The 56097-nt window shown below is 63.7% G+C and carries 54 protein-coding genes and 1 other RNA gene (1 of these 55 only partly in view); 39 read left to right on the forward strand and 16 right to left on the reverse strand.

Annotated elements, in window-relative coordinates; all coding sequences use genetic code 11:
• A partial coding sequence (locus FYJ28_RS10400; protein WP_154578246.1) for an IS3 family transposase occupies window positions 1–88 on the forward strand: 88 nt, incomplete at its 5' end.
• 61 nt (window positions 89–149) lie between these two features.
• Here the strand turns inward: FYJ28_RS10400 and FYJ28_RS10405 are convergent.
• A complete protein-coding gene (locus FYJ28_RS10405) occupies window positions 150–1154 on the reverse strand; it encodes a glycosyltransferase family 2 protein (RefSeq protein WP_229780408.1) in 1005 nt (334 codons plus the stop codon).
• Between the two features lie 197 nt (window positions 1155–1351).
• Here FYJ28_RS10405 and FYJ28_RS10410 point away from each other — a divergent pair, with 197 nt between their 5' ends.
• Genes FYJ28_RS10410 through FYJ28_RS10425 form a run of 4 tightly spaced genes read left to right on the forward strand, consistent with a single transcriptional unit; the run spans window position 1352 to window position 7074 of the window.
• Entirely contained in the window at window positions 1352–3634 is a 2283-nt protein-coding gene (locus FYJ28_RS10410) for a hypothetical protein (protein WP_154579240.1), read from the forward strand.
• Window positions 3631–4191: a GtrA family protein gene (locus tag FYJ28_RS17360; RefSeq protein WP_154579241.1), complete on the forward strand. Its 561-nt coding sequence runs from the start codon at window positions 3631–3633 to the stop codon at window positions 4189–4191. Before FYJ28_RS10410 ends, FYJ28_RS17360 begins: the two co-directional genes overlap by 4 nt.
• Window positions 4188–5045 carry a glycosyltransferase family 2 protein gene (locus FYJ28_RS10420; RefSeq protein ID WP_154579242.1) on the forward strand — a complete coding sequence of 286 codons (858 nt, stop codon included), beginning with the start codon at window positions 4188–4190 and terminating at the stop codon, window positions 5043–5045. The genes FYJ28_RS17360 and FYJ28_RS10420 overlap by 4 nt, the downstream gene beginning before the upstream one ends.
• Complete coding sequence (locus tag FYJ28_RS10425; protein ID WP_442778584.1) at window positions 4993–7074, forward strand: DUF7657 domain-containing protein; 2082 nt, start codon at window positions 4993–4995, stop codon at window positions 7072–7074. Before FYJ28_RS10420 ends, FYJ28_RS10425 begins: the two co-directional genes overlap by 53 nt.
• Before the next feature lie 7 nt (window positions 7075–7081).
• Here the strand turns inward: FYJ28_RS10425 and FYJ28_RS10430 are convergent, their stop codons facing one another.
• Both FYJ28_RS10430 and rfbB read right to left on the reverse strand, forming a co-directional pair.
• The gene (locus FYJ28_RS10430) at window positions 7082–8488 is read right to left on the reverse strand and encodes a sugar nucleotide-binding protein (RefSeq protein WP_154579244.1); all 1407 of its coding nucleotides are present in this window, start codon (window positions 8486–8488) and stop codon (window positions 7082–7084) included.
• A 5-nt stretch (window positions 8489–8493) separates the two neighbouring features.
• A complete protein-coding gene (gene rfbB / locus FYJ28_RS10435) occupies window positions 8494–9492 on the reverse strand; it encodes a dTDP-glucose 4,6-dehydratase (protein WP_154579245.1) in 999 nt (332 codons plus the stop codon).
• A 56-nt stretch (window positions 9493–9548) separates the two neighbouring features.
• Between rfbB and rfbA the strand changes: the two genes are divergently transcribed.
• A complete protein-coding gene (gene rfbA / locus FYJ28_RS10440; RefSeq protein WP_154579339.1) occupies window positions 9549–10421 on the forward strand; it encodes a glucose-1-phosphate thymidylyltransferase RfbA in 873 nt (290 codons plus the stop codon).
• A gap of 51 nt (window positions 10422–10472) precedes the next feature.
• Here rfbA and FYJ28_RS10445 read toward each other — a convergent pair whose 3' ends face one another.
• A complete protein-coding gene (locus FYJ28_RS10445) occupies window positions 10473–10895 on the reverse strand; it encodes a DUF2304 domain-containing protein (protein WP_154579246.1) in 423 nt (140 codons plus the stop codon).
• Window positions 10896–10898: 3 nt separating this feature from the next.
• Window positions 10899–11633 carry a glycosyltransferase family 2 protein gene (locus FYJ28_RS10450; RefSeq protein ID WP_195840653.1) on the reverse strand — a complete coding sequence of 245 codons (735 nt, stop codon included), beginning with the start codon at window positions 11631–11633 and terminating at the stop codon, window positions 10899–10901.
• 203 nt (window positions 11634–11836) lie between these two features.
• On the opposite strand from FYJ28_RS10450, the gene FYJ28_RS10455 reads away from it, so the two are divergent.
• Window positions 11837–12316 carry a GtrA family protein gene (locus tag FYJ28_RS10455; RefSeq protein WP_154579247.1) on the forward strand — a complete coding sequence of 160 codons (480 nt, stop codon included), beginning with the start codon at window positions 11837–11839 and terminating at the stop codon, window positions 12314–12316.
• Here the strand turns inward: FYJ28_RS10455 and FYJ28_RS10460 are convergent.
• Both FYJ28_RS10460 and FYJ28_RS10465 read right to left on the reverse strand, forming a co-directional pair.
• Window positions 12313–14739 (reverse strand): GH25 family lysozyme, encoded by a 2427-nt coding sequence (locus FYJ28_RS10460; RefSeq protein WP_154579248.1) that lies wholly within the window; start codon window positions 14737–14739, stop codon window positions 12313–12315. The genes FYJ28_RS10455 and FYJ28_RS10460 overlap by 4 nt on opposite strands.
• A gap of 49 nt (window positions 14740–14788) precedes the next feature.
• The gene (locus tag FYJ28_RS10465; protein WP_154579249.1) at window positions 14789–15100 is read right to left on the reverse strand and encodes a hypothetical protein; all 312 of its coding nucleotides are present in this window, start codon (window positions 15098–15100) and stop codon (window positions 14789–14791) included.
• A gap of 271 nt (window positions 15101–15371) precedes the next feature.
• Between FYJ28_RS10465 and FYJ28_RS10470 the strand changes: the two genes are divergently transcribed.
• From FYJ28_RS10470 to FYJ28_RS10505, 8 genes are all read left to right on the forward strand, one after another.
• Entirely contained in the window at window positions 15372–16985 is a 1614-nt protein-coding gene (locus FYJ28_RS10470) for a DUF2142 domain-containing protein (protein WP_154579250.1), read from the forward strand.
• Window positions 16986–17181: 196 nt separating this feature from the next.
• Entirely contained in the window at window positions 17182–18408 is a 1227-nt protein-coding gene (locus FYJ28_RS10475; RefSeq protein WP_055239567.1) for a CpaF family protein, read from the forward strand.
• Entirely contained in the window at window positions 18405–19259 is an 855-nt protein-coding gene (locus tag FYJ28_RS10480; RefSeq protein WP_154579251.1) for a type II secretion system F family protein, read from the forward strand. The genes FYJ28_RS10475 and FYJ28_RS10480 overlap by 4 nt, the downstream gene beginning before the upstream one ends.
• Window positions 19256–20191: a type II secretion system F family protein gene (locus FYJ28_RS10485; protein WP_326831655.1), complete on the forward strand. Its 936-nt coding sequence runs from the start codon at window positions 19256–19258 to the stop codon at window positions 20189–20191. The genes FYJ28_RS10480 and FYJ28_RS10485 overlap by 4 nt, the downstream gene beginning before the upstream one ends.
• Window positions 20192–20247: 56 nt before the next feature.
• Window positions 20248–20478, forward strand: coding sequence for a hypothetical protein (locus FYJ28_RS10490; protein WP_055239760.1), 231 nt, complete (start codon window positions 20248–20250; stop codon window positions 20476–20478).
• Between the two features lie 46 nt (window positions 20479–20524).
• Window positions 20525–20857, forward strand: coding sequence for a TadE family protein (locus tag FYJ28_RS10495; protein ID WP_154579342.1), 333 nt, complete (start codon window positions 20525–20527; stop codon window positions 20855–20857).
• Window positions 20838–21293 (forward strand): hypothetical protein, encoded by a 456-nt coding sequence (locus FYJ28_RS10500; RefSeq protein ID WP_229780409.1) that lies wholly within the window; start codon window positions 20838–20840, stop codon window positions 21291–21293. The genes FYJ28_RS10495 and FYJ28_RS10500 overlap by 20 nt, the downstream gene beginning before the upstream one ends.
• Window positions 21290–21760 carry a pilus assembly protein TadG-related protein gene (locus FYJ28_RS10505; RefSeq protein ID WP_154579252.1) on the forward strand — a complete coding sequence of 157 codons (471 nt, stop codon included), beginning with the start codon at window positions 21290–21292 and terminating at the stop codon, window positions 21758–21760. The genes FYJ28_RS10500 and FYJ28_RS10505 overlap by 4 nt, the downstream gene beginning before the upstream one ends.
• Window positions 21761–21799: 39 nt before the next feature.
• Here the strand turns inward: FYJ28_RS10505 and FYJ28_RS10510 are convergent, their stop codons facing one another.
• Entirely contained in the window at window positions 21800–22114 is a 315-nt protein-coding gene (locus FYJ28_RS10510) for a hypothetical protein (RefSeq protein WP_055239571.1), read from the reverse strand.
• Window positions 22115–22271: 157 nt separating this feature from the next.
• On the opposite strand from FYJ28_RS10510, the gene prfB reads away from it, so the two are divergent.
• A complete protein-coding gene (gene prfB, locus FYJ28_RS10515) occupies window positions 22272–23390 on the forward strand; it encodes a peptide chain release factor 2 (RefSeq protein WP_055239572.1) in 1119 nt (372 codons plus the stop codon).
• 28 nt (window positions 23391–23418) lie between these two features.
• Here the strand turns inward: prfB and FYJ28_RS10520 are convergent, their stop codons facing one another.
• Window positions 23419–25542, reverse strand: coding sequence for an acyltransferase family protein (locus tag FYJ28_RS10520; protein WP_326831656.1), 2124 nt, complete (start codon window positions 25540–25542; stop codon window positions 23419–23421).
• A 209-nt stretch (window positions 25543–25751) separates the two neighbouring features.
• Between FYJ28_RS10520 and FYJ28_RS10525 the strand changes: the two genes are divergently transcribed.
• The 17 genes from FYJ28_RS10525 (at window position 25752) to FYJ28_RS10605 (ending at window position 41061) form a co-directional block, all read left to right on the forward strand.
• On the forward strand, window positions 25752–26954 hold the full coding sequence (locus FYJ28_RS10525) for a substrate-binding domain-containing protein (protein ID WP_326831657.1): 1203 nt from the start codon (window positions 25752–25754) through the stop codon (window positions 26952–26954).
• 12 nt (window positions 26955–26966) lie between these two features.
• On the forward strand, window positions 26967–27725 hold the full coding sequence (locus FYJ28_RS10530; protein WP_154579254.1) for an ABC transporter ATP-binding protein: 759 nt from the start codon (window positions 26967–26969) through the stop codon (window positions 27723–27725).
• Complete coding sequence (locus FYJ28_RS10535) at window positions 27725–28489, forward strand: ABC transporter ATP-binding protein (protein WP_154579255.1); 765 nt, start codon at window positions 27725–27727, stop codon at window positions 28487–28489. Before FYJ28_RS10530 ends, FYJ28_RS10535 begins: the two co-directional genes overlap by 1 nt.
• A gap of 3 nt (window positions 28490–28492) precedes the next feature.
• Window positions 28493–29371 carry a branched-chain amino acid ABC transporter permease gene (locus FYJ28_RS10540; RefSeq protein ID WP_326831658.1) on the forward strand — a complete coding sequence of 293 codons (879 nt, stop codon included), beginning with the start codon at window positions 28493–28495 and terminating at the stop codon, window positions 29369–29371.
• Window positions 29368–30498: a branched-chain amino acid ABC transporter permease gene (locus FYJ28_RS10545; protein ID WP_154579256.1), complete on the forward strand. Its 1131-nt coding sequence runs from the start codon at window positions 29368–29370 to the stop codon at window positions 30496–30498. Before FYJ28_RS10540 ends, FYJ28_RS10545 begins: the two co-directional genes overlap by 4 nt.
• Complete coding sequence (locus tag FYJ28_RS10550) at window positions 30495–32078, forward strand: class I adenylate-forming enzyme family protein (protein ID WP_154579257.1); 1584 nt, start codon at window positions 30495–30497, stop codon at window positions 32076–32078. Before FYJ28_RS10545 ends, FYJ28_RS10550 begins: the two co-directional genes overlap by 4 nt.
• A complete protein-coding gene (locus FYJ28_RS10555) occupies window positions 32075–32710 on the forward strand; it encodes a TetR/AcrR family transcriptional regulator (protein WP_154579258.1) in 636 nt (211 codons plus the stop codon). Before FYJ28_RS10550 ends, FYJ28_RS10555 begins: the two co-directional genes overlap by 4 nt.
• A complete protein-coding gene (locus tag FYJ28_RS10560; protein ID WP_154579259.1) occupies window positions 32707–33474 on the forward strand; it encodes a 3-hydroxybutyrate dehydrogenase in 768 nt (255 codons plus the stop codon). Before FYJ28_RS10555 ends, FYJ28_RS10560 begins: the two co-directional genes overlap by 4 nt.
• Window positions 33471–34391: an alpha/beta fold hydrolase gene (locus FYJ28_RS10565; RefSeq protein ID WP_154579260.1), complete on the forward strand. Its 921-nt coding sequence runs from the start codon at window positions 33471–33473 to the stop codon at window positions 34389–34391. Before FYJ28_RS10560 ends, FYJ28_RS10565 begins: the two co-directional genes overlap by 4 nt.
• A gap of 155 nt (window positions 34392–34546) precedes the next feature.
• Window positions 34547–35350, forward strand: a complete 804-nt coding sequence (gene ftsE, locus FYJ28_RS10570) for a cell division ATP-binding protein FtsE (protein ID WP_154579261.1) — start codon at window positions 34547–34549, stop codon at window positions 35348–35350.
• Complete coding sequence (gene ftsX / locus FYJ28_RS10575; RefSeq protein ID WP_055239575.1) at window positions 35347–36258, forward strand: permease-like cell division protein FtsX; 912 nt, start codon at window positions 35347–35349, stop codon at window positions 36256–36258. Before ftsE ends, ftsX begins: the two co-directional genes overlap by 4 nt.
• Before the next feature lie 52 nt (window positions 36259–36310).
• Window positions 36311–37732: a M23 family metallopeptidase gene (locus FYJ28_RS10580; protein WP_154579262.1), complete on the forward strand. Its 1422-nt coding sequence runs from the start codon at window positions 36311–36313 to the stop codon at window positions 37730–37732.
• An 82-nt stretch (window positions 37733–37814) separates the two neighbouring features.
• Window positions 37815–38288 carry an SsrA-binding protein SmpB gene (gene smpB / locus FYJ28_RS10585; protein WP_055239577.1) on the forward strand — a complete coding sequence of 158 codons (474 nt, stop codon included), beginning with the start codon at window positions 37815–37817 and terminating at the stop codon, window positions 38286–38288.
• A 2-nt stretch (window positions 38289–38290) separates the two neighbouring features.
• Window positions 38291–38650, forward strand: a complete 360-nt coding sequence (locus tag FYJ28_RS10590) for a hypothetical protein (RefSeq protein WP_154579263.1) — start codon at window positions 38291–38293, stop codon at window positions 38648–38650.
• A gap of 67 nt (window positions 38651–38717) precedes the next feature.
• Window positions 38718–39087, forward strand: a transfer-messenger RNA (tmRNA) gene (ssrA, locus tag FYJ28_RS10595).
• A gap of 283 nt (window positions 39088–39370) precedes the next feature.
• Window positions 39371–39646, forward strand: coding sequence for a hypothetical protein (locus FYJ28_RS17365; protein ID WP_154579264.1), 276 nt, complete (start codon window positions 39371–39373; stop codon window positions 39644–39646).
• Between the two features lie 92 nt (window positions 39647–39738).
• Window positions 39739–41061, forward strand: a complete 1323-nt coding sequence (locus FYJ28_RS10605) for a DUF726 domain-containing protein (RefSeq protein ID WP_154579265.1) — start codon at window positions 39739–39741, stop codon at window positions 41059–41061.
• A 54-nt stretch (window positions 41062–41115) separates the two neighbouring features.
• On the opposite strand, the gene FYJ28_RS10610 is transcribed toward FYJ28_RS10605, so the two are convergent.
• The 5 genes from FYJ28_RS10610 to FYJ28_RS10630 all read right to left on the reverse strand — a co-directional run bounded on the left by FYJ28_RS10610 (window position 41116) and on the right by FYJ28_RS10630 (window position 50775).
• Window positions 41116–42669 (reverse strand): hypothetical protein, encoded by a 1554-nt coding sequence (locus FYJ28_RS10610; protein WP_154579266.1) that lies wholly within the window; start codon window positions 42667–42669, stop codon window positions 41116–41118.
• A gap of 98 nt (window positions 42670–42767) precedes the next feature.
• On the reverse strand, window positions 42768–45968 hold the full coding sequence (locus tag FYJ28_RS10615; RefSeq protein ID WP_154579267.1) for a type I restriction endonuclease subunit R: 3201 nt from the start codon (window positions 45966–45968) through the stop codon (window positions 42768–42770).
• Window positions 45969–47114, reverse strand: coding sequence for a restriction endonuclease subunit S (locus FYJ28_RS10620; RefSeq protein ID WP_154579268.1), 1146 nt, complete (start codon window positions 47112–47114; stop codon window positions 45969–45971).
• Window positions 47114–48727, reverse strand: coding sequence for a class I SAM-dependent DNA methyltransferase (locus FYJ28_RS10625; RefSeq protein ID WP_326831659.1), 1614 nt, complete (start codon window positions 48725–48727; stop codon window positions 47114–47116). The genes FYJ28_RS10620 and FYJ28_RS10625 overlap by 1 nt, the downstream gene beginning before the upstream one ends.
• Window positions 48727–50775: a hypothetical protein gene (locus FYJ28_RS10630; protein WP_154579269.1), complete on the reverse strand. Its 2049-nt coding sequence runs from the start codon at window positions 50773–50775 to the stop codon at window positions 48727–48729. The genes FYJ28_RS10625 and FYJ28_RS10630 overlap by 1 nt, the downstream gene beginning before the upstream one ends.
• 243 nt (window positions 50776–51018) lie before the next feature.
• Between FYJ28_RS10630 and FYJ28_RS10635 the strand changes: the two genes are divergently transcribed.
• The 5 genes from FYJ28_RS10635 to FYJ28_RS10655 all read left to right on the forward strand — a co-directional run bounded on the left by FYJ28_RS10635 (window position 51019) and on the right by FYJ28_RS10655 (window position 54442).
• The gene (locus FYJ28_RS10635) at window positions 51019–51528 is read left to right on the forward strand and encodes a hypothetical protein (RefSeq protein WP_154579270.1); all 510 of its coding nucleotides are present in this window, start codon (window positions 51019–51021) and stop codon (window positions 51526–51528) included.
• A gap of 77 nt (window positions 51529–51605) precedes the next feature.
• Entirely contained in the window at window positions 51606–52190 is a 585-nt protein-coding gene (locus FYJ28_RS10640) for a hypothetical protein (RefSeq protein ID WP_400486659.1), read from the forward strand.
• A 54-nt stretch (window positions 52191–52244) separates the two neighbouring features.
• Window positions 52245–52805 carry a hypothetical protein gene (locus tag FYJ28_RS10645; RefSeq protein WP_154579272.1) on the forward strand — a complete coding sequence of 187 codons (561 nt, stop codon included), beginning with the start codon at window positions 52245–52247 and terminating at the stop codon, window positions 52803–52805.
• 100 nt (window positions 52806–52905) lie between these two features.
• A complete protein-coding gene (locus tag FYJ28_RS10650; protein ID WP_154579273.1) occupies window positions 52906–53340 on the forward strand; it encodes a hypothetical protein in 435 nt (144 codons plus the stop codon).
• 406 nt (window positions 53341–53746) lie between these two features.
• Window positions 53747–54442: a uracil-DNA glycosylase gene (locus FYJ28_RS10655; protein WP_229780410.1), complete on the forward strand. Its 696-nt coding sequence runs from the start codon at window positions 53747–53749 to the stop codon at window positions 54440–54442.
• A 4-nt stretch (window positions 54443–54446) separates the two neighbouring features.
• Here FYJ28_RS10655 and FYJ28_RS10660 read toward each other — a convergent pair whose 3' ends face one another.
• Both FYJ28_RS10660 and FYJ28_RS10665 read right to left on the reverse strand, forming a co-directional pair.
• Window positions 54447–54821 (reverse strand): hypothetical protein, encoded by a 375-nt coding sequence (locus tag FYJ28_RS10660; RefSeq protein ID WP_154579274.1) that lies wholly within the window; start codon window positions 54819–54821, stop codon window positions 54447–54449.
• 66 nt (window positions 54822–54887) lie between these two features.
• A complete protein-coding gene (locus FYJ28_RS10665) occupies window positions 54888–55385 on the reverse strand; it encodes a DUF1269 domain-containing protein (RefSeq protein WP_154579275.1) in 498 nt (165 codons plus the stop codon).
• Window positions 55386–55612: 227 nt separating this feature from the next.
• On the opposite strand from FYJ28_RS10665, the gene FYJ28_RS10670 reads away from it, so the two are divergent.
• Window positions 55613–56097 carry the start of an alpha-glucosidase gene (locus tag FYJ28_RS10670; RefSeq protein ID WP_154579276.1) on the forward strand. The gene runs 1219 nt beyond the window's last position, so 485 of the gene's 1704 nt are visible here — the first part of the coding sequence; the start codon lies at window positions 55613–55615; the stop codon falls past the right edge of the window.

Here is a 56097-nt window from a genome sequence, read left to right on the forward strand (position 1 = left end):
CATCGGCTGGTACAACAATGAACGCATCTCGACAAAGCTCGAGGGCCTGAGCCCGGTGCAATACCGTGCTCAGGCCCTCGCGGCCTAGGATCTTATTTGGCCAGTCCAACTTTCGGGGAGCAGTTCACGCTGGAGCGTGGCCGGCTTTACTACTGGTTGTCGCGGTTGCCGGCCGTCTGGCCTGGAGCGGTATTCTGGCCGGCGCCGGGTGCGTTGTCACCGTGGGTGAGGCTGTCATACCCCACGAGGTAGAGCGGCCGGCGCAGGGTACCCGTGAAAATGCGACCGATGTATTCGCCCAGGATGCCCAGACAGAACAGCTGGATCGCACCGATTCCTCCGACGACGAGAACCGTCGAGGCCCAGCCCGGGACGGTCTGGCCGGTGATGACGCCGACCACCACAAAGACGCCGACGAACACGCAGGCGATGGCGCTCAATACGCCGAGCCAGGTGGCGAACCGCAACGGACCGCCGGAGAAGGTGACGATGCTTTCGGTGGTGAGCAGGATCATTTTGCCGAGAGGGTACTTCGATTCTCCGGCAGCGCGCTTGTCCCGTTCGTAGTAGACGTTGGCGCTGGGGAAACCGAACCACGGAATGATCAGGCGGTAGACCCTGCCCTCTTCCGGAAGACGGTTAACCGCGTCAAGAACCCGGCGGCTCATAAGCCTGAAGTCACCCGCGTTCGAGGGAACATGCGGGCCGGCCACCCGGCGCATGAGCCAGTAGTAGAGGGCCGCAGTCTGCCGCTTGAATACGGAATCAGTGGAGCGGTCGCTGCGGACGCCGTAAACGACGTCGACGTTTTCTGCCTGTGCCGTCTTCAGCATCTCGGCGATAGTCTCGGGAGGATCCTGCAGATCGGCGTCGATTGTCACAACGTAATCGCCCACGGCCGCGGTCATTCCAGCCGTGATGGCAGCTTGGTGGCCGCTGTTGCGCATCAGCCTTAGCAGACGGAGCTGCGGCCACTCAGTACGGATCTGCTGAACCATGCCCGCAGTGCTGTCGGAGCTTCCGTCATCGACTGCCACCACCTCGTATGGGACATCCATGCCATCTAGCACTGGACGCAAGCGGGCGACCAGCTGATGGAGGACCGCCTCCTCGTTGTACATGGGTACGACGACGGAAAGCAGGGTAGGGCTCAACTCAGGACTCCTCGGACGCAATGGGCACGTAGTGAGCATACCAATCCAAGCTGGAGGGGACGTGCTGCCGAGGCCTGTCCGGCAGATCCTCACTCAGGCGGCGGCGCGGCGATGGGCTAGAATTGCGTGGGCCCCGCGGGGCCATCCACGCTGGCTTTAGACGCTGAAGCCTTAATGCGAAGAACGGACCAACACGAATGACGACAGTCAGCCGCGAGCGGGAGACGCTTCCGCTTAATGGTGCCTCGGGTGCCCCCGAGCTGGAAGCCTCCGCAGGTGAACGGGGAGGCAAGGTCCTGCTCTGGGGCCTGATCACTGTGGCTGCGACCGTTATCGGGGCCCTCATCCCGCTGATACGCACGCCGCGTTTCTATTTCTACGACGACACCCAGGCAGGCGCCTACGGCATCTGGATCGAAATCGGCCAGAGTCTGCGCCGCGGTGACTGGTGGCTGTTCAACGATGAAGCGTGGGCAGCGGGCAACTATGCTGCCGAGGGGCAGTGGGGTCTGTGGAATCCCATGGTCATGCTGATCGGACTGCTCGCTACTGTGGTGGCAGACGGAGTTGTCTTCGCCACGCTGCTGAAGATCTCGCTGATGGTCTTGCTGGCACTGGGAACCTTCCTGCTGGCCCGCAGCTACGGAGCCGCGGCACCATGGGCGGCCGTGGCCGGGACTGCGGTTCCGCTCACCGGTTTCACTACATACTTCGACGGATCGTCATGGGTAACCGGTCTCATGGTTTTTGCGCTGCTGCCATGGGCCTGGTGGGGACTGCGCCGAATCGTTGTGCGCAGGGGCAATCCCGCGCCGGCACTTATTGCTTCCTACCTGCTCATCACCGTGGGCTACGTCCACGGAACCATCATGCTCGTGGTGGTCTTCCTGGCGCTGCTGATTGAGCTGCTGGTACGGCGCCAGGCCGAACGTATCATCCCGCTCTGCCTCACCGGAGTGGTCCTGGGACTTGTCGCCCTTACTGTCTATCTCCCCGGTGTCCTCACGGCCGAGGTCACCGCCCGTGCTTCGGAGATCGGGAACAGCGGTTTCCTGGGCACCGACCTGACCGGGCTGGCCAGCTCATCCGTTGCAAGCGCCCTGCCCCAGGTTTCGGGCTGGTGGGGCGCCTACTCCCCGGTGCCGGTGCTTTACATCGCATGGTTCCTGCCGCTGATTGGCCTTGTCAGCTTGGACCGCATGCGAGGAAAGTGGCAGCAGCTGGCAGGGCTGATCGTCTTCGGCGCCATTTCCCTGATGCTGACCCTCGCCCCCAGCGATCTGGGCCCGCTGCGGTTCCCGATCCGCTTGGTCCCGTACTTCTCCCTTGCCCTGCTGGTCCTCTTTGCCGTCCTGGTTTCGCGTGCGCGGGTCCGGGAACTGACCAGGGGACGCGTCGCCGCTGTCGCCGTACTCTACGGCGCCGGCATGTACCTGGCCTGGAGCCAGAACCCCACTATTGACCGGATCCATTTTGTCCTGGGCGGGGTAGCCGCCGCAGGGCTCATCGCCGTGCTGGTTGTCCTCTATGCGCCGCACAAACTGGTGAAAACGTGGGGCGTTCGCGCCGCGGCCGCAGGCATGATCGCAGTGTCCCTGGTAACCGCCGTCGGACAGAAGCATTATTTCCCGGCAACGCCGCTTCCCGACTTCCATTACCCGGAGTCACCAGAGGAATTCCAGGAACCACTGGCTGAGGCTGAAGGCATGGCCTTTATTGTGGGACAACCTGACCGTTTAGGCCCCGATATCTGGAACGAGACTCTGGCATCCAATGCCTGGTACCTCAACGACACGCCGACGCACAACCTGTACAGCCCCATCATGTTCAGGGCCTACTCAGAGGACCTGTGCATGTCCAGCCACGGGTGGACCTGCCAGAATGCAGCGGACAGCCTCTTTACCCCGGATGAGGAGACCGGAGAACTGCTGGTTGACCTACTCTCCATCGATACCGTCCAGATACTGCGGGATCCTGAGGACACTGACGGGACACAACTGGCAGCACGCATGGTCCCGGACGGCTGGTCCGAGGTGGAACGGACGGACGACGCAGTCACCTGGGTCCGTGATGAGCCGCTGGAAAGCAACGGTGAAGCCAGCTGGAGCAGCCCTGGCACCTCGGTCACCACCATTTCGGACAGCAGCCAGGAGCTCGTGCTGCGGGTGGACCAGGTTCCGGCCGACGGCGGTGAAGTGGTCCTGAGCAGGCTCGCGTGGCCAGGTTATGAAGTGGAAGGCGGGAACCTGGCCGATCCGCTGCGCGGTTATCTGCTGACTGTCGATGTTCCCGCGGACAGTGAAGGCCAGGAGATCCACGTGACCTTCGAACCGCCGGCCTGGCCGGTCCTGGTGACGCTGATCTACACCGCGATCGGACTTGGTGTCCTGTGGTCGCTGGCGCATCTGGTTGCGCGGCTCCGGAAACCGGCGAAAAAAACCACCCGGCGTTCGGCGCATGCAGAGTCAGGTGAGCTGTGAGCCAGCCGGAGGTACCAGCGGACAAGGCGCGGGACGCCGATCCCGAGGAAAACACTCCTTTCCCCGAAGATCCGCACGGACTCTTCACTGGGCCGCCCGGACCGCTGCTTCGCCTGCTCAAGACTGAGAAGGTTGCCTTCCTGATCGTTGGCGGCGCCAATACAGTCTTCAGCACGCTGCTGTTTATCGCCCTGGACCTGCTGTACGGACGCTACGTCCCTTCCTTCGTGGTTCTGGGCAGCGCGTGGCTGATCTCCCTCATCGCAGTGTTCTTTGTCTACCGGCGGCTTGTCTTCAGAGTTACGGGACACGTGCTCCGTGACCTCGCCCGCTTCGCGCTGGTCAACCTGACAGCGCTGCTGGTGAACATGGTGCTGCTCTTCGTTGCCTCGGATCTCCTGGGAGCTCCCCGGATCCCCGCGCAGATCATCATCACCTGCCTGACAGTGTTCATTAACTACTTCGGCCACAAATACTTTTCCTTCCGACGAAAACCAGCAGAAGTCCCGGGCCCGGCAGCAGATCCGGCCGCGGGCAAGAAAGAGGACGACTCATGAGTCCCCGCGTGTCAATCGTGATCCCGGCCTACAACAATGCCGCGTACCTTCGGGCAACCCTTGAATCGGTGTTCGCCCAGACGTATCAGGACTACGAAGTTGTGATTGCCGACCACAGCTCAGTGGACAAGACCGCTGAGATCATCGATTCGTTCGCCCAGGAGCCGAGGATTCGGGTCCTCAGCCCCACCCCGCACGGCGGAGGCGCGAAAGCGAACTGGAACCGGGTGAGCCAGCATGCGGAAGGCGAATGGATCAAGCTGGTCTGCGGTGATGACCTGCTTGCACCCAACGCCCTCGAAGCACAGATGGCTGCTGTGGAGGCAAACCCCGGCGCCGTTATGGTGGCCAGCAAGCGGGATATCGTGGATGCCGAAGGGAAGGTCGTCATTGCCGGCCGCGGCCTGGGGAACTTGAATGGACGGGTTTCCGGTGCTGATGCCGTGCGTGCCACGGTGCGCAGCGGCACCAACATCTTCGGCGAACCGGCCGCCGTTCTGCTCAAGCGGGCTGTGCTGGCTGAAGGCTGGTGGGACGATTCCTACCCCTACATGATCGACGAGACCGCGTATGTGCGGGTCCTTCATTCGGGGGATCTGGTTGCACTGCCGCAGACGCTGGCCAGTTTCCGGATCAGCGCCAGCCAATGGAGCGTCCGCCTTGCCCGGTCGCAGGCGGAGCAGGCTGCCGGGCTGCACCGTGCTATCCTTACCGGCCAGCCCGGAACGCTGTCGAAATTTGATGTAGCCAGGGGGAACACGCTGGCACTGGCCAACGCCTACGCCCGCCGCCTGGTGTACATTGCACTTCGCCGCCGCATGGGCCGCGAGCACGCAGTCGAGAGCACGACGTAAGACCTCCGCACCATCCCACAGCCACAGACATCGGCACCATTTACAGGAGCACGTCATCAGCCAGCGGACACGACCAGCGACGCAGGCGGGTGGCGAGCGCTCCCTGCCGGATGCGGCCCTGGAGTGGCTGCGCACGAAGGACAACGCCCTTAAAGCAGCCGTCCTGCTCGCCTACGCGGTGGTTGTTGTACTCGGAATAACAACGTCATCGATCGGAATGGGGCATCTTCGGCAAGATCCGGAGAATCCGCTGGGGACGCAGTTTGGAGATCCACGGGTTATCCGTTCGGACGAGTACAACGCGTTTTCCCTGATAGCACTCTCCGTCATGGCCACAGGAGCCGCTCCCTCCCTGAGCGCCATGGGTGCGCGGGCAGACCTTGTACACCGATTCACGTCCGGCGGGTTCTTCGAATCAGTGGTCTTTTTTGACTCCGCGCTGCTCAAACTGGCCGGGTTCCTCCCGGACGCCAGCGTTTTTGCCGCCCACTGGTGGCTTCCTACCCTGCTCCTCCTGCTGTTTATGCCCAAGTGGTTTGAACAGGTGGGCGGGACACGGAGGATGGGCTGGCTCGCTGCGGGCCTGACAGTCCTGGCACCCGCCGTTGCCTGGTGGTCTCTGATGCCGGTCGCGCTGATCGCCTATACCCTTACCGGGTCAAGCCTGATGATCACTGCGTATCATCGCTTGTCTGCAGGGCGAAGGCCCACAGGGCTGCTGGCCGGGGTGGCCGGCGGAATTCTCATTGCGGGTATGCCGTCGTTTTATACGCCGTGGTCGCTGGTGCTGGGGCTCCCGGTCCTTGCTGCCTCAACCCTGTGGATTCTGAGCCGTGCCGGGTCATGGTGGAGCCGCATTCGGCCAGTCCTCCTGACCGGCGTAACCGCTGTGATCTTTGGAGCAGGGCTGCTTCTGGAAAACGCCGAAGGGCTAAACGCGCTTTTCGGTACCGTCTATCCGGGGGCAAGACGGTCCACGGGAGAAGCGCAGCCGTTTGCTCTGCTGTTCGGCGCACCACTGCTTTCACCCCTGCAGAACGGCGCAGAGCCGGTCCAAGCCAATGCCAGCGAAGTCTCCAGCTCGTTTACGGTGGCCTTCATCTGGATAGCGGTCCTGGCACTTACGGGCCTTGTCCCCGGAATCCGCCGGTGTATCGCCGGCTGGACAGTCCTGGCCTTCTCACTGATATGGCTGGCGTGGACGCTGGCGGACTGGGGTGGCTTCGGCGCGCGGATACCCCTGCTCAACCTTGTTCCGCCTGTCCGGGCAGCTCAGGTCGTGGGCATTCTGGGCGTTATTGTGCTCTGTTTATTCTTGTCGGCAATAAGACGGGGCAAATGGGGTCCGGCCATTCTCGCAGCGGTTGCCTGCACGGCGGTGACGGTACTGGCCGGCCTTCGGGTGCAGGCGGAGTACCTGCCGGACCTCAGCATGGCGGGCATCCTCGCCGCGGGAGCCGGCGTCGCACTATCGGTGCTGCTGGTAACCCGCTATCCAAACAGGTCGTGGCCCGTTGCGCTGGCTCTAGTAATAGCCGCCGCACCGGTTTACCGGTCAAACCCAGTGCTTTTTGGGCTTGGCGATCTGCGTCAGTCGGACACCGCAAAAGCTCTGTATGAGTATGGAAAGGAAGCCAGGGCCGACGGCACCTACTGGGCATCGAACTCTGGCGCCTTTGACACGGCGTCGCTGGCCAATGGGGTTCCGCTGCTGTCCGGACTGCAGCGGTCGGGGCCCCGCATGGAAATGTGGGAGCGGCTGGACCCCGACCGGCAGGCCGAAGAAGCATGGAACCGGGGAGGGGGTTACATCTCCTTCGCCTGGACACCGGGCGAAGAGACGGTGGTAACAACCAACAACCTGGACGTGACGTTTGTGCGCGCTGATCCCTGCACCCTGGCCGGAGCCATGCCGGAACTGGGGCACATCGCCTCGTCGACGGAGCTAACGGGGGAGTGCCTCCAGCCGGACGGCGTACTGCAGTGGGCAGGGAAACAGATTTACGTGTATAAGGTCCTGCGGGAGTGATCCGCTGCTAGCCCAACAGGTACGCGCGCAGCGCTTCGCCGGCCGTCCGCGGCGTGAAGCCCGCTGCCTTGATCTTCTGCAGGTCCAGCACACTGTTTAGCGGGCGGGGTGCAGCCTCCGGTTTCGAGGCGAAGTATTCCTCGGTGCTCACCCCGGTCACGGCCAGCGGGTCAGCCCCGGTGAGGGTGAAGACCTCTGCGGCGATGTCCGCCCAGGAGACTGGATCACCGTCGTTGGTGATGTTGTAGGTTCCGTAGGGAGCTGCGGACTCTGTCAGGTGGCGGATTGCTGCTGCGATGTCCTGGGTGAAGGTCAGACGGCCGATCTGGTCGTTTACCACGCTGGGCTTCACGCCACGGCTGGCAAGGGATGCCATGGTGCGGACAAAGTTGCCGCCGTCACCGATCACCCAGCTGGTCCGCAGGATGTAGTGCTGCGGGACGGCGGAGACAGCAGTGTCTCCGGCAGCCTTGGACTGACCGTAGACGCCGAGCGGGGAGAACGGCTCATCCTCCGTGTGGACGGTTTCGGCTCCGTCGAAGACGTAGTCGCTGGAGATATGTACCAGCGTGATCCGGTTCTGTGCGGCGATGCGGGCCAGCCGGGCAACGGCGGCGGCATTGACGTTCCAGGCGGACCGCCGTCCCTCGGAGGTCTCGGCTGCGTCCACGGCTGTGTAGGCGGCGGCGTTGATAATGGTCCGGTAGTTCTTCCAGTTCCGGTTCCAGGAGTTCGGGTTGCCGAGGTCGAACCCGCTGCGGCCAGCGAACTCGACTGACGGATCGCCGTCGTACTCAGCCCGCAGGGCTTTGCCCAGCTGTCCGTCTGCGCCGATGACCAGTGTCTTCTTCGGCGCCATGGGTGCAACGTCCGCCAGGCGGGGGTGTGCCTTGTCTTTCGCGGAGAGTTCGGCCTGTTCCAGGGGGATGGGCCAGGGAATGGCAACCGTCTCGTCGGCGAGGTTCAGGAACGTGTACTGGTCCTGCGCGCCGGCACTCCAGTGGTCGTTCACCAGGTAGGTGTAGGCGGTGTTGTCTTCCAGGGTCTGGAAGGCGTTGCCCACTCCACGCGGAATGAAGATGGCCTGGCTCGGATCCAGCTCAGCGGTAAAGACTGCTCCGAAACTGGGACCTTCGCGCAGGTCCACCCACGCACCGAAGATTTTCCCGGTGGCTACTGAAATGTATTTGTCCCATGGCTCGGCGTGGATGCCGCGGGTTGTTCCGGCTTTTTCGTTGAAGGAAATGTTGTTCTGGACCGGGCCGAAGTCCGGCAGGCCCAGTTCCAGCATCTTCTCTCGCTGCCAGTTTTCCTTGAACCAGCCGCGGTTGTCGCCGTGGACGGGAAGGTCATAGAGCACGACGCCGGGAATGGGGGTTTCGTAGGCGGTGAGCGCCTTGGAGAATTCAGCCATTGCCGTTACTGGCCCTGGACCTTGTATTTGGCTTCGGTCTCGGCCTTCTGCGGCCGCCACCAGGCTTCGTTCTCCCGGTACCAGGCGATGGTGTCCTCGATACCCTGCTCGAAGTTTGAGAACTGCGGTTCCCAGCCGAGCTCGGTCCGGAGCCGGGTGGAATCGATGGCGTAACGCAGGTCGTGCCCGGGCCGGTCAATGACCTGGTCGTAGGCATCGGCGGGCTGGCCCATGTGGCTGAGGATCAGTTCGATGACTTCCTTGTTGTTCTTTTCCCCGTCGGCGCCGATCAGGTAGGTTTGCCCGATCTCGCCCCGCTCGATGATCCGCAGGACGGCGGAGGAGTGGTCGTTGGCGTGGATCCAGTCCCGCACGTTTTCCCCGGCACCGTAGAGCTTGGGCCGCACGCCGTCGATCACGTTGGTGATCTGGCGGGGGATGAACTTCTCCACGTGCTGGTAGGGCCCGTAGTTGTTGGAACAGTTGCTGATAGTGGCCTGGAGCCCGAAGGAACGGACCCAGGCGCGCACCAGCAGGTCCGATCCGGCCTTCGTGGAGGAGTACGGGCTGGACGGGTTGTACGGGGTGGCCTCGGTGAACCGCTGCGGGTCGTCGAGTTCCAGGTCCCCGTAGACCTCGTCGGTGGAGATGTGGTGGAAGCGGGTGCCGTGCTTCCGGGCAGCCTCAATCAGGGTATAGGTGCCAATGATGTTGGTGTCCAGGAACGGGCGCGGATCATGGAGCGAGTTGTCGTTGTGGGACTCTGCCGCGTAGTGGACGACGACGTCGGCGTCCGCCACCAGACGGTCCACCAGTCCGGCATCGCAGATATCGCCCTGGATGAGCTCAAACCGGTCCGCGGACAGGCCTTCGAGGGAGGCCTTGTTCCCGGCGTAGGTGAGCTTATCCAGCACCGTGATCGACGCATCGGTATGGGCCAGTGCGTAGTGCACGAAATTGGAGCCAATAAAGCCGGCGCCGCCGGTGACAAGGAATCTGCGCATGTATATGTACGTTACCGGATTTGCCGTGCCAGATCAGACCGGCGAAGATGAGCACCATGCGTGGAATTATTCTGGCCGGCGGTACCGGTTCGCGGCTGCACCCCATCACCCTTGGCGTCAGCAAGCAGCTGGTCCCGGTCTATGACAAGCCGATGATCTACTACCCGCTCTCAACGCTGATTCTCGCGGGAATCAAGGACATCCTGATCATCACCACCCCTCACGACGCGGACCAGTTCCAGCGCCTGCTCGGTGACGGCTCCCGGTTCGGCGTCAGCATCACCTACAAGCAGCAGCCCTCTCCCGATGGTCTGGCGCAGGCCTTCATCCTGGGTGCTGAACACATCGGAAACGGGCCCGTGGCACTGGTGCTGGGGGACAACATTTTCTACGGCGCCGGCATGGGAACACAGCTGCGCCGCTTCTCGCAGATCGACGGCGGTGCCGTGTTCGGGTACTGGGTTGCTGATCCCAGTGCCTACGGTGTGGTTGAGTTCGACGACGAGGGCAAGGCTATTTCCCTGGAGGAAAAACCGGCTCAGCCAAAGAGCCACTACGCGGTGCCGGGCCTGTACTTCTACGACAACGACGTCGTGGAGATCGCACGGAACCTTGAGCCCTCACCACGTGGCGAGCTGGAGATCACGGACGTCAACCGGGTCTACCTCGAGAAGGGGAAACTCCAGGTGGAGATCCTGCCGCGGGGCACCGCCTGGCTGGACACCGGAACATTCGATTCACTCAACGAAGCCTCCGAATTCATCCGCACCGTCCAGAAGCGCCAGGGCCTCTCAATCGGCTGTCCCGAGGAAATCTCCTGGCGGCTGGGTAACCTGTCTGACGACGAACTGCGCACAATCGCCGAGCCCCTTATCAAGAGCGGGTACGGCACCTACCTGCTGGGACTGCTGGAGAACCGGGGAAAGTAACAAAGCACAAAAAAAGGGGGCGCCCGAGGGCGCCCCCTTTTTCGTATCTGCCTAAGGCAGGAACTCTTCACGTCCGTCGCTCTGCGGATCAGAGGCGGCAGCAGGCAGGGACGTACCGGCACCGAGGGCATCCACCTGCGTCCGGAGCTGCCGCACGGCCGTTTCCAGGACAGCTACCTCTTCGGCCAGAACCCGGCTCTCGTCCTCTACCATGGAGAGCTCCCATGACAGGTGCAGGGAAACTCCCATCAGCAGGACGATGCTCATTGCGAAGAGCAGGTTCGCAGGAACTTCCACTCCGAGCCAGCCCGAGACAAGGGCCAGCAGCTGAGGCCAACCCGCAAGGATCAGCGCTCCGCCGCCGACCAGCAGCCAGAGCACGGCGTACTTTTCACGGAGTTTCCTGCGGCGCAGCATGACCAGGACGATCACGACCATGAGCAGGGAGAATATGAATGCAGCTGCGACAGCCATGGTTTATGCCTTACCTGAATTGACCTGGGACTTGCGGCGTGTCATCGCGAGGCCAAGGGCGAAGACGGAGCGCAGAAGATAGATGGTGGATTTGGCCGGGTTATGGCTGGGCACGCCGCCCTGCCGCACCCGCATCTGCACGGGGATCTGGGTTACGGTGCACCCGGACCGGACGGCAACAACCAGGGAATCGATGGTGTCTCCGAGGTATTCGGCCGGATAATGGTCGATGTACTGGTCCAGCGCGCGGACGTTGGCGGCGCGGAAGCCGGAGGTAACGTCTGTGAGCTTTTCGCCTGCCAGCCGGGAGACTACTGCCGCCAGGAAGGACATGGCCCACTTCCTGGGGCCGGAAACCTTGTAGTTGCCTGCTTCGGCAAAGCGGGCGCCAATGGCGATGTCTGCTCTCTTCAGGCCCTGAACCACCCGGTCAATGTCACGGGGATCATGCTGGCCGTCAGCGTCGACCTGGATGACCTGCCGGTAACCTTTCCGCCGGGCGTACTTGAACCCTGCCCGCATCGCACCGCCGACTCCGAGGTTGAACGGCAGCCGCAGGACTGTGGCACCTGCCTCTTCGGCGAGGGCGCCGGTGGAGTCGGAGGAACCGTCGTCGACGACAAGGACGTCGTAGTCCTTCCCCTGTGCGAGGACCTCACGGACCGTGTTTCCCACAGTCTCGCCTTCATTCCATGCGGGCATGATGACGAGGAGGCGATTTGGGTCCTGCATGGGCATAGCGGGGTTCGAGTTCCTTATCTGGTCTTAGTCTGGTTCTGCAGCCTGCATCCGAAGAAGTGCCGGACAAGGCCGGACGGTCCAGTGCTAACATCGTAGCCGAACCCCGAAGGCCCGTCATCCGGCGCCGGTGGGTGGAGAGCATGCGCTCTGCCTGCCCGACAGCGGCGAAATGAGCACAAGGAACCAGAGGAGCACCGCACATGCTGCGCGAAGACAATCCGAAGGGTTCCGCTGCCCGGCTGGCCCGCCTCCGCGGCCTGCTTTTTGGCCCGGCCGGCAAGTACCTGCTGGTGGGAGTACTCTCTTTCGCCATCGACTTCGGCATGCTGGTGCTCCTGTACGAGGTTTTCGGCGTGGTTCTTTGGCTCGCTACCCCGATTGCCTTCCTCGTCAGCCTTTTCGCTAACTACCTCCTGCAGCGGTTCTTCACCTTTGCCGGGACACCGACGCGCGGCACCAGCTTCATCAAGTACATCCTTCTTGTGGCCGTGAACACGGTCGCTGCCAGCCTGATCGTCTCGGGCTTTGAAGCTGTTGGAAGCAGCTATGTCATTGGCAAGGTGGTCTCAACTGCCGCGATGACCGTGTGGAACTTCTTCGCCTACAAGTACTGGGTCTTTGCAGCAAGGGAAGGTGCTGGCCTCGAAGAGCCAGCACCTTCTCCCGCCCGCGAAGCCTAGCCCTGGGGCAGGACGTCCCTTCGGACTCCCTGCCGGTAGCCTTCCTGCTGCATACCGGTGAGCGGATACGTGTAATAGTTACCGGTGCGGTCAACGGCCCCGAGCATATTCCGTCCGTTCGCTGCTGATGGCGCCGGGAAAAGGCGTGTGAAGCTGCCCCAGCCGGTTCCCACGGTTTCATGAATGCCCAGCAGGCCGTTTCCGGCTCCGCGCCACAGGGACAGACGCCCGTCAGGGGCCCAGCCCAGTACATCATTTCGCCCGTCGCCGTCGTAATCTCCAGGCGCGGCCAGAGCCGTGAACCCGTCCCACCCTCCTCGGCCAATCAGAGCCCGCTTGGTGTAGCCTTCGTTGCTTCCACGCACCGCGCCAGTTCCGTTGTAGCGCCACAGGTTTCCCGCTCGGTCCCGGGCGAGAAGATCCGGCCTGCCGTCACCGGTGAGGTCGCCGGCCCCGAGCACCTGGGTGTAGTCGTTCCATCCGGTGCCGATGCGGACCACTTTCGCGTACCCTTCACTCGTCGCAGAGACGCGTCCGGTCCCGGCATAGAACCACAGGGTACCGTCCGGCTTCCGGGCAATCAGGTCGTTGCGGCGGTCGCCGTTGAAGTCACCGACCGCTGTGAGCTCGGAGTAAATCTGCCAGCCGGAACCGATCCTGATCCTGGTCCCGTATGTGCCGTTGGCCTTGCCGGGCTGGAACCAGAGCACCCCGTCGGAGGCCACCGTGAGCAGGTCCGCAATGCCGTCGGAATTGAAATCGGGAGTAGCGGTCACCAGTTTCTGCTGTGCCCAGGCCACCGTTCCCCGCCGGGCACCGGCGTCGTAGCCTTCCGAGACGGAGCCGGTTCCCTGGTAGAACCAGACCCGTGAATCCGAGCCGAGGCCCAGCAGATCGGTACGTCCGTCGCCGTTGAAGTCGCTGCCTCCCAGGACGCTGCCGTAAATGCTCCAGCCGGTACCGATCACATGGCCCGGGGCGAAGGATCCGCCTCCGGAGCCCTGCAGGAACCAGAGTCGGCCGTCACCGGTCCGGGCGACGACGTCGACCCTCCCATCACCGTTGAAGTCGCCCGTTCCGCTGAAATCGGCGAAACGCCACCAGTCTCCGGACGCGGGGACAGCCGGGCCGTGTGCCCCGGTGCCTGTGCTGCGGTAGACGACGGCCGAGCCGTTCGGCCGCACGGCCAGGATGTCGGGGCGGCCGTCGCCGTTGCTGTCGCCGATGCCGACCAGGTGGCGGAACTCGCCCCAGCCGCCGCGTCCAATGACCACGGCCGGCCGGTAGCCTTCGCTGGCGGCTGAGACAGTGCCGGTTCCGGCATAGAAGTAGAGGTCGCCGTCCACATGCCGGGCCACGATATCGGCCCGTCCGTCCCCGTTGTAGTCACCGGCAGTCACCAGAGCGTTGAATACCTGCCAGCCGCTGCCGATCTGGCGGGGGGAGGAGAAACCACCGCTGCCGGTTCCGGCATGGAACCACAGGGTGCCGTCAGCCCTGCGGGTGAGCAGGTCGGGGCGGCCGTCACCGTTGAAGTCGCCGGGACTGAGTACCTTCCGTGTCCAGTCCGGTGAGGCCCCGTTCATGGCGAACCGGGCGAGGTCGTCAGCGGAACCGCGCCAAACGTTTGAGTCGCCTTCAAAGGGGCCGGTGCTGCTGTACTGCCAGACGTTGTACGTCTTCCAGCCGGCCGGCATCGCGCCCGGACCGGATGTGCTGTAACGGGCAATGTGCAGTGGATGGTTGGCAAAGGCGGTGCTGTTGCCGGTGCACCGGTTCCACCAGTCCGCCGTTGTGTAGATCATCGGCAGCCGCCCGGTGCGTGCCCTGACCGTGTTGGAGAAGTCCCGGATCCAGGACACCATCTGGGCCGGGGTGAAGTCGTAGCAGGTGTTCCCCAGGTCGGGATAGGGGTTGTACTCGATATCCAGCAGGGGAGGGAGGGTCCTGCCGTCAGCCGACCAGCCGCCGCCGTTGTTGACAAAGAAGTTGGCCTGCGCGGCGCCGGAGGAATCACGGGTGGGAATGGCGAAGTGGTAGGCGCCCCGGTACATGCCCACAGAGCTTGCACCGTTGTACTGGCTCGAATAGCGGGGGTTTTTGTAAGTGGTGTGCTCAGTAGCTTTGACGTAGGCAAAACGTGCGCCCTGGTTCCAGGCACGGCTCCAGTTCACGGCAGTCTGGTGGCTGCTGACGTCCATGCCCTGGATCCCGGCGGGCTTCCAGGTGGCCAGCGGGGCAGCCGCTTTCTGCGCGGCCTGTGCCTCTGCGGCTCCCGTCTCCGCCGGGGTGCCGGAGCGCAGGGGGGCTGCCAATCCGGCGCTGACCAATGACCGTTCTGCCGCCAGGCGCTCTGCGGTTTCGCCGGGAGCAGGGGTCTGCGGGTCGTTGGTAGCTTCCAGCCGTTCCAGGCCCTGGCCCATCCGGGCACCCAGCAGTCCAATGAGTTCCGCGACGTCGACGTCGCTTTGTTCAGCTGCGGGGGGATTCCTCAGATCTGCCGCTTATTTCCGGCTCCGCGGTGGTTTCCGTTTCTGCCGCTGTTGGGTCTGCGCGTGGTTCAGCCAGTTCTGTCTCAACTGCCGGAAGCTCCGCAGGCCCGGGGAACTCCGCTTCCGGCCCGTCACCAGCCGGCAGGAGGGGGGCGGTGTTGGGACTGGGGGCAGGGGTCTCCTGGACCGCCGGTGCTTCACTTTGCGTCGTGGCGTAGGCCGGTGCGGTGGCAACGGCGAGGGCGAGGGTGAGGAAGCCTGCCAGCACGGGCGCGGCGTTGCGTTGTTTCACGGGGTCTCCAGAGAGCAGATATGTGTCAGCCTGAACAATACCGGGGCTGATGTGGTTTATGAGACTGGTGAAGGGTGATTTGGGCTGCGAAACCTACTCGGGAGAGGGAGGAAGCAACAGAGTGCTGCGGGGACCCCGGTTCCCGGCGCTTCCATGACCGTCCGTGGCCTTGAATTCCCTGGTTGCCGGCAGGCGGTGCCGGCGCGGGCGCTGCAGGCATCAACGTAGACTGGACCCGATGCTTTCACGCCCGGCGACCAGGAATTAGTTGATGACGGTTTTGGAACAAACTGAAGAAGACGGCCCGCAGGAACGGCGGTTCACGCGTCCGGCGAAGTCCCGGGCAATGAACGCCGGACGTGTGCTGGTGGTCAGCTTCCTTGCCGTTTTCGCGCTGACCGTCCTGTGGTCCCTGGCATCTCCGCTGATGTCCGTGCCGGATGAACCCGCGCACACTGTCAAGGCAGCCGCCGTCGCCCGCGGTGAACTCCTCGGGGAGACCGATGGCGCCCAGGGCTCGGCGATGACGGTCACTGTGCCTGAGTACATCGCCGCAACTCATGACCAGACCTGCTACAAGCACCAGAGGCAGATCCCGGCGGCATGTGCCCCCGGCGTGGGCGAGGGAACCGGGATGGTCTCCGCCGAAACCACGGCCGGCAATTACAACCCGGTCTACTATTTCGTCACGGGACTGCCTTCGCTGTTCCTCAGCGGGGCACCGGCGCTTTATGGGATGCGAATCGCCAGCGCCCTGTTCTGCTCAGTGTTCTTTGCGATGACATTCGCGGCGGCGGCGAAGTTCAAGCGCCCGCTGTGGCCCTTCGCAGCGGCAGTCGTTTCGACTACCCCGATGGTGCTGTACCTCACGGGGTCAATTAACCCCAACGCCCTGGAAATCGGAGCCGCGGCCGCTTTCTTCCTCAACCTGTGCGTGGTTCTGGGCAGCAGCACGCTGAAGCCCGTCCGGGCCAACATGGTCTTTGTGGGTGTTTCCGGTTTTGTCCTGGCGAATACCCGGCCGCTTTCACTGCTGTGGATGGCGCTGGCCGCAGCCGCAGCGCTGTGCATTTACGGGTGGCGACCCCTGCTGAAGGTGTTCAAAGACGGCCTTGGCCTGGCGATGGCTGGCCTGGTGGGAGTGGGCTGCGGCCTAAGCCTCGCCTGGTTCGCCGTCGCCAACAGCTTCGAAAGCCTGACCGGCACGGGAGTGGAACTCAGCAAATCCGACGCAGCCATCGTTATGTTCGAAAGCACGCTGGACTACGCGACCGGTTACGTGGGGCGGATGGGATGGCTGGACACTGACCTCCCTATGGCCGTCTACATTCTCTGGTATTCGCTCATGGCTCTTCTGCTTGTGCTGGGGGTGACCGCTAGGGCGAAGGGCAGCCGGGCCTCAGTGTGGCTTCTGGTGGCGGCGCTGGTGGCGCTTCCCCCGATTATGCAGGCGCAGGTCATCAACGAACTCGGCTGGATCTGGCAGGGCCGATACGTTTTGGCGCTGGTCGTGGTGATCCTGCTCTGCTGCGGAACCGTCAGCCAGTCCCTGGCTCTGCGTGTCACCCCCAGGAGCAGGAGCATCCTGCGGCTGCTGACCGTTGTCACAGCGCTCGCCCACGTAGTCAGCTTCGTGGTTGTCCTGCGCAGGTATGCAGTAGGCGTTATCGGTGAGCCCAACTGGGGCCGTTTCCTGTTTGCGCCGGAATGGCAGCCGCCGTTGTCCTGGCTGGTGCTGGCCCTTATCTATGCTGCAGTGATTTCCGCTGCCGGGCTTCTCATATACCGGTACGTGATCGCAGCAGCTGCCGCAGATACGCCCCGCAGCACAGAGCCCGGGAATACTGCCCGCCACGGTCCTGGACAGGAACCCGCCCTCACCTGAGACAGCGACGTCCCCGGGTAACTTCCAGCCGGCTATACGCCTGCGTCCGGGCGGACGGTTTTCCACAAAAGTACCGGGCACTCTCGTCAGAGACGGATAAATCTCCTATTCTCCCCCGCATGGCCGCACTGGCCTGCAGAAATAGTCTCGTTGCCACCTCAGCCGAAGGCCGGGGAGGATAAACCGGGGGAGCCCAATGGACGCTGTGCGTATTGTCGAGGATGAGGTCAGGGAGCTCATCCGCGTACGCGGGCTGGACCCCGCCCGCCAAGCCGGAGAAGTGCGGCGGCTGGTGGAGGCGGCCGTCCAGGACTACGACCAGCGGTCACTGCTCGGCACCCTGCCCGCACTGGGACAGCTTGATAGAGCCAGGAAGCAGGTTTTCGACGCCGTCGCCGGATTCGGAGCCCTGCAGCCCCTGCTTGATGATCCGACGGTCGAGGAGATCTGGATCAACTCCCCAGGTGAGGTTTATGCGGCCAGAGACGGAAGATCCGAACTCACACCCCTGAACCTGACATCGGAGCAGGTGCGGGACCTGGTGGAACGCATGCTGAAATCCTCCGGCAGACGCCTGGACCTCTCGTCACCGTTCGTCGATGCGGCCCTGCCGGACGGTTCACGGCTTCACGTTGTCATCCCTGATGTGACCCGGAAGCACTGGGCCGTCAATATCCGCAAATTCATAGTCCGGGCCAGCCGCCTGGAACATCTCGTCGAGCTGGGAACACTGACCCCCCAGGCTGCACGCTTTCTTTCCGCGGCGGTGTCAGGCGGATTGAACATCCTTGTCTCCGGGGCAACCCAGGCCGGTAAAACGACGCTTCTGAATTGCCTTGCCGCATCCATCGGCGCCCGGGAACGCGTCGTCACGGTGGAGGAGATCTTCGAACTGCAGCTTCCCCTGCGCGACGTCGTGGGGCTGCAGTGCAGGCAGGCCAACCTGGAAGGAACCGGCGAAATTCCGCTGCGGCGCCTGGTCAAGGAAGCCCTGCGGATGCGGCCTGACAGGCTGATTGTGGGTGAGGTTCGGGAAGCCGAGAGCCTGGACATGTTGATTGCATTGAATTCCGGGCTTCCCGGCATGTGCACGGTTCACGCCAACAGCGCGCACGACGCCGTCACGAAGATCTCTACGCTGCCTCTGTTAGCGGGGGCCAACATTTCCAGTTCCTTCGTTGTTCCCACCGTGGCCTCCTGCATAGACCTGGTGGTCCATTGTGTCCGGACTCCTGCCGGGCGACGGGAAGTCACTGAAATCCTGGCTTTGGGGCGAAGGGTGGAAAACGGGGTTATAGAATCCACGCTCGTCTTTCAGCGTGTCGATGGCCGTTTGGAAGCTTCCCCGTCTGCGCTTCCATCTCCGGACAAGTTTGCCCGCGCCGGAATGAACCTGGCCGAACTGCTGGAGCCGGCAGCATGACGACCGTTGCGGGACTGACTCTTGGAATTGGCCTGTTCTTAGTCTGGTGGTCCTGCTGGGCACTTCCGGAACGCCCGCCCAAGCTGCGGCGTGCAGGCCGGCTCGCGGAGATGCTCAGCGCGTCCGGCATTAGACGCGTGACTCCCGCCGGCCTGGTTGCCAGCAGCGTCCTCCTGGGCGTCCTTGTCCTCCTGACCAGCTGGGTGCTGACAGGTTCCCTCCCCATCGCCGCTTGTTTCGGTGTCTTTGCCAGCGCCGTGCCGGTGAGCGCAGTCCGCTGGCAGGCCCACAGACGCAGCGCCTCCCTGATGGAGCTCTGGCCGGATGCTGTGGACCACTTACGTTCGGCTATCCGCGCTGGACTGTCGCTGCCGGAGGCGCTCATTCAACTCGGGGAGAACGGGCCGGCGGAGCTTCGTACACCATTTCGGGAATTCGGGGCAGACTACCGCTCCGGCGGCTCGTTTGAAGAAGCGCTCGACAACCTGAAGGAGCGATTGGCAGACCCAGTCGGAGACCGGATCGTGGAATCCCTGCGCCTCACCCGGCAGGTGGGCGGATCCGATCTGGGGAGGCTGCTCGGCACTCTGGGGGAATTCCTGCGCGAGAACGCGCGGACCCGCAGCGAACTGCTGGCACGGCAGTCATGGACAATTAACGCGGCCCGGCTGGCTGTAGCTGCACCTTGGCTGGTGCTGGTGCTGATGTCGACTACGCCGGAGGCCGTTGAAGCATACAACTCCGCGGCCGGGGCTGCAGTTCTAGCCACGGGAATGGTGATGTCGGTTGGCTGCTACCGCTTGATGCTGCGCATTGGTGCGCTGCCCGCGGAAAAGCGGGTACTGCGGTGAGCGGGCTGTGGCCGGCCGCCGTGCTGGTGGGAACTGGCCTCGGCATGGGGCTTTGGCTGACCGTCACCCGGCTTCCCTTCCTCCGGCCCGCTTCCTTTGCCGACCGGATCGCGCCGCAGCTGCGCTCCGTAACGCATGGATCTCGGCTGCTCGAGCCCGCGGACACCACGCCGTTTGGTCCGCTGCAGCGGGTTTTCCGGCCCGTACTTCAGGAGCTGGTACACAAGCTCGCCCGCATCAATCCCGCTAATTCGGCCCTGCAGCGACGGCTGGACCGCGCGGGCAACCGCATGACCGTCCTGGAGTTCCGTTCTGGACAGCTGCTGTTTGCCGGAGCGGGCCTCCTTATAGGCGGGGCAGCTGCAGTCTGGCTGGCAGCCAACGCGCTCATTTCTGTTCCGGCTGTTGCGCTCCTGGCGCTCGCATCAGGGCTACTCGGCTTCCTCCTTCGGGACTATCTCCTGACCAGGGAAGTCCGCCGGCGGGAAGCAGTGATGCTTACAGAGTTTCCCAGCATGGCAGAAATGATGGCGTTGGCTGTTGGGGCAGGGGAGAGCGCCGGCGGTGCGCTGGAACGTGTGGCGCGTACGTCCCGAGGCGAACTGGCCCGGGAGTTCGGGCATGCGTTGGCCGAAACCCGTTCCGGCGCACCATTGCTGACGGCCCTGCGCAATCTGTCCAAGCGCACCCAGCTGGCCCCATTGTCCAGATTCGTGGACGGGGTCTCGGTCGCTATCGAGCGTGGCACGCCACTGGCGGACGTTCTCCGGGCCCAGGCCCAGGATGTCCGGGACATGGCCAAGCGTGAACTCATGGAAGAGGCAGGAAAGAAGGAGATCGCCATGATGGTGCCGCTGGTCTTCGGCGTCCTGCCGCTTACCGTCCTCTTCGCCATCTTCCCGGGACTTTCCCTGCTCAGCATCGGCCTATGAGGATGCCTGCAAAGACCGCAACCCTGATTCCGTTCACCATCGAAGAGAGGACCCCAATGAAGTCGCTAACTGCCCTTCGTCACCTGCCGGCCTTCGTAGCAGCCAGTCTCCTGGTGAGGCTCACGGCCGCCCTGCATCCGCGTGCCTCCGAGAGGGAACGCGGAGACGTGCCCGGATGGGTCATGATCACGCTGATGTCGGCGGTTCTCGTGGCAGCCATTCTCGTAGTTGCGCGGACTGCGCTCGTCGATCTCTTCAATTCAGCCATTGACCAGGTCCGGCAGTAAAGCCCGCTCCGAAGGCGAGGACGGGTCGGCGGTCGTTGACTTCGTCATGGTTGGCGCCCTGCTGACCGTGATCGTCGTTGCGATCGTGCAGCTCGCGCTGGTTCTGCATGTCCGCAATACGCTCATTGATGCTGCGGCATCAGGTGCGCGGTATGGAACCCTGGCCGACCGAAGTCCGCAGGACGGACTTGAGCGGACACGGCAGCTGATCTCGGGGTCGCTGTCCGAAGGGTTCGCCCAGGACATCAGCTACTCCCGAACGGTAGAGCCCGGTGCGCCCATGCTGCAGATGAGGGTGCGTGCACCGCTTCCGCTGATAGGACTGATTGGTCCGCGAGGGGGAATAGAGGTGACCGGACATGCTTACTGGCCTGACTGACCGGCTGAAGCATGCGGCGAAATCCGGTGGCGAGGACGGCAGCGCCGCCGTCGAATTCGTCTTCCTCGGCGTGCTCCTGCTGGTACCGCTGGTTTACCTCATAGTTGCCGTGGGCCAGGTCCAGGGAGCAGCCTATGCTGTGGTCGGCGCAGCCGACCATGCCGCGAAAATCTACGCAGCGGCTCCTGCCGGAACTGCACCGGAGTCGCAGGCAAGGGCCGCTGCCGAACTTGCCCTGTCTGACTTTGGCTTCGACCCGAATGGACTTGAATTACGGATTTCCTGCAGCCCGGAATGCAGCGCACCCGGCTCAACCGTGACGGTCACTGTGGCACTGGACGTACCGCTCCCTGTTGTGGGGGCCATGCCGGGCATGAACCTGGCACCGGTGCGGGTGGATTCAACGTCCATGCAGACCGTTGAGAGGTTCGGATGAGTGCATCTGACTCACACGAGGTAGTGCACGGCGGCGGTGACTCGGGTCAGGTGGGGGTGCTCATCATCGGGTACGTGCTGCTCGCCCTGCTGGTAATCACTGTGGTGGCCGGTGCATCGTCGGTCTATCTGGGGCACAAGAAGCTTCTGTCAGCAGCCGACGGCGCCGCGCTCGCAGCGGCAGACACGTTCTCACTGGCACAGGTGCAGGGGAGCGGTGCAGGCGTGCCGGCGGCCGCGCTTGAAACCTCCCGGGTTATGTCGGAAGTGGAGCGTTACCTGCAGGAAAGCCGGGCGGGTGAGCGCATTGACGGACTGCAGATCTCGCCCGAGACCGGGACGCCGGATGGCCGGACAGCGAGGGTGGTCCTGGTCGCCGTCGTCCACCCGCCGATCGTGAACGTTCTGGTTCCCGGCGGCATCCCGATTACCGCTGAGAGTGATGCCCGGGCGCGGCTGACGCGGTAGCAGCACCCATGCACCGGGCATATGGCCCAGCCGGACGGATTAGGAGGCCTTCGCCTGCGTCCGGGACGGGTAGTGGCTCCAATCCCCGTGGTCGATCTCCAGGAGGGTGCCGTCATCGGCATAGCAAAGCGTCACCCGTTCGCCGTACAGGTCGCAGTCCGGGTCGGGGCAGCGGTCCCGGCCGGACCCGATGTAGTCAGCGGCGTCGAACTGGTCCCAGTCGTCAAGCTTGCCCAATGCCCAGGGATCGCCCTGCTCAGCCAGTTCCTCGAGCTCCTCACGGCCATACCTTCGGCCACGCTCGGGATGGCGGACATCAGAGGGAGACTGCCGGGAGGCGGAAGTGGCGTTCATTGAAATGACGGGCTCCTTTCCGGTTCTGACACCACTTAATGTACTCCCGGGCACCGGCACGCCCACTGTCATTTCCCGGCGTGCCGCCGGTCTGAATCCTGGGTCCGGGTCTTAACCAGACGGGGGAAACCGGGCCATGGCGTAGTCTGTAATCACCATGGCTGAAATCGATTTTCCCGCAGAAATCCGCGCTCTCCGCTCCACGTTCGCCTCCATCGAGGACGTCTCCGACGTTGCGGCGATGAAGGAGGACATTGCCGAACTGAGCGAGATGGCCGGTGAACCCAACCTATGGGATGACCCGGACGCTGCGCAGAAGATCACGTCCAAGCTCTCGCACCGCCAGAGCGCGCTGGAACGGCTGCAGAAGCTCGAGGCCCGGATCGACGACCTTGAAGTCCTGGTGGAACTCGCCCAGGACGAGTCCGATGCCGACAGCAAGGAAGAGGCAGCCAAGGAATTGCAGTCACTGCGCAAGGCCCTCTCCGAGCTGGAAGTGGTCACCCTGCTCTCCGGTGAATACGACGAACGTGAAGCAGTGGTAACCATTCGCGCCGGCGCCGGCGGAGTGGACGCAGCCGATTTCGCCGACATGCTCCTGCGCATGTACCTGCGCTGGGCTGAGCGCCACGGCTACCCCACACAGGTCCTGGACACCTCCTACGCCGAAGAGGCCGGCCTCAAGTCTGCCACCTTCGAGGTCAAGGCCCCTTATGCCTTCGGCACCCTGGTGGTGGAAGCCGGAACGCACCGGCTTGTGCGCATCAGCCCGTTCGACAACCAGGGCCGTCGCCAGACCTCGTTCGCTGCAGTGGAGGTCATTCCGCTGATTGAGGCCACCGACCACATCGACATCCCGGACAACGAAATCCGCGTGGATGTGTTCCGCTCCTCCGGCCCGGGCGGCCAGTCCGTGAACACCACCGACTCGGCGGTGCGCCTGACACACATCCCCACCGGAACCGTGGTCTCCATGCAGAACGAGAAGTCGCAGCTCCAGAACCGCGCGGCCGCCATGCGGGTTCTCCAGTCCCGCCTCCTGCTGCTGAAGAAGGAGCAGGAAGACGCCGAGAAGAAGGCCTTCGCCGGGGACGTCAAGGCATCCTGGGGTGACCAGATGCGTTCCTACGTGCTGAATCCGTACCAGATGGTCAAGGATCTGCGCACAGAACACGAAGTGGGAAATACATCGGCGGTATTCGACGGGGAGATCGATGACTTCATCGATGCCGGGATCCGCTGGCGCGCCAACGGAAGCGTCTCCGCCCGGAAATAACCCGGGCACTGCGTGCCCGGACCTGGAGCTACAGCCCCAGGCTGTCCCGCAGAGGCAGGGCAAGCGTCTTGGCAAAAGAGTCGGTGATGTGATTGTCCCGGTACACCAGGACGTTCCCCAGCACCGCCTCGCAGCGGCCCTCGGGGCAGAAGTAGCCGCGGAAGTCCACCAGTTCCACGCCGTCCAGCTCCTGGGCAGCAAGTGTGAGCGGGCCCGGTTCCCCAGGCGCCGGGAACGAGCATTCCCCGGCATCGGCGCTGACGCACTCCGGAATGTTGAAGGGCGGGTAGGGCACATCGCTCAGGACCGCCACCCGCACTCCGGCATCCCGCAGGGAAGCCAGTGCGATTGAATAGCCACGCTCTGCCTGCTCTGCGCTGTCCCATTCCCAGTCCAGGGCATCCTGGTATCCATGGGGTGTCAGGGAAGCGGTCACCACCGCTGCCGGAGCCAGATCGATGATCATCTCGATGGTCTGCGCATTGATGCCCACACACGTCTTATGGATGACGGTCCCGGAGTGAAGCGGCTCGGTGCTGAAGGGACAGCCGTTGCGGGCCAAGACATACAGGCGGTAGCCCGTCTCCCGGGCCAGCAGGTCCATTGAGCCCATGTACTGCGCAGCATGGGAGTCACCCACCAGCACAATGCTTCGGGGGCTCTCCACGTCTCCGGAGACACAGTCTTCCAGGTCCATGCTGCGGGGATCCCAGGCAGTCAGGCAGGCCTCCACGCCCTTGGGCTGGTCCGCAGTTGCAACCGCCGGATCAGGGCGCACCGGCATATCCGGTACGGCAGCCGAAGAGTGCACCGCACCGGCGCCCGGATAGGCAGCCAGATCCAGTTCCTGGCTCAGTGCCCGGGTCTTCTGCTCCACAACGAGGTACGGAGCGGCAGCGGCCACAATGGGAACCACCACCAGCACCGCGCCTAGGGCGTACACCGCACGGTAGGACGGGGTTGAAGCCCTCCGGCGTCCGCCGCGCCTTGCCTGAGCCGGCTCGAACTTCCTAAACGGCTCTTCGATGAAACGGGTGGACACCACGGCCAGGGCGGCGCTGAGGGCTATGACAGCAGAGCCGTGAAGCCAGCCCGGATTCGGCCCCAGGACGTAAACCGAGAAGACAATCACGGGCCAGTGCCAGAGGTAGAGCGAATACGAAATGTCGCCCAGGTAGGTCACCGGGCGCAGCGCCTGCCACTTCGCCGCCGATCCAAAGCCCGGCTGGTGCACCGAGCTGCCTGCAAGCAGCAGCGCCATGGTTCCCGCAACCGGCAGCAGGGCGGCATAGCCGGGGAAGGCCATGGCCGTGGAGAAGGTTGCTGCAGCTCCGACCACCATCGCCAGGCCAGCCCAGCCCAGCATCACGGGCAGGCGTGTGCCGGAGCGCAGCTGCGGAGCTGCCACTGCCAGGACGCCGCCAAGGGCAAGTTCCCAGATTCGGGTGGTGGTGAAGAAATATGCGAGGTCCGGGCTGGAAGCTGAAAACAGGACTGAATGGATGAACGACGCCGCAGCGACGGCAGCGAGCACCCACAACAGCAGGTGCCGCCCGGGCAGACCGCGGCGTCGGCGTGCCGCAGCCGCACAGATCAGGATCAGCAGGGGAATGAAGAGGTAGAACTGCTCTTCCACTGCCAAAGACCAGAAATGCTGCAGCGGGGACACTGAGGCGGTTGCGCCCTCATAGCTAGTGGTGGAGAAGGCCTGGTTCCAGTTCTGGATGTTCAGTCCGGAGGCGGCGACATCGCGGGCCACGCCCTGCCAGCGGCCCTGCGGGAACAGCAGCACAGTTGCTGCCAGAGTGGCGACGAGCACCGCCGCTGCCGCGGGCAGCAGACGCTTGATCCGGCGGCTGTAGAACCTGGCAAGCTGCAGGGATCCGGTAGACATCGCCTCGCGGGCCAGGGAACCGACAATCAGGTACCCGGAAATGACGAAAAAGACATCCACTCCCACAAAACCGCCCGGAAGCGAGGAGGGCCAGATGTGGTACCAGACCACGATCCCGACGGCCAGGGCTCGCAATCCCTGGATATCCGGCCGGTGTCCAGCGGGACGGGACGAGGAAGCGGGGACGGCTGTGGGTCGCGCACTGCGGGTGGCACGGGCAGCGCGGGAGGCAGGGGCAGCCAGGGAGAGTGGGGGCACAAAGCGCAAGTATATGCGGATCTACGGGGGCCGGTGGGGGTGCGGGATTGCCGGCGTTAGGTTCGCTTCGACCGAACCATTGACTCAGTGTGATCTGCGTCATACATTTTCCCGTAACCTGAATCGCCTTTCAGGTTAGTGCTCCAACCGCCGGCGCGAGCCGGCACCAAAAGCATCCACTGCGCCACCGCACTGAAAGGCACACCACCGTGAAGGCAACAAAGAAGTTCCTCCTCGCAGCGGCAGTCACCGCCGGGCTGGCCCTCTCCGCCTGCGCCCCCTCCGCCGAGTCCGGCAACGCACCGGCGGAAGGCGGCGAGGCGCCGTCGAGCGTCGACGTCGGAATCGTCTACTCAAAAACCGGGCCGCTGGCCGCCTACGGCGAGGCCTATTACGAAGGTCTGCAGGCAGGCATCGACTACGCCACCGACGGCACGGGCAAAGTCGGGGACACTGAGCTGAACATCACTTACCACGACGACGGCGGCGACCCGGACAAGGCAGTTACCGTCGCCAAGGACCTGATTGGACAGGACTACAAGATCCTGGCCGGCACGGTGGTCTCCGGCATCGCCCTGAAACTGGCCGAACAGGCCGAGCAGAACCAGGTCCTCTACATTTCCGGACCGGCGGCGACGGACGCGATCCAGGGCATCAACAAATACACTTTCCGCTCCGGCCGGCAGTCCCTGCAGGACGTTGCCGCAGCCGGGTCTTTCGTGGGCGACCTGGCCGGAAAGAAAGTAGTGGTCTTCGCCCAGGACAACGCCTTCGGCCAGGGCAACCTCGCTGCCGTCGAAGCCGTCCTTGGTGCTGAAGGTGCGGAGGTCTCGAGCGTCCTGGTGCCCGAAGACGCTACCGAGTTCACCCCGTTCGCCCGCCAGCTGATCGACGCCGCACCGGACATGGCGTTCGTGGCCTGGGCCGGAGCCACCTCCGGCTCAATGTGGCAGGCACTGGACCAGCAGGGTGCTTTCGACGCCGCTCCAATCGTCACGGGTCTGGGCGACGCCGCCACGTTCGGCGCCTACGGGGCGGCCGGCACCAAGATTTCGTTCCTCAACCACTACTTCCCGGGTGCCGGGGACAACGAGGTGGAAAAGGCCATGATCGAGTCCGTGGAAGCATCCGGGAAGGAAGCCGACCTGTTCACCCCGGACGGTTTTGTGGCCGGTCAGATGATTGTCCAGGCCGTCCGTGAAGGCGGCAGCGACGTCGAAGCGATGGTGACCGCGCTGGAGGGCTGGAGCTTCGAAGGCCCCAAGGGCACCACAACAGTCCGCGCCTCAGATCATGCCCTGCTCCAGGACATGTACCAGGTCACCCTCAATGACCAGGGCGGAACCTGGGTTCCCACCCTCGTGGAAACGGTCGCTGCGGACGCCGTCGCTCCGCCGGAAGCCGCAAAGTAGGCTGTGGACTGCATGGATGCACCCATCGCCCTGGAACTCACCGGCGTCGGACTCAGCATTGGCGGGGCCCGCATTCTCGACGACGTGAACCTGCGCGTCCGCAGCGGCGAAATGCTCGGGGTGATCGGGCCGAACGGCGCCGGGAAGACCACTCTCTTCAACGTCATCTCCGGACTGCTGCGCCCCACCGAGGGCACCGTGGCGGTCCTGGGGAACGACGTCGGACGGTTGGCCGTCCACCGCCGCGCGGCCGCCGGGCTGGGCCGGACGTTCCAGACCTCCAGCCTGTTTCCGCAGCTGAGCGTCCTGGAGAACGTCCGTTTGGCAGCACAGGCCAAACTCGGAGGCAGCCTGTCGCTGCTGCGATTCCCCCGCAGCGGCGACGACGCCACCCAAATTGCCTCCGAACGGATCGAGGAAGTTGGGCTGGGCGCCAAGGTGTCTGCCGGTGCAGGCGGACTTTCCCACGGAGATAAACGAAAAGTTGAAATAGCCATGCTGCTCGCGGCAGATCCCGCCGTGATCCTGCTTGACGAGCCCATGGCGGGCGTCGGGTCAGGCGACGTGGCCGGGCTTTCAGAGGTGATCCGGCGGATGCACCGTGAGTCCGGCCGAACCGTCCTGATGGTGGAGCACCACATGGAAGTGGTCCTGGGCCTGGTGGACCGGGTCGCCGTGATGCACCACGGCTCCCTCCTCGCCGTCGATACGCCCGACGCCGTTATGGCAAACCCCCTGGTCCAGAGCGCCTACCTGGGAGAACCCGTCTGATGAACACTGATGCAGCACCCATTCTGCGGGTATCCGGCCTCTCCGCCTCGATTGGAGGGCAGCAGGTTGTCGAGGACGTCAGCTTCGACGTGCCGGGAACCGGCGTCACTGCACTGCTGGGCCGCAACGGCGTGGGCAAGACCAGCACCATCAAGGCAATCATCGGGTTGATTTCCCGCACCGGAGAGGTCCGGCTCGGCGGTGAGCGAATCGACGGCGCCGAGACGCACCGGATTATCTCCCGCGGTGTCGGCTACGTCCCGGAAGACCGGGAGGTCTTCTCCCGGCTCACTGTTGCGGAGAACCTCCGCCTGGCTGAGCGGGACGAACACCCCCGGCGGCAGCTCGTCGAGGACCTCTTCCCAGACCTGGTAAAGCGTTCCGCCCAGATGGCCGGAACACTTTCCGGCGGGCAGCAGCAAATGGTGTCCCTGGCACGGGCCCTGCTGAATATCAACAAGGTGCTCCTGGTGGATGAACCCACCAAGGGGCTGGCCCCGAAGATCGTCCAGGAAGTCGCAGAGGCGCTCGCCGAGGCTGCCCGGACCGTGCCGGTACTGCTCGTGGAACAGAACCTGGCCGTTGTGCGGCAGCTCGCTTCCAGCGTCACAGTGCTTTCCGGCGGCAGGGTGGCTCTCACCGGGATGGACGCCGGGGCGTTCCTTGATGACACCGGGCTCAACCACAGGCTGCTGGGCGTCCACACAGGAACACCCGCTGACGGCACGGAATCTGCCCAGGCCGCTCCACGGAAAGGAGCCTGACCAGTGAGCACCATCATCCTGCTCATCGTCACGGGCCTCGGCCTGGGAGCACTGTACTTCCTGGTTGCCTCCGGGCTGTCCCTGATCTACGGCCTGATGGGTGTGCTGAACTTCGCCCACGGTTCCTTCCTCACACTGGGTGCGTTCATTGGCTGGCAGACTGCACAGGCACTCGGAGCCGGAGGCTGGGGAGTCTTCTTTATCTCCCTCGCCGTCGGAGCCGCGACAGGAGCGCTCTTTGCCGCCCTGACCGAACGGATCCTCATTCGTCCCCTCTACCAGCGCCACATTGAGCAGGTGCTGGTCACCGTCGGCCTGTCCCTGGCCTCCGTCGCGCTGTTTGAAGGAATCTGGGGGACGGACCCGTCGTTCATCACCGGCCCAGCCTGGCTGAAGGAAACCACGGACATCCTGGGCGCACGGATTCCCAATGACCGGTTCGTGGCCATCCTGGCCGCTGCACTGGTGCTGGGCGGGCTGCTGCTGTTCCTGAAGAAAACCAGGTACGGCATGATCATCCGCGCCGGGGTCGAGAACCGGTCCATGGTCACAGCACTGGGCATTGACGTGCGGAAAGCCTTCACCCTGGTCTTTACCATCGGCGGTGCCGCTGCGGGGATGGGCGGGGTCCTGGCAAGCCACTACTTCGGCTATGTTTCGCCGCTGCTGGGCGGATCGCTGCTGATCTTTGCGTTCATCGTGACGGTTATCGGCGGCCTGGGTTCCCTGACCGGGGCAGCGGTTGCCTCGGTGGCCGTGGGGATCCTGCAGCAGTTCGCAAACTTCTACTGGGGCGTGGGGGACTTCGTTGTGGTCCTGCTCCTCGCCGCCGTCCTGCTGGCTCGACCGGCAGGGCTCATGGGAAAGGCGGTAACGGCATGAGTGCAGCCCAGACCCGGGAGGATACCCGGACACCTGCGGTACAGCGGCGGCCAAAGTCCAGACGCCACCGGCGCCCCGCCGCGTGGGCCGCCGGCGCCGCCGGCATCGCCGTCCTGGCAGTGCTGCCCCTGTTCAACCTGTCGCTGCCGGGCATCCTGCCCGGGCCCACCTACTCACCGGGCTCACTGCAGCTCATGGCCCTGTGCATGCTGATGGCTGCCGCAGCCCTGACCTATCACCTGCTGCTGGGGGTAGCGGGCATGCTGTCCTTCGGGCACGCACTGTACTTCGGCGCCGGGGTCTACGGACTGGCGATCATCCTGGACCGTACGGGCCTGCCGCTGCTGCCTGCGATGGCACTCACCCTGATGGTGGTGATCGTGCTGGCCAACCTGACCGGCGCCGTCGCGCTGCGGGTCACCGGCATCCCCTTCGCCATGGTGACCCTCGCCTTCGCCCAGGCCGGTTCAGTGATGGTGCGGCGCAACCCGGACGGAGCTACCGGCGGTGAAGAGGGGCTGAGCCTTGCGACCGAGCATGTGCCGTCCTTCCTGGTAGGCGTGGCCAACACCCGGAACCTGTACTGGCTGGCGCTCGCCGCCCTGGTAACGGTGTTCCTTGTGACGGCCTGGATCCAGCGCAGCCGGGCAGGCCACGTAGCAGCTGCCGTCCGCGAAAACGAAATGCGTGTCCGGGTGCTGGGCCTGCAGCCCTACCTGGCCAAGTTGCTCATCTTCGTGGTCGCCGGGACCCTGGCCGGAGTGGTGGGAATGACGTACCTGCTGCTGCAGTCCGGTGCCGTGCCGCGGGCAGTCTCCTCCGACTTCACCATCACGCTGCTGGTCATGGTGGTCCTGGGCGGAGTCGGTTCCAGGTGGGGCGCAGTGCTGGGCGGTGTGGTCTATACCCTGCTGGACCAGCGGCTCACCGCACTTGCCAATTCGGAGGCAATCGCAGGGCTGCCGCGGATACTGCAGATCCCTCTGTCCGAGCCGCTGTTTATCCTAGGTACCCTGTTCATCCTGGTGGTCCTGTTCCTGCCCGGCGGGCTCGCCGGTGCAGCCGCGCGGCTCCGGAACCGTGAAGCTGCACGGCGCCCGCAGCAGATCCTGGAGGAAGCCGGATGAGTTCCCTGCATACCTTGGGCCGCTGGACCGCGGACCGTGCCCTCGCCACCCCGGAACGCACGGCGATCGACGACCGCGGAGTCCGGCTCAGTTACCGGGACCTGGAGAACCGGGCGTCCGGTCTGGCCGCGGCACTGAGGAGCGCCGGTTACCGGCGTGGAGACCGTATCGCCACGGTGACCGGCAACAGTGCCGACCACGTGGTGGCGTTCTTTGCCTGCGCCAAGGCCGGGCTGGTGCTCGTGCCGCTCTCCTGGCGCCTGTCCGCCCGCGAACTCGCGGCGCAACTGTCCCTGGCCGATCCTGCGCTGCTGCTTGTGGAGGACGAGTTCTCCGCCGTGGCCATGGAAGCCGCCGCGCAACTGCCCGTGCCGCCGCCGTCGGCAGCGCTTGGCCGCACCGGTGTGGAAGCCGGTCCGCCCGCTCCGCAGCGGCTGCTTGCCCAGCCTCCGGAGACGCACGGCCCGGAGACGCACGGTCCGGAGGCGCTCGACGACGATCCGCTGCTGATGGTCTTTACCTCCGGAACCGAGGCGGACCCCAAAGCCGTTGTGCTTACGCACGCCAACTGCTTCTGGACCAACCTGTCTCTGTCCCGCACGGCAGAGATCGGCGGCCGGGACGTGGTGCTGGCCGTGCTGCCGCAGTTCCATGCCGGAGGCTGGAACATCCAGCCCTTACTGGCATGGTGGACCGGGGCCACCGTTGTGCTGGAACGGACCTTTGACGCCGGGCGCGTGCTGCAGCTGGTCGAAGACCGCGGAGTAACCACGATGATGGGGGTGCCGGCGCACTACCTGATGCTTGCCTCGCACCCGCGTTTTGAACGGACCGATCTTTCCAGCCTTGAACGGGCCGTGGTTGGCGGCGCGGCCATGCCGGCACCTTTGCTGCGGACCTGGCATTCGCGCGGGGTCGCACTGGCGCAGGGGTACGGGCTGAGCGAGGCCGGACCCAACGTGCTGTGCCTGCCCGAAGAAGAAGCCGCGGCCCGCGTCGGCATGGCGGGCAAACCGTATCCGCATGTGGATGTAGCCGTTGCGGATCCGGTTACCGGGGAACTGCTGGAAGGACCTGGAACAGGAGAACTGCTCGTGTCCGGGCCGGGTGTCTTCAGTGGATACTTCCGCAATCCTGAAGCGACCGCTGAGGCACTTAGAGGCGGCTGGCTCCATACCGGCGACCTGGTGGAACGCGACGCCGGCGGCTGCCTTCGGCTTCTGGACAGGCTCAAGGACATCTATATTTCCGGCGGCGAGAACGTTTCCCCAGCCGAGGTGGAAGCCGTACTGCTTGAGCATCCCGCCGTGGCCGAAGCCGCCGTCGCAGGGGAACCGGACCCGCGCTGGGGGGAAACTGGAGTGGCCTACGTAGTACGCAGATCCGGAACCGCAGTAGACGCACAAGCCATCCTGGAACACTGCGGTGCCCGGCTGGCCGGCTATAAGGTTCCCTCCCGCGTCTGTTTTGTGGATTCTCTGCCGCGTACCTCACTTCACAAAGTGGCACGTGCCCGGCTTCGCGGCCGCTTACACACCAGCGACCCATCACTGATCCCCGAGGGGCGGAACAACGCATGAGCACCACACCCCGGACAGCACGCGGTACCAGGACCAGGGCGCGGCTGCTCGCTGCCGCGGAACAGGTCTTTGAATCCGTGGGCTACCACGATGCTTCAATCGTGAAAATCACTGAGCAGGCCGGGATCGGGCTGGGCACGTTCTACCTGTATTTCGAGGGCAAGCAGGCGATTTTTGATGAGGTGGTCGAGGACCTGAACCGCCGCGTCCGGCAGGCCATGACTGAGGCTGCGAAAGCCGCGGACAACCGAATTGATGCCGAACGTGCCGGGTTCCGGGCTTTCTTCCGTTTTACCGCGGAACACCCCGCGCTGTACCGGATTATCCGCCAGGCCGAGTTCGTTTCCCCCGGCGCCCTGCGCATGCACTACACCCGGATCGTCAACGGCTACGTGGAAGGCCTTAAGGCAGCCCGCGACGCCGGAGAGATCCGGCCCATGGACGTGGACACCGTCGCCTGGGCCCTCATGGGCATCGGGGAGATGTTGGGCATGCGGTGGGTCCTCTGGGACGCCGACCGCTCCGGCGGGGGCACAGCCGCGGAGATCCCCGAAGCTGAATTCGAGGAAATGATGCGCTTTATCGAACGCGGAATGGCGCCCGAAGCGCCGGAAAAGGGAGGGAAAGCATGAACACGGAGGCAGTTCTTCCGGCGGACCTGGACGGCCGGCGTGCGGTGGTGACCGGGGGAGGGTCAGGAATTGGCGAGGCCTGTGCCCGGACGTTCGCTGCCCTCGGTGCGAAGGTCGTAGTGGCGGACGTCAACGGGGAAGCCGCTGAACGGGTCGCCGCTGACACCGGCGGAACCGCGTGGACGGTGGACCTGAGCGATACGCGCGCCTTGGAGGATCTGTCCCTGGAGACAGACATCCTGGTCAACAACGCGGGGATTCAGCGGATCAATCCAATTCAGGACTTCGATCCTGAAACTTTCCGCCTGATCCACCGGCTGATGGTCGAATCGCCGTTCCTGTTGATGCGTGCGGCGCTGCCGGGTATGTACGAACGGGGTTTTGGCCGGATCATCAACATCTCTTCCGTCCACGGACTGCGTGCCTCCGCTTTCAAGAGTGCCTACGTGAGTGCCAAGCACGCACTTGAGGGGCTGAGCAAGGTGGCGGCCCTGGAAGGCGGACCGCACGGCGTGACGTCCAACTGCATCAACCCCGCCTATGTGCGCACCCCGCTGGTGGAAGCACAGATCGCAGACCAGGCCCGGATCCATTCGATCCCCAGGGACGAAGTGGTGTCTTCAATCATGCTCACCGAGTCCGCTGTGAAGCGGCTGGTGGAGCCCGGGGAAGTTGCATCCCTCGCAGCCTGGCTGGCCGGGGCGGGCGCCGGAATGGTTACCGGTGCTTCCTACACCATGGACGGCGGGTGGAGCGCCAGATGACCAACTACACGAGCATCGGCATTCCGGTCCGCGGAGGCACCCTGCACACGGGTATCTGGGGGCCGGACGACCCTGCCGCGCCGACGGTACTGGCGGTCCATGGGGTCACGGCGTCGCACCGGACCTGGGGGATGGTGGCTGAAGCCCTTCCGCAGGTGCGCTTCATCGCCCCGGACCTGCGGGGCCGGGGGAGGAGCAACTCACTGCCCGGGCCTTACGGAATGCCGGTCCATGCGGACGACCTCGCTGCGGTCCTCACAGCGCTGGATGCAACGCGCGCCGTCGTCGCCGGTCACTCCATGGGCGCGTTCGCTGCGCTGGTGCTGGCCCACCGGCATCCGGAGCTGGTGGAGTCCCTGGTGCTGGTAGATGGCGGACTGCCTCTGGATGTGCCCGCGGGACTCAGCGACGAGCAGATTATCCAGGCCGTTCTGGGTCCGGCTGCCCGGAGGCTGGAGCAGGTATTTCCCTCGCTCAGGGAATACGAACAGTTTTGGGCCCCGCATCCAGCCTTCACCGGACACTGGAACGGGCTGCTGCATGACTACCTGGCCTACGATCTGCAGCCTCACGACGGCGGCGGGTTCCGTGCCTCAACCTGCACCGCTGCCCTGGTTGAAGACACTGCCGAGCTGCACCGGGGGACAGCCCTGCTGCAGTCCCTGGAAGGCCTGCGCCATCGCGTACAGCTGCTGCGTGCCCCGCGCGGGCTGCTCAATGAGGAACCAGGGCTGTACGCACCCGCGTACATTAGCGCGTGGAAGGAGAAGCTGCCTTCACTGGAAGTCTCCGACGTGCCCGCCACGAACCACTACACAATTGTCATGGACAACCCCGGGGCCGCCTCCGTCGCTGCGGTCCTTGCAGGTGAGGCAGCCGCACTGCGAATGCCGGCGGAGGAGGCCCCCGGCGGCTGAGGCGCTGCCTGCACCGGTCCGGCCATCCGGCGACACACCACTGGGTGCTCAGCCGGGCGGCTGGGTCTGCTGGCTATAGTCAGAAGGCCGGTTCCCTGCTCCCAAGCTCAAAGGCCCTTGCCGTTCCGGCTGTTACGCGAGGGCATGAAACAGCAATGATCACTTTCGACAACGTCACCAAGGTCTATGACCGGAACTCCAGGCCAGCCTTGAACTCGGTCAGCCTGGACGTGGACCGCGGTGAATTCGTCTTTCTGGTGGGCGCGTCCGGCTCGGGCAAATCCACGCTCATCCGCCTTGTACTCAAGGAAGAGCACGCCACACGCGGAACCGTGTACGTGGCGGGTTCCAACGTGGCCAAGATTCCCAGCTGGCGCGTGCCGCGGCTGCGCCGGGGCATCGGCGTCGTGTTCCAGGATTTCCGCCTGCTGCCCAACAAAACAGTCTTCGCCAACGTAGCCTTCGCCATGCAGGTGATCGGCCGCAGCCGTGCGGTGATCAGGGACTCCGTACCCGAGGTGCTGAAGACCGTCGGGCTGGAAGGCAAGGACAACCGCCTGCCCCACGAACTCTCCGGCGGAGAGCAGCAGCGCGTGGCCATTGCCCGCGCCATCGTGAACCGCCCGGGAATCCTCCTGGCAGACGAGCCCACCGGCAACCTCGATCCCACCACCTCGCTGGGCATCATGAAGGTCCTGGACCGGATTAACCAGAACGGCACCACCGTGGTGATGGCCACCCACGACCATGACATCGTCAACGCAATGCGCAAGCGTGTCATTGAACTGCGCAACGGCAAGGTTGTCCGTGACGAACGCGAGGGAATCTACCTGGCTACTGCCATGCAGCCCGTGGTTCCGGCTGCAGGCACTGAAAACCCGGCGGCTGACTCCAAGGACGCGGCGGCCGGGGATGCTTCCAGACAGGGCAGCCCGGCCGGATCGGAGGTCTCCGAATGAGGATGGCCTTCGTCCTGGGCGAGATCGGCTCAGGCATCCGCCGCAACCTGTCCATGGTGGTCTCCGTCATCCTGGTCACCTTTGTGTCCCTGACTTTCGTGGGTGCCGCCGGCCTGCTGCAAATGCAGATCAACCAGATGAAGGGCTACTGGTACGACCGTGTGCAGGTAGCCGTCTTCCTCTGCGTGGACAATGATGTCTCTCCGTCCTGTGCCTCCGGCGCGGTTACGGATGAACAGCGCAGCGCTATCGAGACGAAGCTGAACTCTGCGGAGTTCGAGCAGTACATCGACACAGTGCATTTCGAAGACCAGGCAACCGCCCTGGGCCACTTCCGCGAACAGTTCGCGAATTCCCCCATTGTGGACAGCGTGACCGCGGACCAGCTGCCGGAAACTTTCCGCGTCTCCCTCGTGGACCCGGAGAAGTACGAAGTCATTAACGAGGCCTTCTCCTCGATGCCCGGTGTGGAATCCGTGAGCGACCAGCGTGAACTGCTGGAAAAGGTCTTCTCCTTTATGAATATCGCGTCCCTGGTGGCATTGATCATCGCTGTGCTGATGCTGGTCTGCGCGATCCTCCTGATCGCCACCACCATTAGGCTCTCCGCCTTCAGCCGGCGCCGGGAAACCGGCATCATGCGCCTGGTCGGAGCGTCGAAGGCCGTCATCCAGCTGCCGTTTGTGCTCGAAGGCGTGATTGCTGCGCTCATTGGCGCGGTCCTCGCTTCCGGAACCCTCTGGGCCGTGGCACACTTCTTCATCGGGATGCTGGCCCGCCAGTATCCCGCAACTGCGTTCATTTCCGCACGTGAAGTACTTCTTTTGAGCCCCATACTGCTCATATTGGGTACATTACTGGCGGGGGTGTCATCGCTGCTGACGCTCAGACGGTATATCAAGGTTTAGAGTGTGGGCACGGGTCAAAGGAAAGCAGAACGTTTCATGGATAGTCTCGCCAATGGATAGCCGCCGCTCGCTGCCGCGGAACGCAGCGGCCGTGCCGTTTGATGCTGTGCGGAAAACCGCTGCCACGGCAGCCGCTGTGCTGCTCGCCCTGGTGCTCGCCTTTGTCTCCGTAAACCCTGCTGCAAGGGCGGACGAACTGAACGACCGCAAGAATGCCCTGGAAGCAGAGCAGCAGCGGGTCCAGGAAGAATACGAATACCTGGACGCGGACATCGCCCAGACCGTAGCCCAGCTGAATATTTACCAGAACGAAGAACTGCCCGCCGCACAGGCTGTCCTGTCCGAGGCCGAAGGCCGTGTGAGCTCGGCTTCAGCAAAGGTCGGTGCGCTCACGGACCGGGTGGCACTCGCGCAGGAAAGCCGCAACAAGATCGCCGCGCAGATCGAAGAAGACCGCAAGGCACTCGACGAAACCCAGAAGGTTATTGGGCAGATCGCCAGCCAGGCATACAAAAGCGGGGGAGTGCCTTCCAGCCTCACCCTGATGTTCGGGGCAGACGGCGCCGACTCCCTGACCGATTCGATGGGCATGGCCGGACAGGCCCTGCGCGGGCAGAACGCCGCCGTCGAACGCCTCTCCCAGCAGGCAGCTACCAACGTTAACTCCGAAGCCCGCCTGACCGCGGTGGAGGAAGAGATCTCCTCGCTTAAGGCACAGGCCGAGGAAGCGCTCAAGGCTGAGCAGACAGCCCGGGACGAAGCCGCGGCTGAGAAGGAGAAGGTCGACGGCCTCATTGCCAGTGCCGAAGCCCTCAACGGCGAACTCGAGGCCAAGAAGCCGGTCATCCAGGCAAAGCTGGCATCCATCCAGTCCGAACAGGCAGCCGTCCAGGCTGAGATTGCCGAGCGCCAGCGGATCCTTCTCGAGGAAGCACGCCGCGCCGAGGAAGCACGGATTGCCGAGGCCAACCGCAGGGCCGCGGAAGAGGCCGCCCGCAACAACCAGCCGGCACCGCCGCCCCAGACCGTGCAGCCGACCAACCCGTCGGCGTTTGGGCTGCGCTACCCGGTCAGCGCTCCGCTGACCTCAGGCTTTGGCTGGCGCGCGACGCCGGCAGGCACCATCGATTTCTCCGGCACCGGCGGCTACCTCCACTCGGGAATCGACTTCGGAGCCCAGTGCGGGACCCCCGTCTACGCTCCGGCGTCCGGTGAAGTCTGGCGTTCGGATACGGGCGGCGGAGAAATGATCGGCACCGGCAACCGGATTGTGCTGAACCACGGCGTCATCGGAACATCTGCCCTGGCCACAAACTACTACCACTTGAGCAGCAGGGTGGTTTCGGCAGGACAGTGGGTCAATGCCGGCCAGCTCATTGGCTACGTTGGCACCACCGGAAACTCGACCGGCTGCCACCTGCACTTCGAGACGATGCTCAACGGACAGCTCGTGAATCCCATGGGATTGCTCTAGGGCCTAGAATGGGTGTTTCGCGTCCGGGAATACCCGGAACGCGCGAAGCGAACTTCATCGAGCAATAAAGGAGAGTTGAACCGTGCCGAAAGAAAGTGGCCGAAAAGTTGTGGCCACCAACCGCAAGGCCCGGCACAACTACGAAATCCTCGATACCTACGAGGCCGGGATGGTGCTAATGGGCACCGAGGTGAAATCCCTGCGAGAGGGCCGGGCGTCGCTGGTGGATGGCTTTGCCACGTTTTACAACGACGAACTGTGGCTGGAAGCGGTCTACATTCCGGAGTACCTCAACGGCAGCTGGACCAACCATGCCGCACGCCGGCGCCGGAAGCTGCTGCTGCACCGCGAGCAGCTGGACAAGATCGCGCAGAAGATCCGGGAGTCCGGCTTCACGATTGTTCCGCTGCAGCTCTACTTCCTGGACGGACGCGCCAAGGTGGAGATCGCCGTCGCACGCGGCAAGCGTGACTATGACAAGCGCCAGACCCTGCGGGAGAAGCAGGACAACCGTGAGGCGCTGCGCGAAATGCGGGCCAAGAACCGCGGAGCATAGGAATGAGCGGTACCTTCTGGGAACCGCAGACCGAGGAAGAGGCTGCCGCAGAGACGCCCAAGCCGGCCTGGGCCTGGATCATCGCAGCTGTTGACCTGCTGATTGTCCTTGCAGTTGTTCCGGTGGTCATCCTGGTGGTGGTCCCCTTCTTCGTGGTCTTCTACGTGTACCTGGCCCAGCTGCTCGTCTGGGTTTCGCCTGTGCTGCTGGCCGCCAACGGTCTGCTGTTCACCTGGGCGTTCCGCCGCAAGTTCGCCGGCATGACTGCACTGGCGATCCTCTCGGTCCTGTTCGTACTGCTCTCCGCGCTGGTGCTGGTGCTGTGGGGAGCGCCGGTCACGGTGTTCGGCCTGACGTTCTAGCGCTTATGCGTTATAGTTAACGGTCCGGCCGGTTGCGGGCGGACAAATCAGTTTGGTAACTGAATACGGGGATGACAGGTTTCGACGATGTTAGTCGCGACAGGTGAAGCGGGCCGAGGATGCAGGGTTATCTCGTAAACGCTCTCTGCAAACCAATAAGTGCCGATTCTAAGCGCACTGACTTCGCTCTCGCTGCCTAAGCAGCGGGCATAGTCCGTCAGACCGGGAATGCTCTCGTCCCGGATCCTGGCGTCATTTAGAGGGCCACTGCTGAGTACTCTTGCCGTTGGAGTGCTCGGGACTTTTAGACGGCTGGGCCCGGATCAGCCACTTGTTCACATGATGGCTGGGGCCGAGAAAATCCGACGTGAACTGCGCCCGGAGAAGCCCTGACAACACGACATCGGACGGGGGTTCAATTCCCCCCATCTCCACCCTTTTCAAAGGGCACCTCGGCCTCCGGGCCGGGGTGCTTTTTGTGTTCCGGCGTTTCATTGGTGCCCCCTGCTGGTCCGGCAGGAGAACCCGGGACGGCGGCAACGAAAATCACTGCTCGCAGGGCTCGCGGCGATTATTAAAGCCGCCTTCCCCCGGGTCCTCCGGCCTCGAGGATGGCCTGGGAGATGACGTGCTGCCAAGCGTCGAGGGCGCCTTACCGCCGGTGACACGTACGCATCAGGTAAACCGGTTTTGTCAGTGGGATCTGAGAGGATCGTCACTATGTCTAAATCTCAGGTTCTCTTCCGTGTCCTCGACACGGGTCGCATCCAGTGCGACGTCGTTTCTCCCAAGGGCTACAAGCTCACCTTGTCCGGCAGCCACACAGACGCTGAGCCTGAAGTCGGCCAGGGCATTCTTGGCGAAAACCAGTCGCTGATCAGTAACGCCTGGGCATACGCCCTCAGTCGGCATGCCGCTGTGAACCTGCCTGACGAAGACCAGCAGAAGGCTGCAGATAAACGTGCCAAAGGATTTAGAAGGCCGCTGAATGGATAGCCGAGCTGGCAGAGGACCTGACATTGGAGGAGAGAACCGGTTGGTGCTCCTCCTGCTTCGGCAAGCATACGCACCGCAAGGCCAACCGGCCCATGGGACAGCTGCCCGCCTATGTCTGCACCGGGTGCGGGGCGCCGACGCTTCCCTGCGCGGCCGTGATGTGCGCGAACATGGCGATTCGGGAAGAGGGTGCGATTCGGGTCCAGCGCTACTGTGCCGAGCACCGGCATGAGATCCCTGGCTTCGAGAAGGCCGATCGAAAGATGGGTGCGCTCAATGACTATAGAGAGTTCCTGAGTTACGAAAAGCCCAACTTGGCGAAAACGGTCAAGGTGGTGGGACTTGCAAGCGCCGGCGTTGCAGCAGCCACTCCTTTCGCGTTCCTCGCGGCACCGGCCTTTGGAGGTGCTGTGGGCGCAGCCATCGGAGGTTACAGCGGCATTGTGGCGACAAAAGTTGGGCTGGCATTGCTCGGCGGTGGTGCCGTGGCGGCCGGCGGCTTGGGTATGGCCGGCGGAACGGCCGTGGTCACCGCGGTCGGAGCAGCTCTGGGTGCGGCTCTCGGGGGCACGATTGCGAACGCCTACGTGCGGCAGGACAAGTCCTTCCACATCGAAATGCTCCAGGACGGAACCGGGGTTCCGGTCATTGTTTGCAACGGCTTCCTCAGCGAAACCAAAACCGGTTGGGGCGAGTGGCGGAATATCGTGACGGACCGCTATCCGGATTCACCCGTATACCGCGTCCATTGGGGTGCGCGGGAACTCCGGCACCTCACGTTGTTCGCAGGTGCGAACGTGGGCAAAGCCGCCGCGGGGGCAGCGGTGAGAGGAGCTGCAGCAAAAGCCGCCAATGTGGCCGCCAAACGGCTGGGTCCGGTTGCCCCAGCGCTGATCGCGGCCGATGTCGCGAAGAATCCCTGGCACATGGCGAAGAACAGGGCTGAGAAGACGGGTGTTATTCTCGCCGACCTGCTGGCTCGAACGGAAGCCGACTCATACGTCCTTGTTGGCCACAGCCTAGGCACACGGGCAATGGTGGTTGCGGCGCAGGCTTTATCCAGCAAGAAGGGTGGACCGCGTGTCCAGGCGATGCACCTGCTGGGAGCGGCCATCGGTGGCAAGAGCGACTGGCACAGCCTGACGTCCGTCGTCGATGAGGCTGTCTACAACTACCACTCGTCAAATGACCAGGTTCTGAAGTTTGCGTACCGTGGGACCCAGCCGGGCGAGAGGGCCGCAGGTGAGGTAGGCTTCCGGCCAGCCGACGCAAAACTCCAGAACGTGGACGTTTCCGCGAACGTCAAGGGGCACTCCCAGTACCATCAGCAGGTCCGGCTGCTGACTGAACCGATGACCCGGTGGGAGCCGGCCGAAATTGGTGCTTCTGCGATGCCTCAGGCCTCGACAGACTAGGTTTTTCTGAGCGCGTCGGGTGCCTGCTGGTCTGCAGGCACCCCGCCGCGCAGGTTACTTCCTCACGATAGTGACGGAGGGTAACAGGGCTGGTTCATGGAAGAGGCTCTTTGCTCCCCTTGTGTGCGCGCTGACGAACTCCGTCTTGAGCGCGTTTGGACCCGAACCCCTGGGTCGGCGGTAGAAGCTGCGGACCTGATGAGGGGCTGGCGGGCTGCCGTTGAAGAAGTCTCGGTCCAATTCGGTTTCGACCTGTCCTTCGACAACATTGATTGGAACGAGCCATGTGTTCACGGCTCGATAGCCCACCGCACGGTTGTTGGACGTCGAACTGCCGCGCCCGTTGCTTCGTCCTTCCCCGCTCTTCGCGCTGCGGCTGCTCCTGTCCTGGGTTCGCTGTGCGTTCCCTTCCCTTAGGTTTTCAGACGCCTGAATCATGTACTTGATCAAGGCCGCGTCGCGGGGAGGGAGTTGCGATGATCCGGAGACCCTGGTGATGTGCGTCGTGAGGGGCACATATTGGCCGGTCTCCAGCCCGTGTAGCCAGTCCCGCATGTCCTCGAACCGGAACTCGACGAAGTCCCAGACTTCGCCAACACGCCACGTTACAAAGCGCTGGTGGTGTACGTCGGTCAGCAGGCCTTGATACATAGGGCGGAGGCGCATCAAAGATTCGATTGCGTTCTTCCTTGTGGGATTTGGCTTCGACTTCGCTCTCTTTGCCAGTCTCTCTCCGGCTTGTTCGTAGGCGAACATTCCAAACCCGTACTTGCATACGGCATCAATGATGTCAGCGTTTTGACGGTTCGTTGCCAGGTATCCTGGCGTGCTGCCGATCTCACGACTGATCTTCGCATCCAGCGCGAGCAACGCCCGCATCAAGCTGAAAAATTTGGCATAGCCCAGCGGTGACATGGGATCCAGCACCGCCTTCATCTTGGGGATGAGGCTGGACCCGATGCTAATCGAGGTTGGAAAAGGCCTAAACTGGGCGCGAGCGGCCGGAACCTCCAGGGCGCGGGCATGCTGGGTTACTAACGGTCGACCCTCAGCGTGCCGTTGCACATGCGGCCATTTCCGGTCAGGACTGTTTATCAGCTCCGCGCGTTCGGGGAGATACCCGTCGGCTGTCAGTTGCTCTCTTTCCAGCGCGGGGATTCGCTCATATGTCTCGAAAGTAAGGCGGCCAGAGGGATCGGGGCGGTAACGCACTGGATGGTCTTCGCGCCACTTTCGTCGCTCGGTGAAGACGGTCCGGAGGCTTTCAGCGTAGGAAGGGTAAATGGCTCGAAGCGGGCGATTGGCCGCACCCGGCTTCCTCCGGGATGAGATCTCTGAGTTTAGGTCCGAGAGAGGGACACCTAGGTCTTTGGCCAGCTTTGCCAAGCTAACGGGACGTTCCGGTGATTTGCCCTTTGGGGCGGGCTGTTCCTTCTTGGTATTGGACCTCGCAGACGGCTGCTTTGTGACTTCACGGGGCTTCCCCGCTTCCTGCCGCCTGACTCGCTGAGCGGGCGAAGCCCCCTTCAACGTGACGGCCGGGCGAACCTCAGGCTCAAGCTGCTTTTTCAACGCAAGGAGTTTCAGACGTTGTTCTTCGTCTAGCAAGTGGATCTGTCTTTCAGGCAGGCGTCAGCGTCGACGCGGGGGTGGGGAAGTTGTGGCCCGGCACGACAGCCGGGCCACAGGGATGGTGAGTGGGAAGGCTAGCTTGCCCGGGCCTCCGCAAACCGCGGCGCCATGGATTCCATCTGCTCCATGACGAGCTTGATTGCGGCAGGCTGCTTGTCCGGCGGATAGCCGTTCTTGACGAGCAGCCGTTTGATGGAGGAGCGGAGCTTGGCGCGGACGTCGTCACGGACCGTCCAGTCGGTGCGGACATCGCGCCTCATCACGGCGACCAGATCACGGGCGATATTCGCGAGGACGCCTTCACCCTGAACATCCACGGCTGAAGCGTTCTGGGACACGGCATCGTAAAAGGCCAGCTCATCCTGGTTCAGCTCCGGGTTAAACTGCTTGCCGCGGTTCTTCTCCTGCGAGACTTCTTTGGCCAGTTCCACCAGGGCCGCAATGACCTCCGCCGAGGTCAGCTGCTGGTTGGTGTACTTGTTCATCAGCTCCGTGATCCGCTCCGAGAACGCACGCTCTCGGATGGCGTTGTTCCGCGTCGTCCGCAGGGCCTCTTCGGAGATGAGTTTCCGCAGCGCCTCGATGGCGAGCTGCGGGTTCCGCGCCTGCTGCGTCTTGGCCATGAACTCGGGAGTGAGGTCTTCGAGGGAAGGCTTGGGCATGCCGGCAGCCTCGTAGATGTCCATCACCTCGCCCGAGACTGTTGACGTGGCAATCAGCTGGCCGAGCAGGCGCTGGATGTCCTCCGGTACGGGGATCCCGCGGGACTGGCGGTCTTCGGCGTCCCACTTCGCCATCCACACCCGGATCTCTTCGTACACCTTGATCTCGGGCAGCAGGTGCGCCAGATGCGCCGACCCTGAACAGAGTGCCCATGCCCGGGCCAGCTGGCCCGAATACCGGCGGTACTGGGAGGCCAGGGTCTCACTGTCGGGGGCGGGCTCGTTGCCGGGCGTCAGCGGGTCACGGAGGTAGTTGACGGCACCGGTGACAGCGTGGAGGAAAGCCTTGGGCCCGCCTTTGTTCAGTGTGGCCTTCCAGTTGTGCCCGGCCAGCAGTTCGCGGAGCTTCTCGACCAGTGTTTCGGTGAGCGCTATCGCCTCGTCGAGGTTCTTTCCCACCGGCTGATGCGCGGCCCCGTCCTGGCGGCTGTACTCCTTCAGTGCCGCCGCCAGGTTCTCCGCCAGCGGGGCGTACGCCACCAGCAGGCCGTCTTCCTTTCCCCGGTAGGTGCGGTTTACCCGCGCCAGGGTCTGCATCAGCAGTGCGCCCTTCAGCGGCCGGTCCAGGTACAGGGTGTGCAGGGGCGGGGAGTCGTAGCCCGTGAGCATCATGTCCTTGACGATCACCAGCTCCAGCTCATCGTCCGCATCCTTGAGCCGCTGCTTGATGGTGGCGTTCTGCGAATCGCGGCGCACATGGTCGGAAACCGGTGGAGTGTCCGAGGCAGTCCCGGAATAGACAACCTTGATCTTTCCCCGTTCCAGGTCATCGGAGTGCCAGTCCGGGCGCAGTTGAACGATCGCCGAATAGAGATTCGCGCAGATCTCGCGGGTGCCACCCACGATCATGGCCTTGCCGGGGGCATCAATGAACTTCCGCATCTGGTCCCGCCGGTTCTCCCAGTGCGCCACCAGATCTTCGGCCAGCTTGGCGATGCGCTCCGGCGCGCCGTATACGGCATTGACAACGGCGACACTCTTCTCGATGCGCGCCCGTTCCGTGTCGTCCAGGCCTGCGGTGACTTCATCGGCGGCCTGGTCCAGGGACTCCTCGCTGACTCCTTCGGCCAGACCCACCTTGATCAGGCGGGGCTCGAAGTAGACGGGGACGGTGGCGCCGTCGTCCACTGCCCGGTTCAGGTCATAGATGTCGATGTAGTCGCCGAACACGTCACGGGTGTTGCGGTCCTCGAAGGAAATCGGCGTACCGGTGAACGCGATCAGCGTGGCATGCGGCAGGGCATCGCGCAGGTGCCGGGCATACCCGTCCAGGTCGTCATAGTGGCTTCGGTGGGCCTCGTCGACGACGACGATGATGTTGCGGCGGTCAGAGAGCAGCGGGTGCTCCGCACCGGCGTCGCGTTCTGCCTTGCTGCGCCCGAACTTCTGCAGCGTCGTGAAGTAGATGCCACCTGTGGTGCGGCGGCTGAGTTCCTCCCGCAGCTCGGAGCGCTTGCGGATCTGCCGTGCCGTTTCGGGCAGGAGCTGGCTGCGGACGAAGGTCTCGTAGAGCTGGCCGTCCAGTTCGTTGCGGTCGGTGATGACGACGACGGTCGGGTTGCGCAGCTTCGGGTGCCGGATCACCAGGTTGGTGTAGAGCTCCATTTCCATGGATTTGCCTGAGCCCTGGGTATGCCAGACGACGCCGGCCTTGCCGTTGCTGCCGACCGCCTGCACGGTGCTTCCCACGGCTTTGGTGACGGCGAAGTACTGGTGCGGTTTGGCGATGCGTTTGATCAGCCCGGAAGCGCCTTCGTCGAACGCGGTGTAGCTGTTCATCAGCTGCAGGAAGCGTTCCTGGTTGTAGAGGCCCAGCAGCGCAGTGTCCAAACCAGTGACGGGTTCGCCGTCGAGCAGCGCTCCGGGAGGCACGGGCTTGCCGTCGTCGTCGACGTTCCAGGGCGAGAAGTGGTTCAGCGGGGTGAAAGGGGTGCCGTAGCGGGCGAACAGGCCGTCGGAGGCGAGCGTGAAGACACAGAAGCGGAATGCCATGGGGAATTCACGGACGTAGGTGGCCAGCTGGTTGTGGGCGGCGGCAACATCGGCGGACTTGCTGCCTGCTTTTTTGAGTTCGATGATGCTTACCGGCATGCCGTTGCAGTACAGCACCAGGTCGAAGCGGCGTTTGTAGTCGCCGTGCTGGATGGTGACCTGGTTGACGGCGAGCCAGTCGTTATCGTCGGGGGAGTGGCTGACCAGGCGCAGAGTGGGACTGACTTCCGTGCCGTCGGCGTCGATGTAGGTGAGGCGGAAGCCGTTGGTGAGGTAGTCGTGGATGCGTTTGTTCTCGGTGATCGCATCGGTGGACGTGGGAGCAGCGATTTCCGCCAGCGCCTGCTTGAGGTACTGGACGGGGACTTCGGGGTTGAACTTCTGCAGGGCGGCCAGCAGCCGGGGCCGGATGAGCAGTTCATCCCACGAATCTCGTTCACCGGTGCCGGGCGCGATTTCGTGTCCTGTGACCGGACGCCAGCCGAGCGGTTCGGCGAGCATCTCCAGCGCGTCGCCTTCCCAATCGGCTTCGGAGTACCCCAGCTGCTGTGCCTGTGCCATTTAGACCATTTCCCCCATGGTTTGTTCAATATCTTTTACTCGCAGTTTCCCGGACATCAGCTGCGGCAGCAGTGCGTCGCGGGTGGCGGCGAGGGTGCGGCTTTCTTGGAGTGCTTCACGTGCTGTCCTGTGAAGCACTTTTGCGGTCTCGTTGAAGCGGGTCATCTCTTCCGGGGAAGTCAGGCGGACTTTGAACTTTTTGAAATTACCCCTGCTGAGCTCGAGGAACGTTGCACCATTCGCGAGAGAAATGAACTCGTCAGTACGGCTGCGCATCTCGTGGAAGAGCCAGAAATGAAGATCTGGATCGTAGGCCTGCACCACGATGAAACCCTGGTTTACTGCCGTGGGCACCTGAGTGAGTGCGAAGGCGCCAATGGTCGCCCGTGACGTCATGAGTATTGTCTCCGCCGGATACAACTCGGAAGCGCAAGCAGCCAGCCCAGCCTCTGAGATGGTCCGAGAGGTTGCTTCGAGATACGGGCCTCGAAGAGCGGTGACGTCGGTGGGCGTGGCCCAAGGAACATCGCCGTCCCAAAACTCTGGGACCTTTGTGCTCGGCGTTCCGCCGCCAGACACTCGTGCCAGATCGGCAAAAGTACGATCTGAAAAGCTTGCGTCCAGCAGCGCCTTGTTGAAGGTACTCGTTGCAAGGGCATCGGCGGTTTCGGCGAGCTTGGTGTTGGCGGCGATCTTGTCGTCGAGGGCCCCCAACACCTCCGCAATCGCCTGCTGCTCGGTGATGGGAGGAACGCATAGGCGTATCGAGTCCATGGCTGCTCTAGTCAGCTTCGGCTGAGTTGATCCAGTTAGGTAACCAGCAATGTCCGTAACGGCGAGGAGATGACTCAAAAACCGCGTGTCTGCTTTCCCATTGCCTTGAACCACATGAGCGTGATTGTTGACCCAAAACTGGCCATGAGCAAGGAACGCAATAGGAGTTGAGCGGGAGCGGAGGTTCTCACCGTCCTCTGCGATCAGAAGGTAGGTCCCGTCGAAGAGGTAGCCCTCCACTCGGTCAATAACCCCCGATGCCCCGTAATAGGGGTAAGGCCCTGCAATCCTCTCGGTAGTTTTCACCGGTTTCCTGATCGAATCGAAGTTCTGAGTCACCTCTCCGAGAGACACCATCTGCCAGTCGAGCATCAGACCCGCCCCAACTGCTCGCGGACAATCTTCGCCAGCCGATCGGATTCCTCGAACTGCTCGAACAGTTCCTTCTTCAAACGCTCAATCTTCTCTTCGATCGGTTCGCCGTCGTCCTCGACTGCAGCAGCACCGACGTAGCGGCCCGGGGTCAGGGCGTAGTCGGCGGCCTTGATCTCTTCCAAAGTGGCCGAATAGCAGAAGCCGGGCTCGTCGTCGTACTCCAGGCCGGCCTCAACGGCGGAGGCCTTGCCGCGCCAGGCGCGGAAGGTGTTGGCGATCTTGTTGATGTCCTCATCGGACAGGGCGCGCTCGGCACGGTCCACCATGTAGCCCAGGTTGCGGGCATCGATAAAGAGCACCTGGCCGGACCGGTCGATGGAACCGTTGGGGCCAGCGGTCTTGTCCTTGGCGAAGAACCAGGTGCAGACCGGAATGCCGGTGCTGCGGAAGAGCTGGGTGGGCAGGGCGATCATGCAGGAGACCAGATCAGCCTCCACCAGCTGGGCACGGATCTGGCCCTCGCCGCCGGAGTTGGAGGACATGGAACCGTTAGCCATGACCACGCCTGCTTTGCCGCCGGGCGCGAGCTTGGAAATGATGTGCTGGATCCAGGCGTAGTTGGCGTTGTTGGCCGGCGGGACGCCGAACTTCCAGCGCGGATCGGACTCGGAGCGCGCCCAGTCCTTGATGTTGAACGGCGGGTTGGCCAGCACATAGTCGGCTTCCATCTCCGGGTGCTGGTCCCGCGCAAAAGTGTCGCCCCAGCGGGAGGCAAGGTTGCCGTTGAGCCCGTGGATGGCCAGGTTCATCTTGGCCATGCGCCAGGTGCGCTCGTTCAGTTCCTGCCCGTACACCGAGATGTCCGAGCCCTCCTTGTTGTGGGCTTCGAGGAACTTCTCGGTCTGCACGAACATGCCGCCGGAGCCGCAGCACGGGTCGTAAACGCGGCCGTGGTCCGGTTCGAGGACCTCCACCAGCACGCGGACAACGCCGGCGGGAGTGTAGAACTCCCCGCCGCGCTTGCCTTCGGCGCGGGCGAATTTCTCTAGGAAGTATTCGTAGACTTCGCCGAGCAGGTCGCGGGCCTTCTTGGCGCCGTCGCCGGTGAAGCGGGCGGAGTTCAGCAGGTCCAGCAATTCCCCGAGGCGGCGCTGGTCCACGTTGTCCCGGTTGTAAATCGTGGGCAGCGTGGCGGCCAGTGTGTGGTTGGCACCCATGATGAGCGTCATTGCGTCATCGATCAGTTCGCCGATGGACTTCGCCGGCGCGTCAGCGGAGGCCTGCGTTCCCTTGGCGTTTTCGGCCAGGTACTGCCAGCGTGCGCGGGCCGGAACCCAGAAGACGCCGTGGCCGGTGTACTCATCTTCGTAGTCAACGAAGTCTGCGATCTGATCCTCATTCATTCCCTCCGCTTCAAGCTCCACACGGATCTGCTCGCGGCGCTCGTCAAAGGCGTCGGAAACGTACTTCAGGAACACCAATCCCAGGATCACGTCCTTGTACTGGGACGCATCCATGGATCCACGCAGCTTGTCCGCGGCCTTCCAGAGCGTGTCCTTGAGTTCCTTCATGGTTGACGGTGCTGCCGCAACCTTTGATTTCGGGGGCACTAGGTGTTTCCTTCCATAGGGGCGTCAGTGGCTGTCACGGTGACGGTTCCACCGGCTACGCCGTCCAAGACAAGCGTAGTGAGTTCATCGAGCTGTTTCAGGCGGGCACGCGCCTGCGCACGCTGGGCGTCGAGCTCCAGCAGGAACCCGGAGACCTCCGGCCCGGGGTCGGCAGGGATCTGCCGGACGGGCCAGCGCCGCCAGCTTCCCGGGGTGTCTGCCTGGGCGTTGATGTCTGCAGCAACCAGATCGGGCAGCAGGCCGGACTGCTTTGTTTTGTCCACGCGCAGCACCCGGGCGGGATACTGCACGACGGCGCCGCCCTCCGTATCAACGAACGCTGCGGCCTGCGGGCTGGTGCAGAAGACGACGTCGCCTGGTTCCGTCCTGCGGTCCACCACGTGAGCATAAAAGTCCAGCAGTTCCATGCGGCGGGTGCCTCTCGGCTGGGTGCCGAGCAGTTCGGGAGTTCCATAGATCGGGACACTGCCCGCAGCGCCGGCCGTACCCTCGGCAAGCCGGGTTCCGGGCACATACTTGACCAGGCCCTCTTCAACCAGCGATCCGAGCGGGCGCGGACGGCGCCGGGTGCCGCCGTCGGGCGTTGGCTCCACGGAGTACCTGGACAGGCTGTCCTGAGGGGTGCCGCTGCTGAGTCCTTCCAGCAGCTGGTCCGCCCGGAGAGCGGCTGCCGCACCGCGTGGAGCGGGCACCGGGGGTGCGGCGTGGGCTGCGGCGGTCAGCGCTGTGCTGCCGGGGAGGATGACACGGGTAAGGACTGGCCGGGCAAAGCGGAAGGAATGGGCCCGGACCTGCTCCTGGGACCCAAGGCTCGCGGCGACGTCGCTGATGAGGTCCTGGACTGTGCCGGGATCCAGCTTCTCACCGGTCAGGTCCGCAACTACGGTCCAGCGGTCGGCGATGGGCACGTCCGGGTGCGCCGGTCCCAGCACCCAAAGCGCCAGCGCCTGCCGGGGTTTGCTGCGGAGCAGGCCCTCCGGCAGCCGCACGATGGCCCGCACGCGGCCCTCGCGGATCAGCCCGGCACGTGCCTCCCGTGACTCGCCCTTGGGCAGCACATCGGCCAGGACGGCGGCTGGAGCCAAAACGACCCCGCGCTGGCGGTCATCCATCTGCAGAACGGTCTGGTCTACGGCCGTGAGGATCTCCACGGGAGTCATTCCAGGACGGCCGGGGGAGGGGTAGTGCGCCAAGTGGACGGCGGCGCCGTCGATCCCGAACTCCCCGGAGGGATCAACGGTGAGGGTGCGGCCGGATATGCCGTGGACGCGGAGCCGCCGGCGGACCAGCCGCGCGGTGTCTCCTCCTCCGCTGCGCGTCACGAGGGTGGCATCGGCCGCGTCGCCGAGGGCGGCGGCAAGTGCGAGCAAAAGGTCGCTTCCGCCGTCTGACGGGTCTGCGAATAGTGGCGTCTCCGGGAGACCGGAGGCCAGTTCGACGGCGATCCCGGCGACCAGCCGGGCTGCTTCATCTGTGAGTGCAGTATCAGTGTGGCTTCGCAGGCCGGCACGGAACCGGTTTGCCATCAACAGTTCAAAGGCAGCAGCCGGGTTGAACGCGGCGTCTGCCAGCTCGGAAGCGAACCGTGCCAGGACAGGCAGGTCCGCCTGAACGGCTTCCAGCTCGCGGTAAAGGAGCTCGTCATCGGGGTCGTGTTCATCTGCAAGGTCCAGCAGGTCTTCAGAATCCCAATGCGGAAAGGGCTCGCCGCTCATGGCGAGGAGGGTCAGAAGTGATGTCAGGGCCTGGAATGCCAGCGGGTCCTCCCGGCGGCCGTCGGCCAGCACGGCAAACGCCGCAAGGTCGTCGTGAGCCTGCGGATTGTTTCCATGACCTGTCTCGACCAGCCACGCAGCAACCTCGTGCGCATCAAACAGTTCCTGGCCGCCGGTCTGTGTCACCGGGGCCGGGAAGGGGCGTTCCTTGCTGCGGAACCGGGTCCGCCACATGGAAACCACTGCGCGCTGGACTCTTGCAAGGGAAGCCACATCGGAAAGGGAGATGTGCAGTGCTGATGACGCCGTCATTGCATCTCCCTTCTCTGGATTAGTCCTGTGGTTACCAGCTTAGGGGCTGGTCAATCTATGGGGAGCACAATCCTGATAAGAGGGGTTATCAGCAACCGCAGCTTGAGATCAGGTAGACGCGGCTTAGGTTGATGGAACGGGAACGGCCGGCGAGCTGAACCCGGGATCCGCGGTTGCTAACGGTTGGGGGGAGCAGCCGCGGGTCCGCCTCTTTCTCCCCCTCCCTGTCACGAAGGAACAACCATGACGCAAGAAACCAGCAACCAGCCGGGGCCCGGCACTGATGCCCCTGCAGCAGCGCCGCAGGGTCCTGGTGATTCTGAGGGCACCGATAATCCGTTCCTCAAGACACCCGGCAAGAAGACGCCCTTTCTCTGGGCGGGGGCTGGGCTGGCCGCAGGACTGATCCTGGGCATCGGAATAGCGCAGATCGATCTGGGCACCCAGTCACAGGCGCTGAGCCAGGCCGTGGCTGAGTGCGCAGTAGAGGATGAAATCTGGATCGAGCTGGGCGACGAGGGCCAGAGCCTCTCCATGGACACCGAGGGCGAGGAATCATCCGGAGCCTCCTATTCGGACGTCGTCTGTGTGCTGGATGAGCTGGGGATGCCGGACAGCGTCAGCAGCCGGATGAGCAACACCCGGGCACTGGACGGCCGGCAGGAAGCGCAGTGGGGTGAATTCTCCGCCACCTGGGGCTATCACCCGGACAGCGGAATGAACGTCGTCATCGAAGTCGTGGAAGCGCAGTGATGAACGCTCATTGGCCGCCCGGCGACAGGAAAGCACCTGCTCCGGAGCCGGAACAATCCTCCGGGGCCCCTGCAGGGATGCCAGTGCTGGAAGAGGAGCTTCCGGAGCCGAAACGCAAGCGTCGTTGGCTGGGACGCACCACAGCCGTGGTGCTCCTTGTTGGCGTGGGAGCCGTGTCCGGTGTCCTCCTCACCGATCCGACAGCCAGCGAAGAATACAAAGTCCTGGCCGCCGAACTGGAAGAGGCGATTGGGGACTACCAAGATCTCGACGCGCGGTACGTACGTCTGTCGGCCGGGATGAGCAGCCGCGAGGACGCTGTCGCCGAGAAGGAAGAGGCACAAATCGCCCAGGGACTGGAGCTGGTGAAGCGGGAGGAAGCGGTCAAAGCACGCGAAGAGGCGGTTACGGGAGCCGAGAAAGAGAAAGCGGCGAATACGGTTTCCGACGGCACGTGGACGGTTGGGCGCGACATCACTCCAGGCACGTACAGATCCTCCGGTGAGGTCGGATCCCGGTGCTACTGGGCCGTGCTGCGCAGCGGTTCCAACGGTGCGGACATCCTCGAAAACGACATCCCGGGTGGTGGACGCCCGGTGGTCACGCTGGCAGAAGGCCAGGACTTCAACACGGCCCGCTGCGGTACGTGGGAGAAGCAGTAACGCTCCCGGCGCAAAGAGCAACCGGAAAAGAATCAACAACAGTTAGGAAGAACGATGAACATTAATCACATCCGCAAGCCGGCGCTCGCCGCCTCCGCAGCGCTGATCCTGGGGCTGACCATGTCGGCCTGCTCCGCTGAAACCGGCGGCAGCGGAACAGACGCTGGACAGCCTGCCGCGACCGCTCCCGAGACCGTGGAGACCCCGGCGCCGGAGGCACCAGCTGCACCTTCGGTGGGCGTTCCCTTCACCGCCGACATGGGCAATGGGAACACAGCCCGCATTACTGTGGTCTCCGCTGAGTACAGCGACACGGCCAGCACCCAGTCGTTCGCCCCGGCGGCGCAGAATGGCGGGTTCCTCGTTCTTGACGTGCTCTGGGAAACCGAAGCCGGAGTCACCTCGTCCAACCCGCTGTACTTCAACGCAAAGGATGCCGAAGGCCGTGCAGGGGAGTACTACATGTTTGCCGATAACCAGCTGGGAAGCGGAGAGGTCCAGGTGGGTGACAAGTCCCGCGGCACCGTCGTTTTCGACATCGCTCCGGGCCCGGCAACCGTTGTGATCACCGACCCTCTGCTGCAGGAAGCTGCACGGATTCAGGTCGGCGGCTGAGAGACGCCGTAAGTTGAGGGTTCTCCTGCTGCTGGGGGGCAGGAGAACCCCATCATTGTCGGACCCGGACGGTACAGTTCGGGGCGCAGGAAGGACGCCGATGAAGGAGAAGGAAATGTACGGACGGACCGAGCTGGAGTGGGAAGCGCTGATGGCCGCAGCAGAGGAGTATCTCATTTCCGTTGCGGAGGACCGGAAGATGTCCAATTACGGGGACCTCAACGCCGAACTGGTCAGGGTTACCGGCCAAAGGCCTTTCGACTTTGGGCAGGAATCTGAGCGGGCCGCTGTGGGCAGGCTGCTGGGGGAGATTTCCAGGCGTAGCCATGCCGAACACGGCATAATGCTCTCCGCCCTGGTCACCCACAGGAACTCGACCAATGAGGGTGCGGGTTTTTACAAGCTGGCGGCTGAACTGGGCGAAATGCCGTCCAAACCCTCAGCAGACCAGAAACTCATGGCCATGGTCGAACAGGTGGGGAAGGTGCACGCGCACTACGCGGCTCGCAGACCCCACACAGCGCAGCAGTGGTAGCGAGCACGGCGACTGGACGCACGTTCATGTTCCCCCGGAGATGATGGACATCTTCGCTACGGGAGAGTCTGCTTCCTTTCCCAGCAGAAGTCGATGGGCAGAACTGCCATGTCAGGGTTCTGGGCAGGGCCGCCGGGACTCACCACCGGCCCAACTATCAAGCGGCCGCCACAGGCATCTGGCACCGGCCCCGGCCAGCCCTTGGTAAGCTTGGAAGAAGCCCTTCGCCCGCCGCCCTGCCCCACAGCAGTGTCCGGCTTCAGCCGCGGAGGCGCCCCTTTCCACCGCACCCACCACTGACCTGCTGCTCCGTACTTCACGCTCCCCGCGCGAGTCCGGAACGCTGCGACGTGCCCCACGCCCCGCGGAGGGAAGACACGCAATACCGTAGGAGAAGCGCCACCCCATGCAGTCCGCCCCCGCTGAAACGTCCGCAGAAGCACCCGTTGATACCCTTCCGGAAATTCCCGCAGAAACTCCCGTAGATTCCAGCGCGCTGTCCCTGTTTGACCGCCGCTACGAACCCAATGTCGCCGAAGTCAACCAGCTGTGCGACACCCTTGCTGACCTGAAGCCCGGCAGCGAAGTTCCCTACATTGATCCGCAGCATGACGTCGACGAAGCCCGGATCGTGAGCCTGTTTTCCAATAACGGCGCCGCCCACCCGTCGGGCTTCATCACGGCCGGCAGCGACGAAGCCGTCACCCGCCTCCTGGGCGTCCACTGGCAGGTTGGCCTTCAGCCCAAGTACGTAATGCCTTGGAACGTCCACCCCTGGTACACCCCGGGCGAGCCGCACACCAAGCTCACCAAGGAAGAGGTTGCCGAGGGACTGAAACCCCTGCTGCGGTTCCTCGCACTCGTTCCGCGCGTCTCGGTGATCGTTGCTCACGGCACTGAAGCCCAGCGCCTCGCGGCAGCCTTCCTGAAGACTGAGAACCGGATGATCTACCGGCGCAGCTTCAAGGTTTACAAGGCCCGCTCGGCAGAAGGACGTTCGTTCGGCGCCACCGAGGAACGCCAGCAGGAATCCCTGGCAGAAATGCGGATCGTCTACAAGGACGCGATGGCCCGCACCGGACTGGCCGCCACGGGCCGCTAGGAAACTAGTTCGCCCCGCTCACCGGAACATCGACGATTCCGGTGAAGCGCGAGCCCACACCCTCATATTCACTGCGCACGGCGCCTGCAGGGACCGGGGGAAGCTCAGGGGCACTGTGGTCATCACAGGCTACAAACGTAAATTCAGGCCACCACTTTTTGGGCCTGGCCGTTTCGCGGAAGCCGCAGACCTCACACTCCAGCTGGACCCAGACTGGCCGCTTGCCGGTGCGGTTGGCCCGTGACTGTGCCAGCCACTGCGGCGGGTTGGCATCGAGCTCATCGAGCTCGGACTGTTCAAGGCGTTGGGGGATTCCGTGTTTGGCGGCCATTTCAAGCGGGATATCAAGGTACTGGGCGGCCTGGCGTCTGGTAATCATCACTTTAACGATACGGCAGGGCACGACGGCGGTTTCCCGCCGTCGTGCCCTGCCGTATCGTTAGGGCTAGTCTGCTTCGGCGAACGCCTTCCGCAGGTTGGACTCCTGGTCCTTGGAGAGGTTGGTGGCGATCAGGCTCGCACCGGGGAAGCCGTCCTTGAAGGCATCAAGGACGCGGTCCTCAACAGCGTCGGAGGAGAGCACGAACAGAGCCGAGGTGCCCGGCGTGACTTCCTGCCTAATCTGCTTGATGAAATTGTCATCGATGCCAACGTCCACCATGGAGCCGGACAGTGCGCCAATGGCGGCTCCGACAGCCGCGCCGATCAGCGGGATGAAGAAGATCAGGCCAAAAAGCAGTCCCCAGAAGCCGCCGCCCAGGGCGCCGGCGCCAACCATGTTGTGTTCCTGGATGGTCCGGGGCTTTTTCTTGTCCTGCGGCCAGGTGACGATTGCTTCGTCCTGAACGTTGATCAGGTTCTGGGACTCAAGGCTGGCCAGGGTTTGCGTCGCCCTTTCAGCGGCCTCCGCGTCAGGGAATTTCCATACGGTAAGTGTTGCCATGGCAGATACTCCAAACAGTTGGGATCCAGACACTACCCGCCCGGGTGCCCAGCACACGGACGGATAAAGTACGTGCCACGCTAGCCAGCACAGACTGCCCCGGGCAAGGGAACAGGACCGTGGATGCCCCGCGCAGGCCAAGTCTTCCTCCGGTATCTGTCGCGCGGGGGTGTGCGGTCGTAGACTCAAGTCTGCGGCACGCCCGGACAGCCGACCCAGGAGCCTGCATGAGGGATCTCTCCCGTCCTGCCTGGTGGACCAACGCCGTGGTCTACCAGGTCTATCCGCGCAGCTTCCAGGACACGACAGGTGACGGCATCGGGGACCTTACCGGCATTATCAACCGGCTGGACTACCTGGCTGAACTCGGTGTGGACGTCCTTTGGCTCTCGCCTATCCACCAGTCTCCCCAGCGCGACAACGGCTACGACATCAGCAACTACCGGAAGGTCGACGCTGTCTTCGGCACGGAGGAGGAATTCGACCGGCTACTCTCAGAGGTTCATGGCCGGGGAATGAAGATGATCATGGACCTGGTGATCAATCACACCTCAACGGACCACGACGCTTTCGTCCGCTCAGCATCTTCCCGGGACAACATTTCCCGGGACTCCTACTTTTGGCGCGACCCCCGGCCTTCTTTCCGGGGCGGCGAACCCGGTGCCGAGCCGAACAACTGGGGATCCCTGTTCGGCGGTTCCGCATGGACCTG

The organism is Arthrobacter sp. BL-252-APC-1A (assembly GCF_009696625.1).
GTDB lineage: Bacteria > Actinomycetota > Actinomycetes > Actinomycetales > Micrococcaceae > Arthrobacter_B.

Bases quoted from the DNA above. Each gene is read 5' to 3' on its own strand.
- FYJ28_RS10635 (WP_154579270.1), top strand. From the start codon at position 51,019: ATGACGCAAGAAACCAGCAACCAGCCGGGGCCCGGCACTGATGCCCCT.
- FYJ28_RS10475 (WP_055239567.1), top strand. From the start codon at position 17,182: ATGGACGCTGTGCGTATTGTCGAGGATGAGGTCAGGGAGCTCATCCGC.
- FYJ28_RS10480 (WP_154579251.1), top strand. From the start codon at position 18,405: ATGACGACCGTTGCGGGACTGACTCTTGGAATTGGCCTGTTCTTAGTC.
- FYJ28_RS10605 (WP_154579265.1), top strand. From the start codon at position 39,739: ATGGGACAGCTGCCCGCCTATGTCTGCACCGGGTGCGGGGCGCCGACG.
- FYJ28_RS10460 (WP_154579248.1), bottom strand. From the start codon at position 14,739: ATGGGCCAGGGCCTGGAACGGCTGGAAGCTACCAACGACCCGCAGACC.
- FYJ28_RS10590 (WP_154579263.1), top strand. From the start codon at position 38,291: ATGAGCGGTACCTTCTGGGAACCGCAGACCGAGGAAGAGGCTGCCGCA.
- FYJ28_RS10555 (WP_154579258.1), top strand. From the start codon at position 32,075: ATGAGCACCACACCCCGGACAGCACGCGGTACCAGGACCAGGGCGCGG.
- FYJ28_RS10495 (WP_154579342.1), top strand. From the start codon at position 20,525: ATGGTTGGCGCCCTGCTGACCGTGATCGTCGTTGCGATCGTGCAGCTC.
- FYJ28_RS10655 (WP_229780410.1), top strand. From the start codon at position 53,747: ATGCAGTCCGCCCCCGCTGAAACGTCCGCAGAAGCACCCGTTGATACC.
- FYJ28_RS10665 (WP_154579275.1), bottom strand. From the start codon at position 55,385: ATGGCAACACTTACCGTATGGAAATTCCCTGACGCGGAGGCCGCTGAA.
- FYJ28_RS10545 (WP_154579256.1), top strand. From the start codon at position 29,368: ATGAGTGCAGCCCAGACCCGGGAGGATACCCGGACACCTGCGGTACAG.
- FYJ28_RS10445 (WP_154579246.1), bottom strand. From the start codon at position 10,895: ATGGCTGTCGCAGCTGCATTCATATTCTCCCTGCTCATGGTCGTGATC.
- FYJ28_RS10530 (WP_154579254.1), top strand. From the start codon at position 26,967: ATGGATGCACCCATCGCCCTGGAACTCACCGGCGTCGGACTCAGCATT.
- FYJ28_RS10505 (WP_154579252.1), top strand. From the start codon at position 21,290: ATGAGTGCATCTGACTCACACGAGGTAGTGCACGGCGGCGGTGACTCG.
- FYJ28_RS10645 (WP_154579272.1), top strand. From the start codon at position 52,245: ATGAACATTAATCACATCCGCAAGCCGGCGCTCGCCGCCTCCGCAGCG.
- FYJ28_RS10565 (WP_154579260.1), top strand. From the start codon at position 33,471: ATGACCAACTACACGAGCATCGGCATTCCGGTCCGCGGAGGCACCCTG.
- rfbA (WP_154579339.1), top strand. From the start codon at position 9,549: ATGCGTGGAATTATTCTGGCCGGCGGTACCGGTTCGCGGCTGCACCCC.
- FYJ28_RS10430 (WP_154579244.1), bottom strand. From the start codon at position 8,488: ATGGCTGAATTCTCCAAGGCGCTCACCGCCTACGAAACCCCCATTCCC.
- FYJ28_RS10620 (WP_154579268.1), bottom strand. From the start codon at position 47,114: ATGCTCGACTGGCAGATGGTGTCTCTCGGAGAGGTGACTCAGAACTTC.
- FYJ28_RS10550 (WP_154579257.1), top strand. From the start codon at position 30,495: ATGAGTTCCCTGCATACCTTGGGCCGCTGGACCGCGGACCGTGCCCTC.
- FYJ28_RS10640 (WP_400486659.1), top strand. From the start codon at position 51,606: ATGCCAGTGCTGGAAGAGGAGCTTCCGGAGCCGAAACGCAAGCGTCGT.
- FYJ28_RS10455 (WP_154579247.1), top strand. From the start codon at position 11,837: ATGCTGCGCGAAGACAATCCGAAGGGTTCCGCTGCCCGGCTGGCCCGC.
- FYJ28_RS10650 (WP_154579273.1), top strand. From the start codon at position 52,906: ATGAAGGAGAAGGAAATGTACGGACGGACCGAGCTGGAGTGGGAAGCG.
- FYJ28_RS10420 (WP_154579242.1), top strand. From the start codon at position 4,188: ATGAGTCCCCGCGTGTCAATCGTGATCCCGGCCTACAACAATGCCGCG.
- FYJ28_RS10615 (WP_154579267.1), bottom strand. From the start codon at position 45,968: ATGGCACAGGCACAGCAGCTGGGGTACTCCGAAGCCGATTGGGAAGGC.
- FYJ28_RS10470 (WP_154579250.1), top strand. From the start codon at position 15,372: ATGACGGTTTTGGAACAAACTGAAGAAGACGGCCCGCAGGAACGGCGG.
- FYJ28_RS10535 (WP_154579255.1), top strand. From the start codon at position 27,725: ATGAACACTGATGCAGCACCCATTCTGCGGGTATCCGGCCTCTCCGCC.
- FYJ28_RS10560 (WP_154579259.1), top strand. From the start codon at position 32,707: ATGAACACGGAGGCAGTTCTTCCGGCGGACCTGGACGGCCGGCGTGCG.
- ftsE (WP_154579261.1), top strand. From the start codon at position 34,547: ATGATCACTTTCGACAACGTCACCAAGGTCTATGACCGGAACTCCAGG.
- ftsX (WP_055239575.1), top strand. From the start codon at position 35,347: ATGAGGATGGCCTTCGTCCTGGGCGAGATCGGCTCAGGCATCCGCCGC.
- FYJ28_RS10410 (WP_154579240.1), top strand. From the start codon at position 1,352: ATGACGACAGTCAGCCGCGAGCGGGAGACGCTTCCGCTTAATGGTGCC.
- prfB (WP_055239572.1), top strand. From the start codon at position 22,272: ATGGCTGAAATCGATTTTCCCGCAGAAATCCGCGCTCTCCGCTCCACG.
- FYJ28_RS10450 (WP_195840653.1), bottom strand. From the start codon at position 11,633: ATGCCCATGCAGGACCCAAATCGCCTCCTCGTCATCATGCCCGCATGG.
- FYJ28_RS10660 (WP_154579274.1), bottom strand. From the start codon at position 54,821: ATGATTACCAGACGCCAGGCCGCCCAGTACCTTGATATCCCGCTTGAA.
- FYJ28_RS10500 (WP_229780409.1), top strand. From the start codon at position 20,838: ATGCTTACTGGCCTGACTGACCGGCTGAAGCATGCGGCGAAATCCGGT.
- rfbB (WP_154579245.1), bottom strand. From the start codon at position 9,492: ATGCGCAGATTCCTTGTCACCGGCGGCGCCGGCTTTATTGGCTCCAAT.
- FYJ28_RS17365 (WP_154579264.1), top strand. From the start codon at position 39,371: ATGTCTAAATCTCAGGTTCTCTTCCGTGTCCTCGACACGGGTCGCATC.
- FYJ28_RS10630 (WP_154579269.1), bottom strand. From the start codon at position 50,775: ATGACGGCGTCATCAGCACTGCACATCTCCCTTTCCGATGTGGCTTCC.
- FYJ28_RS10580 (WP_154579262.1), top strand. From the start codon at position 36,311: ATGGATAGCCGCCGCTCGCTGCCGCGGAACGCAGCGGCCGTGCCGTTT.
- FYJ28_RS10510 (WP_055239571.1), bottom strand. From the start codon at position 22,114: ATGAACGCCACTTCCGCCTCCCGGCAGTCTCCCTCTGATGTCCGCCAT.
- FYJ28_RS10490 (WP_055239760.1), top strand. From the start codon at position 20,248: ATGAAGTCGCTAACTGCCCTTCGTCACCTGCCGGCCTTCGTAGCAGCC.